The sequence below is a fragment of the Stutzerimonas stutzeri genome, from assembly GCF_024448895.1.
GTDB lineage: Bacteria > Pseudomonadota > Gammaproteobacteria > Pseudomonadales > Pseudomonadaceae > Stutzerimonas > Stutzerimonas stutzeri_Q.
Genome location: NZ_JAMOIC010000010.1, coordinates 113,882 through 168,874, shown reverse-complemented (window position 1 = coordinate 168,874; position 54,993 = coordinate 113,882). Strand labels below are relative to the sequence as shown.

Sequence of the window (54,993 nt, the reverse complement as noted above, 5' to 3'; positions counted from 1 at the left end):
CGACGAACTCGGACACGCCAACAATGCCGTTTATGTAACCTGGCTGGAAACCTGTGCCTGGCGGCATTCCCAGAGTTTGGGTTTAGGGCTTGAAGACTACCGGCGTCTGGATCGAGCCATGGCAGTGCTCAGGCATGAAATCGATTATCTTGCGGCCGCCTATGAAGGTGACCGGTTGAAGCTTGCAACCTGGATCGTCGATTCTGATCAGCGGTTGAAGATGAAACGCAATTTCCAGCTGGTCCGGCCTGCGGATCAAACAACGCTCCTGCGGGCACAAACCACTTTTGTCTGCATCCAGTTGTCATCCGGTAAGCCCAAGCGGATGCCGGAAGCGTTCATTGAGGGGTACGGCAAGGCGTTGATACAGCCTTACCCCCTCGAACTCTGAATCCCGGCCTTTATCCTTAACGCTGCTCTGGCTTGCTGACGTCGGCCTCGCGGCGTTCCTCGGCGTCTTCGCGCCAGTCGTCCTGCACCTCGGTCTTCATTTTCTCGTCCATGGTTTTGCCATTTTCGCCGGCAGCACCATTGGCGCGCTGATGGTTCTCGCTCATGGCGCTGCCGTGGGTGTCGCTGGCGGCGCCATGTGTTTCATGCTTGTCGTCCTGAGCAGCCATTACCGTGGTGGCTAGAGTTGTCGAAAACACAGCAGCGATCAGATGGGTGGTCTTCATGTGAATGCCTCCAGAATTGGTTTTGTTTTATCTGCCTCCCTAGTTCCGACTCGGCTGCGAGAAGATTGTTCGCCACGGCTGACGGGCCCAACGGACTCCTCGGCGGGCGCTGGATCAGCGATAATCAGGCCAGACCGCTATCACCCGCTCCCGGTCGTATCGGGCGGGCAGCGTTTATCAACGCCAAAACGAGTTCTGCGCCGTTAATCCAAGCCGAAAAATCATCCATGTCGATTGCGACTGCTTCTATGCGGCGATCGAGATGCGTGACGACCCCAGTCTGGCGAACCGACCTATTGCAGTCGGCGGGCTGGCCGACCGTCGGGGGGTCATTGCCACCTGCAATTACGAGGCGCGTGCGTACGGCGTTCGCTCTGCCATGGCTTCGGGGCATGCGCTCAAGCTGTGTCCTGATCTGCTGATCCTGCGACCGCGAATGGATGCCTACAAGGAAGCATCGCGCGAAATTCACGGGATCTTCCGTACCTATACCGATCTCATCGAGCCCCTGTCACTCGACGAAGCCTTTCTGGACGTCAGCGGCTGTGAGCATTTCGCGGGCAGTGCAACCCGCATTGCCCAGGACATTCGTCGACGGGTGTGGCAACAGCTGCGAATCACCGTGTCTGCAGGCGTTGCGCCGAACAAGTTCCTGGCCAAGATCGCCAGCGACTGGAACAAGCCCGACGGGCTTTTCGTCATAACCCCTGATCAGGTCGATGATTTTGTCCTGGCGTTGCCGGTCACCAAGCTGCATGGCGTTGGCCGGGTCACAGCCGAAAAGTTGAAGCGAATGGGCATCCAGACGTGCGCAGATCTACGGACCTGGAGGCGTCTTGATCTGGTGCGGGATTTCGGCTCGTTCGGCGAGCGATTGTGGGGCTTGGCGCACGGGATAGATGATCGGGTGGTTCAGGTCGAGAGTCGTCGTCAGTCGGTGAGTGTCGAGAATACCTATGATCGCGACTTGCCAGACCTTGCCGCCTGCCTTGAGCGTCTGCCGGAACTGCTGGAAGAACTCACTGGACGAATGGCGAGACTGGATAGCGGTTACCGGCCGGGCAAGCCTTTCGTCAAACTCAAATTCCACGACTTCACCCAGACCACCCTTGAGCAAGCCGGTGCGGGGCTGGAACTTGAGGATTATGCCGACCTTCTGGCAGGCGCTTTCGCGCGCGGGAAGCGTCCGGTGCGGTTGATTGGCGTGGGCGTCCGCCTGATCGACCTGCGCAGCGGCTTCGAGCAGATGCGGTTGTTCTGAGCTACAGACGGGCATGGCTGCACGTGCTACCGCCAAGGTCTCCGTCAATGGTTGCAATGAAAAGGGGCCGCTCAGTGAGCGGCCCCTTTGTTGGTAATAAAAGAGGGGAATCCCTGGCCTGCCTGTACCAGGGTCCCCGAAACTGGTTACCAAGGTGTTTGCAGGGGCCGTGCCAGTTTCGGGTTGAGTCGGTTTTAATCTGGTTTCGTGGCCGCACCGGCATGTCCAGCGGCTGAGCAGACGCCTCGAAGCGCCCGCAGCTCTGCGGTTTTCGTCTAAACGGGGGCGTGAGGGATGCTCAATCCATGAGCCGTGCGGTTGATGCAATCAGAACTGGGCGTCTGGAGTGCACGTCGCGCATAAGCGTTTGCCGCCTGCTTGCAGGGCACTCCATAGCTGAAGTGCTCATCTTTGGCGCAGTTCAGTTTTGCTCGGGCCACATGCGAAGAGGGGCGCCTTCGGAGGGCCAGAAGCGCAGTTGATCAATGTTGGAAACATCCCACCGTTCGATCTTTGCGAGTAGTTCGAGGAAGTGCTGCTCCTGCTTCATGATGTGCTCTGCGCACATCTTTCGCGTGCTACCGATCTGGCCGAAGCGAAGCTTCTGGCCTTCGAGCTGATAGCTGGCGAACCAGTGATTGCAACCGGCGTTGCCATAGGCACGGTCTTCGCTGAACGTCAGCGAGACGGGATTGCGGCCAACCACGGCGTCCTCGCCTATCCACTCGGCAATGTAGGTGACGTCGTTCTTCAGCATCAGCGGTTCTACCGAACAGCCTACGACTGAAGCCAGGGCCAGAGCAGTCAACAGGTGTTTTTTCATGGCGTTGCTCTTTGGCAGGCCGGGCAGAGATGTTTGCCGGCGTCGTTCTTCCATCCCAACTCTGCGATCCGTGCTTCGGCCGCTGGACCGCGTGCGCTTTCACCCTTGGCGGCGTCCACTGCAAATTCGAAGTCGAGTTGTTTGCTGCAACTGTCGCAGTCGACCTGCCAATTGTGGATGGCCAGTTCGCGAAAGACCGGTCCACTTGCGACCGCCATCCACTGTCCGGGTGGGTTGATCAAATGACGGACCTTATCGACGGTCAGTCGCTGATAGAGATCGCGGCTTCCCTTGAGCGTGACGATCAGGACATCGCCGGAACGGACGTTGCCGCCATTGCCGGTAATTTGATAACGGCCCGGGGCAAGCGCACGGCATTCGGTGAGGGTGTGTCCGGGATTGAGCAGGTTGTAGCGGAAATCGTGTTCGGCCATGACTCGCGATCGATCGAAATGAGAAGGGACTTGCAATGGGCCGTAATGCTAGCACGGCACTGTTGTGGAGGGCGGGGCGGGGACAGGTTCACGCTGAAAGGCTGGACCTCGGCTTCGCTGCTTTGGATCAAGGCGTAGCAGTCCGAGCGGCAGGAGCGGCAGGAGCGGCAGGATCGGCAATGGTAGCTGGCTCAGCCACTCACCACAGCCCTCTCTCCGGGAGGAGAGGGAGCAAGTGGTGCGGTCGTTGTGGTTGATGTCGGTTCGGGACCCTCTATGCCTTGTCATGTAGGCGTGCGGGGTTGATCAGGGGCGCGCTGTGGCGAACGACTCGTCGAGGAAGCGCTGCATGTCTTTCCATGAGCGCTCGTCTGCGGCTTTGTTATAGGCCACGTCCACGCCTTTTTCCTGAAACTTGTCTGCGCCGGGATTGGTGAAGCCGTGCTTGGCGCCGGGGAGGTTGACGAACTGGTAGTCGGCTCCTGCTTTCACCATTTCCGCATTCAACGCAGCCACGTCGTCGGCACTGACCATACTGTCGGCGCTGCCGTGCTCGACCAGTACTCGTGACTTCACGCTTCCCGTTGTGGCACGGGTTTGTGTTGCCAAGGCGCCATGGAAACTGACCACGCCTTCGAGCGGTACGCCCTGGCGTGCCATATCCAGCACCACCTTGCCACCGAAGCAGTAGCCGACAGCCGCCAGTTTGGCTGGATCGGTTTGCTGCTGATCCTTGAGTAGATCAAGTCCGGCGTTGAATCGAGCCTTCGCTGCGTCGGAGTCGGCCATGGCAGCCTGCATGAAGCTCATGGCGTCTTTGGGGTGTTCGGTATTTTTGCCTTCACCGTACATGTCGATCGCCAGCGCGCTGTAGCCCAATCCGGCAAGGTCGCGGGCACGGCTTTTCGCATAATCGTTGAGGCCCCACCATTCATGGACGACCACGATGCCGGGGCGCTTGCCTTCGATTGCATCGTCGTATGCGTAATAGCCAACCATTTTGGTGCCATCGGCCGCAGTGTATGGAATTTCCTGGGTCTGGATTTCGGCTTGAGCGAAGACACTCACAGCCATCAGTGCGCCGAGCAGGGGATAACGCATGGTGGATTCCTTGTTGTAGTTGATATCGAGGTAATCCGATAAATAACCGGAGATCGATTCAGCTGCAACAAGGGCGTGTAGTGAAGGGCATATGAGGCGGTAAGTGACTAAGCGAGCCGTCGCCCCGCAGAACGATGCAAAAATGAAAAATCCAAGCCCATTACAGGCTTGGATTAATCCAGTTCGGCGCCTTCCGCCGAAGACGGTGCAGTGGTTTCAGCTGTTTACCAGCCAGGCACGCCGTGCATGTCAGGCAGGCGGTGGGCGATACCCTTGTGGCAATCAATGCAGGTCGCTTCACCGGTGCCCAGTGATTTGGAGTGGAACTCCGCTGCACGCTTGCTCTGGCGAGTGAAGTCCATGAAGTCGTAATCGTGGCAGTTACGGCATTCCAGGGAATCGTTGGCTTTCAGGCGACGCCATTCCCGTTCGGCCATTTCACGGCGCAATCCGAGAAATTTCTCCCGCGTGCTGATGGTACCGAAAATCTTGCCCCAGACTTCTTTGGAAGCCTGCATCTTGCGGGCGATCTTGTCTGTCCATTCATGGGGAACATGGCAATCGGGGCAGGTCGCGCGAACGCCGGAACGGTTGGTGTAGTGAATGGTGTCCTTGATCTCCATGTACACGTTGTCTTCCATTTCGTGACAGGAGATACAGAAGGCTTCCGTGTTGGTCGCTTCGAGGGCGGTGTTGAAACCGCCCCAGAAGATGATCCCGGCAAGGAAGCCCCCAAGGGTCAGAACGCCCAGACTGTAATGCACGCTTGGGCGGCGCAGAACGGTCCAGTAGCGCTTGAGAAACGACAGTATCGACTTCATCCAGGCGTCCTCACTGTTCGTTCTGTTTGTTTTCGTGATAAAGCAGGTCGTCGATGTTCTCGAAGTCGTTCTGCACCAAAGGTTTCACGTCATGCTGCACCACATGGCATTGGGTGCAGAAATATCGACGTGGTGCGACGGCGCCCAATGTCTGGCTGTCACGATCGGTGAAGTGCGTGATGCTGATCATGGGCGCCTGCGTGCGCGCACTATTGGCTCGGCTATGGCAGGCCAGGCACTTGTTCCCGTTGGTGTCGACCTGATAGCCACGAATGGTGTGTGGGATGGTAGGCGGCTGTTCCGGATAGTTGCGCTCGCGCTTGAGGTCCTTGTTTTCCTCGTCCTTGAGCGGTGGTGGGGTGAACTCCTGCGTGATGGTGCCGCCCGGACGACGACCGTCCGGGGCAGGAGCATCAAGCGGGTAATCCGGACCGGCCGCAACGGCCAGGCCGAACACCGCGAGGAGTGTCAAAGGCAGTAAGCGAAATTTCATGGCGACTCTCCTCAGGCGATGCTGACCACTTCGATCTTCACGGCGCATTTCTTATAGTCGGTTTGCTTGGAGATCGGGTCGGTTGCGTCGAGGGTGACCTTGTTGATCAATTTGTTTGCATCGAAGAACGGCACGAAGATCAGGCCCTTTGGTGGCTTGTTGCGGCCACGGGTCTCGATGCGAGCCTGCATTTCACCGCGGCGGCTGATGACCTTCACCACGCTTCCACGCCGCGCTTTGAGGTCTCGTGCATCGTCGGGATGCATGTAAACCAAGGCGTCGGGAACGGCCTGGTGCAGTTCATCGACACGCTGGGTCATGCTGCCGGTATGCCAATGCTCCAGCACACGACCAGTACTGAGCCAGAAGGGGTAGTCCTGGTCGGGCACTTCCGCGGGAACCTCGTAGGGCAGCGCAAAGATGATCGCCTTCTTGTCCGGGTAGCCGTAGAACTGAACCCCGGTACCCTTCTCGACATAGGGGTCGTGGCCTTCGCGATAGCGCCAAAGGGTTTCTTTGCCATCCACTACAGGCCAGCGCAGGCCGCGCTCCTTGTGGTAGATGTCGAAGTCCGCCAGGTCGTGGCCATGGCCGCGGCCGAACTCGGCGTATTCCTCGAACAGTCCCTTCTGCACGTAAAACCCGTAATCCTCGGATTCGTAATTGCGGTAACCCTCTTCGATATCGGACGTCGGGAAGCGGTCGACCTGACCGTTTTTGAACAGCACCTCGAACAGTGTCTTACCTTTCAGCTCTGGCGATTTGGCGAGCAGATCGGCCGGCCAGACCTCGTCGGTGGTAAAGCGCTTGGAAAACTCCATGAGCTGCCACAGGTCAGAACGCGCCTCACCCGGTGCGCTGACCAGCTGATGCCAGAAGTGCGTGCGACGTTCGGCGTTGCCGTATGCGCCTTCCTTTTCCACCCACATGGCGGCCGGCAGGATCAGATCCGCGGCCTGTGCTGATACGGTGGGGTATACGTCGGAGACGACGATGAAGGTTTCCGGATTGCGCCAGCCAGGCAGGATTTCCTGCATGATGTTGGGGCCGGCCTGCATGTTGTTGGTGGCCTGGGTCCAGTAGACCTTGAGGCCGCCGTCTTTCAGTTCGCGGCTCTGCTGGACGGCATGGAAGCCAGGCTTCTCCTGGATGGTGCCTTCCGGCAGTTTCCATATCTTTTCGGTGATCGCCCGATGCTTGGGGTTGGTGACGACCATGTCTGCAGGCAGGCGATGGGAGAACGTGCCCACCTCACGCGCGGTGCCGCAGGCAGACGGCTGGCCAGTGAGCGAGAACGGGCTGTTGCCCGGTTCGCTGATCTTGCCGGTCAGCAGGTGAATGTTATAGATCATGTTGTTCGCCCAGACACCGCGGGTGTGCTGGTTGAAACCCATGGTCCAGAACGACATCACCTTGGTCTTCGGGTCGGCATAGAGTTCGGCCAGCGCCTTCAAACGCTCGGCAGGCACCCCTGATTCGTGGGCTGCATGCTCAAGGGTGTAAGGCTTGAGGAACTCGGCGTAGTCCTCGAAGCTCATGTCAGTCCAGCTGCCCGCAACCGCAGCGTTTTCGGCCTTCAGCTCGCGGGGGTCGGTCGGCCGCAAGCCATATCCGATGTTGGTCGCGCCCCGGGCGAACTTGGTGTGGTTCTTGACGAAGTCCTCGTTAACCGCACCGCTCTGTATGATGTGGTTGGCGATGTAGTTGAGGATCACCAGATCGGTCTGCGGATTGAAGACCATTGGAATATCGGCAAGGTCGAAGCTGCGGTGTTCGTAGGTCGACATCACCGCAACTTTGACATGCGGTGCGCTCAGTCGGCGGTCGGTGACGCGCGTCCAGAGTACGGGGTGCATCTCGGCCATGTTCGAGCCCCAAAGCACGAAAGCGTCGGCCACTTCGATGTCGTCATAGCAGCCCATGGGCTCGTCCATGCCGAAGGTCCGCATGAAGCCTACTGCGGCAGATGCCATGCAGTGGCGCGCATTCGGGTCGAGGTTGTTGGAGCGGAACCCGGCTTTCATCAGCTTGTTGGCGGCATAGCCTTCCCAGACAGTCCACTGGCCGGAGCCGAACATGCCGACCGAGGTCGGGCCGTGGTCCTTCAGGGCCTTCTTGTACTTTTCTTCCATGACATCGAAGGCCTGTTCCCAGCTCACCGACTGGAACTCGCCCTGCTTGTCATACTTTCCGTCCTTCATCCGCAGCAAAGGCTGGGTCAGGCGGTCAGTGCCGTACATGATCTTCGAGAGAAAGTAGCCTTTGACGCAATTGATGCCGCGATTCACCTCGGCCTTCACATCGCCATGAGTTGCTACCACGCGATCACCCGCCGTGGCGACCATCACGCCGCAACCGGTACCGCAGAAGCGGCAGGGCGCTTTATGCCACTTGAGATTGGTAGCCTCTGGGTCGGTAATCAGATTGGTGGCGCTTGTGGCAATGGGGATGCCGGCCACGCTGGCAGCGATGGCCGCGGCGTTGGCTTTGGCAAATTGACGTCGTGTGAGGCTCATTCAGGCTCTCCTTCGGGGGTGAGGAGTTCGTGGTAAATCAGGGCAGCGTTCAAAACGCCGGGCATCTGTTGGATATGGCTGATGGTGTCGAGAATGCGGCTCTCATGTTCGGCCTCGAGGACGACCACGACTTTGCCCGCAGCGCTCTCCTGGTGCAGTTCCGTTCCGGGCAGCAGCACCATGTTTCTCTTCACTGCTTCGAGCAGCTCGGGTCGGCAATGCACGAGCAAGCTCGCAATATGCAAGTCGTTATTCATTTAATTATGGTGCTCCGCCTGCACCAGGAAACAAGGCAGGCTAAGGGGGCAGTATCTAAGGTGGTCTGCGATCAGCTCGGGGGGCCAGGCGGCCCGAAGATCATCTGGCTGATCCAGACGATGAAGCCGTAACCAGAGACCGTTACGATGCTCAGGAGCGGAAAGAACAAGACCAGAAGAAAGACAAATAGCCGAGTTTCTTCCGATTTCCCGACAGGGGCAGGATCGGTATGGTGCGGCACTGCGTTCACCTTCAAATCCGAGTGTTGTACTGGGAGTCTAGAAAGTGTTCAGGGCTTAATCAAAGTCATTTGGTCACTTAGCATCCGGCTATACGGGTTAATTTCACTTTAGTTGATCTGGCTCAACTAAAGGCGGTGCCCAAGATATTTTGTCGATCAGATATCGCTCATGTAAGAAGCCAATTAGGTAACAAAAGTGAAACCCTAGACTCTTTTATTACTGCGCTTTAACCCGTTGCCACCGTGTTAGGCTGCGTCGCTTTTTTTGCCCGCTAATGCGAATGTACCGTTGATGAACACGCCCTCCGACACCCACGACACCCATCTCAAACGCGGAACCGCTGCATACCGTCGCGCTACGCTGGCGCTCTTCTGCGCAGGCTTTGCCACCTTCGCCATGCTTTATTGCGTCCAGCCGCTGCTGCCGCTTCTGGCTGCACATTTCTCGGTGTCAGCGGCTACGAGCAGTCTGGCACTGTCGCTGACGACCTTATCGCTGGCGTTCTGTCTGTTGATTTCTGGTGGTCTTGCCGAGAGTTGGGGGCGCAAGCGCGTCATGGCACTGGCACTCATGCTGGCGGGGGCGCTCGGCCTTGCTTGTGTGCTTGTCGAGTCGTGGAGCGTATTGCTCGTCCTCCGCGCTCTGCTAGGCCTTGCTCTCAGCGGATTGCCAGCCCTGGCGATGGCCTATGTCGGCGAGGAGTTCGATCCCGAATCCTTACCGGCGGCGATGGGCCTGTACATTGGCGGAACGGCGCTTGGTGGATTGCTTGGAAGATTGTTGTCAGGCCTGTTGAGCGACATAGGTGGATGGCAGGCAGCACTTGGCGGGATCGCAGTAATGGGGATGCTGGCGCTGGCGTTGTTCGTCTGGCTGCTGCCCCCTTCACGTCACTTCAAGGCGCAAGCGTTATCGCTTAAGGGCTTGCTCGCCAATTTTGCTCAGCACCTGCGTAACCCCATCCTGCGCACCTTGTTTCTGCAGGCGTTCCTGCTGATGGGTGGCTTCGTGGCGATGTTCAACTACATTGCATTCCGGCTGGCGGCGGCCCCGTTCGGGCTTTCCTCTACCGTCATCGGCCTGTTATTCACGGTCTACCTGGCGGGTATCTTCAGTGCTGGATGGGCGGGGCGTCTGGTCCCCCGGCTCGGCGCACGACGTGTTCTCCAGGGCGGCATCAGCTTAATGCTGCTGGGTGTGGCGCTATGTTCGACAACCTGGTTGGCAGCCATCGTGCTGGGGCTGGCGCTGTTCACGTTGGGCTTTTTCGCGGCGCATGCTGTCGCAAGTGGGCAGGTCGGTGTGCATGCAGCCGACGCCAAGGCACAGGCATCAGCCTTGTACCTGTGCGCCTACTATCTGGGATCGAGTGTCGTGGGGTACGCCGCCGGTTATGTCTGGGAACATGCCGGATGGTTGCCGTTGATGGCGGCGCTTGCCGGGCTGTTCCTGATCGCCGCTTGGACAGCGAGGAGCCTGTAGCAAGCGGGCAGCTATTCGACGCGTTGTTCTCCACTGAACACCAGTGTCACACGACAGCTGCGGCAAAAGTAACGCCGGCCTTTACGCACCAGCGCATGCCGTTGCGCAGAAAATGGGAAATCCCGCTCGGGGCACGCGCAGCGATAGATATACCGGCTGGCCTGTGCGCGGCTGATCGCATAGGTATGACAACGATCCGGGGTTAGCTCGTATACGCCGCGCATGATCAGTTGCCATTCCTCGCCATGAGGGCGGATAGAACCGCCAAACATGCGGTGCGCGATCAGATGCGCAACTTCATGTGCCACGGTCTGTTTTAGAAAATGGTCCCGATTATCTTGGTAGAGCTGAGGATTGAAGCGCAGCAGATTTTCGGTGAGATGCGCGACGCCGGCCTTCTGCCCGCGCAATTTGAAACTGACCTGGGGACGCTGGAATTTACGGTTGAAGAATGCTTCGGCCTGCTGGTAGCAGGCCTCGACACGCGCATGGAGCTGTTCAGGCATACGGGTCTCCCGAAAGAGCCCGGAATTATGCCGTAAAGGCGACGGCTGACAACCGCTTAGAGGCCACCGGGTTCCTTTTGAGGACGTTCGTCCTGTGTGCCATAGCTCTGGTTCACTGGTGTATTGCGCTCATAGTTTGGCTCCAGCGAAAGGGACCAGAACAAAATCGTATTCACCATCACGGTGACCAGTACCAGCAGCGCAACGCCCCAAATCGAGCTCGCATACAGGAAACTCTGCGAGCTACGTTGACGCATAAAGGTGGGTAGCCCGGTGAAAAGAAGATAGGTGGAGTAGATCCCTGCGAACAAGAGAACCAGAGCGGCAAACCAGCGGTTCGGGTAGAGGCCTGTCACCCCTGCAAGGAGGAAGGGAGTAATTACATAGGCAATAAACCCGATGCATTGATTCAGGTTTGGCCTAACTTCGAATGCGCGGGACATCCAGCGCACGAAGAATCCCATGATTACGGTCCCAACGATAATGGAGCCATACAAAAGCAGACATAGCTGCAGTGCACTTCCCATGTCCAGTCTCACCCGTTCGTCTTCGACCAGGCTCCAACCTACGAACGTGACTCCTAAGAACAGGCATATCGGCGGAATCAGCGCTAGAGCTAGTAGATGCATCAGGTAATGCAGACTATGGGCATCTTCTTTTTGGCGAATGGTTTCCCAGGCCCTATCCGGGCGAGTGAATAAGCTGATGAATTCGGGCGTCATGGAGCCTCCTATGCTGATACTTGAGCGCTGTTGATGCAGGTATAGACGCTCAAGCTCGACAGGGATTCAAACCATGATCGATCCGTGGTGCGACAGAGTGCGGATAGGGTGAAGTGGCGGCACGGGCTGAGCGTGCCGCCTGGAACGTGCTTATCGAACGTAGATAGGACCTACGCCCATGCCCCACATGATCACCGAAAGCGCAAGGATCGCTACAAGCACGACAAGTCCCACAGCGAGTACCGAGCTGGAGAAGAGAAAGCCCTCGTCGGGGTGAATGTTCATGAAGGTTGGCAGACCGACATAGAGCAGATAGGTGGTGTAGCAGATGGCGGCCGTACCCACGAGCATTCCCAACCAGATGTGGGGATAGAGCGCGGCGAGACCCCCGACGAACAGCGGAGTAGCGGTGTAGGCCGCGAAGACGATGCATTGCACGAGGGTAGGGTTGGCATCATAGGTACGGGACATCCAGTGAATGAATCCACCCATTACCGCAACGCCGCCCAGCATCGCCAGATAGGAAAGGAGAGTGAGCTGCAGCGCACTGCCCTCCGTTAGTTTCACCGCTTCGCCACCGCCGATGCTCCAGCCGACCTGTGTGGTGCCGATAAATGCCGAAATGGCCGGTATGGCAGCGAGCACCAATACCTCTCCCAGATGCAGATGCCCTACCTCGCGTTCCTCCCCGGTAATCTCCTGCCATTCCTGATTCGGATGTGCAAACAGTCCCCAAACGTGATTGATCATGCCAGCGTCTCCTCGGTTTTAGAGGGTCGCTTCGCCTGGCGTGCCGTCAGTTGGACGGGCGTGCGACCTTAAGTCGCAGTATAGGAACTTGAAGGTACAGCGCACCGGGGTGGGTTAGAGCAATTGGAAGCTATGAGGCTACCGGTAATAGCGTTGTAGTATTTCCATCGCCAGATTGATTGACTGAATGCGAGTGGTGCTGCCGCCCCGATCCGGATGATGGATGCTGACGAGCTGGCGATACCGCCGTTTGATCAGCTGCAGATTCAGGGTTTCAACTTCTTGATCCAACTCGAACAGTTCAAGGGCGGCGCGTTTCTGTTCGGGGTCCCAACTGTCACTGGCAGCGTCGGGCTGGTCACCGCGCATCCGCGACCAGAAGCTGGCCAGAAGACGTTCCACTTCATCTTCGTCGGTATCGCGAAGATTGGTTAAATCGAGGTAATAGTCGCGCAGAGGGTCGCTCTCGGCCACCCCGCCTGTTCCAGGAGCGTAGGGGAGCAACTGCACGCACAGCGGCGAGATATGGAGGTCATAGCGGTTCTCGCCCCTGAGCTGATCCCGAAGGCAGTACAGCGCATTGAAGATGAGGAAATGGGTGCGGAACAGCACCAGCTTGTCGAATAGAGGCAGATTGGGGATATGCGTGCTGTGGCGGGCCTTGAGCTGTTGAATCAGCTGGTACTCGCTGCAGCCGTCCGGTTGCTCGCGCAGCAGCACGAAAATCTGCTCGGCCAGGTCCATCTCGGGTTCGAGGTCATCGTTCATGGCGCAAAGCCTAGCATAGCATAGCGCCAGCATTGTGAACTGCTGGATGGGTGGGGTAGGGCGGCGGTCGTTTTTGCGCTTAAAATGCGCGCCTTTCGCATCTCACCGGACTTTGACATGGGCAACCTTTCGGTCAACCAGAACAAATTGCAGAAACGTCTGCGCCGCCTTGCAGGCGAAGCCGTCACCGACTTCAACATGATCGAGGATGGCGACAAGGTCATGGTTTGCCTGTCCGGAGGCAAGGACAGTTACACCATGCTCGACGTACTGCTCTATCTGCAGAAGGTTGCGCCAGTAAAGTTTGAAATCGTCGCGGTGAACATGGACCAGAAACAGCCTGGATTTCCGGAACATGTACTGCCGGAGTATTTGAAGTCCATCGGCGTCGCGTATCACATCGTCGAAAAGGACACCTACTCCGTGGTCAAGGAGAAGATCCCGGAGGGCAAGACCACGTGTTCGCTGTGTTCGCGTCTGCGTCGCGGCACGCTCTATACCTTTGCCGATGAAATCGGCGCAACCAAGATGGCGCTCGGGCACCATCGCGACGACATTCTCGAGACTTTCTTCCTCAATATGTTTTACGGCGGCACGCTCAAGGCCATGCCGCCCAAGCTGCTTTCCGATGATGGACGCAACGTGGTGATTCGCCCGCTGGCCTACTGCAGCGAAGCGGATATCGAAGCCTATTCGCAGATGAAGGGCTTCCCGATCATTCCGTGCAACCTGTGCGGTTCGCAGGAAAACCTGCAGCGTCAGGTGGTCAAGGAAATGCTGCAGGAGTGGGAGCGCAAGTCGCCAGGTCGCGTCGAGATCATGTTCCGCGCTTTGCAGCACGTAGTGCCCTCTCAGCTGGCCGACCGAAACCTGTTCGACTTCACCAGCCTGCGCATTGATAACGAGGCCACGCCGCGTTTCGTCGATGTGATGAGCTTATAGAGCAGCTGCAAGCGGCGGTCTCGGGCTTGGAGCTTTCACGGCGGGCATTACTCAGCATGGCGCGCCCATGAGCTTAAAGCGGAACTCGGCCCCGCTTAGCCTTTGAACTGGTATTCATGACATGGCGGCTAGGTTCTGTGTGGGCGATGTGAATGAGCTACGCCATCACTCATGAATTCCCGGTTGAAGACCGTCGGGGCGCTGCGGTAAGGTTCGGTCATCTTACGGAGTCAACCATGTCGCCCACTCGTAATCCTCTTTCTATCGTTTCCGCCGGTGCATTGCGCGCCGAGCAGGTGCGTGGGCTGCTGGTTGCGACTGCCGATTATTATTTTTTTGGGTATTGGTTTAGCCATAAGCGCGCCTGATACCCCCCAGGCGCCCTAGCAAGCAGGGTCGCCACCAGACAGTTTTTAAACCCCCGGTCGGCTACCCGACCGGGGGTTTTGTTTTTCTGGCCTGAAAAGGCCGCACGCACTAAGGACAGAGCAATGCACAGCTACCGCAATGATTACCGTACTTACCGCTATGACTGGCGATTTAGCCGCTTCAACGCCGCCCCAACACCAATAGACCGAACACTTCACTAGCGCCGACGCGGCAACACGCCGCGCCGGCCAAAGGACCGCCAGATCATGAATGCATCCATTTCCGCTCAGCTCGAGAACTGCCAACCTGTTGCTGTTCCCGCCAGACATAGCGTGCAGCCGTTACCCAGCCCCGCCTTGCTTCGTCAGCGTCTGCCGCTCAGCGCCACGCTCGCCGAACGCATTCAGACCGACCGCGCTGCGATTCGCGCCGTGCTCGACGGCACCGATCCCCGGCTGCTGGTAGTTATCGGCCCTTGCTCACTGCACGATGCTGATTCCGCTCTGGAATATGCCGAGCGCCTCGCCGACCTGGCGAGACAGCTCGGCGATCAGCTGCTGCTGGTGATGCGCGCCTATGTCGAGAAGCCAAGAACCACGGTGGGTTGGAAGGGGCTGGTCTACGATCCGCATCTGGACGGAAGCGGTGACATGGCCGAAGGCCTGAGTGTGTCGCGCCGGTTGATGCTGGACATTCTGGAGCGCGGCCTGCCGGTCGCGACCGAACTGCTGCAACCTCTGGCGGCGGGCTATTTCGATGATTTGCTCGCGTGGGCGGCAATCGGTGCCCGCACCAGTGAGTCGCAGATTCATCGGGAACTGGTGAGTGGTCTTGATCTGCCGGTGGGCTTCAAGAATGGCACCGACGGCAGCCTGACCGTCGCCTGTGACGCCATGCGTTCAGCCGAGCATCCGCACCAGCACTTCGGTATCGACGACCTGGGCCATCCGGCGCTGTTGCAGACGCGCGGAAATCCCGACACGCATCTGGTGTTGCGGGGTGGGCATGCAGGTCCGAATTACGATGAACAAAGCGTCGCGGCTGCTCGTGCCGCGCTGCAGCGTCAGGGGATCGCGCCTCGGATCATGATCGACTGCAGCCACGCCAACAGCGGCAAGGATCCGTTGCGCCAACCCGCGGTTCTGGAGTCGGTGATCGCTCAACGGGTTGCTGGGGACCTGAGCATTCTTGGGGTGATGCTCGAAAGCCACCTGTTCGATGGCTGTCAGTCCTTGTCCGGCGAGTTGCGCTACGGCGTTTCCGTCACTGACGGTTGCCTGGGCTGGGAGGCTACCGAACGGATGCTGCGCCAGGCCGCGCGGAGCCTGAATAGCTGACCCGGCGCTCGCCCGGCTGCGACGGCCGGGCTTGCGGCCTCGAAACCCCAAAGGCACCCTATGCGGCTCGTTTAGAAGGACGGTCCAAGGCCTGCATGCGTGACTATAAATGGCTACATGAATACTGCCTCAATCGTTTTGGGTCCGCGGCAGCGCTGGAGAACCGGTTGCCGCGACCGCGCGACCCCGACGAGTTGCGCGCCGTTTCGGATGATCGCTACCTCTCGCTGATCAGCCTGCGAATATTTCGCGCCGGGCTCAAACACAGCTTGGTGGACGCAAAATGGCCTGCTTTCGAGGAGGTGTTCTTTCGCTTCGATCCGGAAAAACTGGTGTTGATGGGCGGAGAGCATATCGAGCGTCTGATGCAGGATGCGCGGATCATCCGCCATCTGGGCAAGCTTAAAAGCGTGCCGCGCAATGCGCAGTTTGTATTGGACGTCGCGAAGGAAAAGGGCAGTTTCGGCAATCTGATCGCGGACTGGCCGGTAACCGATATCGTCGGTCTGTGGCGTTATCTAGCCAAGCAGGGCACCCAGCTCGGCGGTCTCTCGGCGCCGCGGTTGTTGCGCATGGCGGGTAAAGACACATTCATACCGAGCAACGACGTCGTCGCTGCGCTCAAGGCGCAGAAGGTGGTGGACAAAGTGCCCAGCAGCCAGCGGGATCAGGTCGCCGTGCAAACGGTGTTCAACCAGTGGCACAGCGAAAGCGGCCGCCCCATGTGTCAGCTATCAGCCATGCTCGCATTCACGGTTAATCATTGATCTGGCGATCCGTTTGACGTCATCCGGATGCTCGACCGGATTTCTGGATGCAATTGAGGGAAGCGTATGAACGATCCCATCCAGCAACTCGTGGCGCAGATCCGACAGGCCGAGCGAGTGCTGGTCATCACTGGCGCTGGGATTTCAGCTGACTCCGGCCTGCCGACTTACCGTGGCGTGGGCGGGCTCTATAACGGCCACACCGAAGACGGCCTGCCGATCGAGGCGGCGCTGTCCGGTCCAATGCTGCAGAGCAATCCTGCACTTTGCTGGAAGTACTTGGCTGAGATCGGCCGCGCCTGCATCGCCGCGGCCCCCAACAGCGGGCATATCGCGATTGCGGAGCTGCAACGACTCAAGCCTGATTGCTGGGTACTGACCCAGAATATCGACGGCTTCCATATGCGCGCGGGTAGCCCGCCGCAACGACTCATTGAGATCCACGGAACGCTTGAACCTCTGTTCTGCATGGATTGCAAGCGGCCGAGCGACGACCTGGAAGATCATCTGTCCCACCCTCTACCGCCTCGTTGCGGTCATTGCAGTGGTGTTCTGCGGCCACCGGTGGTGCTGTTCGAGGAGATGTTGCCGGAAGCGGCTATGCACACGCTGCGCGCGCAACTGAACCAGGGCTTCGATGCAGTACTCGCAGTGGGAACGTCAGCGAGCTTCGCCTATATCGTCGAACCGCTCTTGCGGACACGGCAAAGCGGCGGATTTACGGCAGTCATCGACCCGTCTGCCAGTGAGCTGTCGCGGATGGTCGACGTGCATGTCGCCGCGGCTGCGTCAGACGTTTTGCCGCAGCTAGTGCGTCACATATTTCCTGATTGAATTTGCTCATCAGCTGTCGAGCAGGCATAGTTTCGCCACTTTCGACTTCCGACAAGCTCGTGCCATGCGCAAATGCCTTGCACCCCTGTTGCCCTTCGCTCTGGTTTCGCTCCTGACGGCTTGCGCCGTAAAGCCAGAGCAAGCCGAAAGCCCGCTCCCATTGCAGGGCTTCCAGTTCGACTTCCCAGCGGATACATCCGAACCAGATGCCGATGCTCAGGCCGCAGCCGACGAAGCCAGCGAACATCAGCTTCGCGAGCTGGCCGCCGGCAAGAGCTATAAGCTTCCGGCGCTGGCGGACAGCGTGCTGGAGCGCGGTTTTACCTTGGTCGGCACGCCGTATCGCTACGGTGGCAGCTCCACCAAAACGGGTTTCGACTGCAGCGGTTTCGTAGGTTTCGTGTTTCGCAAGGAAGCTGGAATCGATCTGCCTCGCTCGACCCGCGAGATGATCAATCTGGAGGCCCCGAAGATCAAACGCAGCGAGCTCAAGCCTGGTGACGTTGTGTTCTTCAACAATCGGGGACGTGGTCGGGTTAGCCATGCCGGGATTTACATCGGTGATAACCAGTTCATTCATTCCTCCAGCAGCCGGAGTGGCGGCGTTCGAGTCGACAGCCTAGGCGACAGCTATTGGTCCGCCAGCTTCATGCAGGCCAAGCGGGTTCTCTCCCTAGCGCACAACTCGACCAGCGTTGCCGCCCATCACTGACCACTAAACTGGCGCCGCGCTGGGCTTGCATCCATCAGCACATGCCGGCAGAGTGATGGCTCACTTGCCTGGACTGCTCTGCCATGCCTCTTCTGGCCCGATCCCTGACTGTTGTACTGGCCGCCTCGCTGCTGGCAGGCTGTTCCAGTCGTGCACCTGTCAAGCCGGTTGTGGTCGCTCCGCAGCCTGTCCAACAGCAATACCCCGGAGCTGCCGAAGAAGTCTTGTTCACAGCCATCGGGCTGGTCGGTACTCCGTATCGTTACGGCGGTAACACCCCTGACGGTGGCTTCGACTGCAGTGGGCTCATCAACTACGTATACCGAGGCGCGGCTGGTGTCGTGCTGCCGCGAAGCACGCGCGAGATGAATGCCATGCGCGGCACTACCGTTGGACGTGAAGCCCTAAGAGCGGGCGATCTGCTGTTCTTCGCTACCAGTGGTGGGCGTCGCGTCAGTCATGCGGCGATTTACGTCGGAGAAGGGCGCTTCGTGCATGCGCCATCAACCGGCGGAACAGTACGACTCGATAGCCTCTCCAACAGCTACTGGCAAAAAAGTTACCTCGGCGCCAAGCGTGTGCTCGACAGCGAGCAACTCGCTCGCAATCCCTGAGTTAGTGCGCATGGCTGGAGAACATGGTGAACGGCGCAACCGGCTCTGACGCTTTCTCCGATCGCTCGTTACCCGCCACTACCGCTTCGGGTGTCGGTAGATGACCCCCATCCTGCGGCTGCCAGACCAGCCTGAGGCCTGTGAACTCTGTCTGCGTCACACGCCGCTGACCCGCCATCATCTGATCCCCAAGTCGCTACATGGCAAGACTTATGTGCGCAAGAGGTTCGGGCGGGAAGAGCGGATCACGGCGACCCTCTGGGTTTGTCGACCTTGCCATAATCAGATCCATCGCCTGTTCACCGAAAAGGAGCTGGCGCTGGAGTTCAACACTCGCGATGCCTTGATGGCGGATTCACGTATGCGAGCTTTCGTTGACTGGCTGTCCGCCAAACCAGGCGGTTTCGTGCCGCGTCATTGAGCGCAGGCCGGTACGTCGGAATATCCTGAAATAGTCCCTGAATTGACATTTGTCAGGTGTCGAATTGTCGCACTTTGGCTATGATCGGCGCCCCAACTTCTCGGGTGCGCGTCCTGCGCACGAACCGTTTCCCTTTACCGCTAGGTGCCTTATGCCTGATGTACTTCAGTACGTGCTGATCGGCCTCGCCGTGGCCGCTCTGCTCGGTGTCGTTCTGGAAGAAATAACCCATGTGAACAAAGCCAAGGTCACGCTGTTCTTCGGCACCCTGGCCTGGATGCTGCTGTTCATGTTTTCGCCGGCAGGACCCGCGCGAGAGCAGGTGCTCGAAAGTCTGAACGAAAACATTGCCGAGATCGCGGGGCTCTGGATATTCCTGGTAGCGGCGATGACCTTCGTGGCTTACCTGAACAAGAAAGGGTTGATCGAAAACCTGATCTATCTGGTGTTGCCCAAGCAGATCAGCGAACGTCAGCTGTTGTTCCTAACGGCGACGTTCTGCTTCGTGTTCTCTTCTCTGGCCGATAACATCACCGCGACGCTGGTTTCCATCACGCTGATCATGTCGCTCAAGCTGAGCGCAGAGAAAACCATCAAGTACGCCGCGCTGGTCGTGTTCTCGGTCAACTCCGGCGGCGTAGCGTTGATCACGGGTGACGTGACCACGCTGATGATCTTCCTGGCTGGCAAGGTGCAGATTCTGCAGCTGCTATTGCTGGCGGTTCCGGCTTTCCTTGCGGTCATGCTGCTTGCCGCGATGCTTTCGTTCGGCATGAGCGGGCAGGTCCAAGTGACCAGCCAGAGGACCGAAGTGCGCCGCGTTGATATTGCGATCGCCTTGATATTTCTCGGGACCATTCTCTGCACAATTGCCGGCAACTTCTTCTTTCAGATTCCGCCGGTTCTGACCTTCCTTACCGGCCTGTCGATCATGTTTCTGGTGGCGCGCTTCTTCAGCGATGACATCGAGACCGATCCGATTCTCGAATACGTCCGCCAGGTCGAATTCGAAACGTTGCTGTTCTTTCTCGGCATCCTCTTGCTGGTCGGTATGCTCAAGGAAATCCAGGTGCTCGATGGGCTGGTCCACATCTATGACCAGATCCCGGCGGTCATGGCCAACTACTTGATGGGCTTGCTATCTGCCGCCATCGATAACGTGCCGCTGACAGCTGCGTTGCTCAAGTCCGGTCTGGAAATGGGCGTAGCGGAATGGATGGTGCTGACGTACTCGGTCGGGGTTGGCGGTTCGTTGCTGGTGATCGGCTCGGCTGCCGGTATCGTTGCCATGAGCAAGGTGCCTGGCCTGACGTTCGGCAGCTACCTGAAATACAGCCTGTACCTCTTCATAGCCTTCAATCTCGGGTTCGTCGGCGTTTATCTCACAGGGCTTGCCGCTGCGGGTGCGATTGGCTGATGAGCCATTTTCAGGGGCGGTCAGCAACATGCCGACCGCCGTGGCTACCAATGCAGATTGAAATGCGACCCGAGCACGAAGCTGTCGTCGAGAAGATCCCAACGCTCGACACACGCGGTTTTCTGGGCGCCGGCGTGCAGCTTCAAACGGTTGAACGAGTTGGGCGAGGTGCCGCGGACTCTCGACGACAGGGTGGTCCCGGCCTGGACCATCCATATTTCCCGCGACAGTCCGGGATACTGTTTGGATAGGGGGAGGACATAGGGCAGGTGAATGTGCCCGCCCATCACCAGGTCCAGCCCTTCGTCAGCCCAGCAGTGCAGTGCATCGTCGGCGTTGTGCTGCAGGTTGCTCAGATCACTCAGCACCATCGCACCGAATGGTTGGTGAGCCACGACAACACGCAGCTTGTTGGGGTCGGTCTGCCGCAGTCGCTGGGTTACCGTTTCAACCTGCGCCTTGGTTACTACGCCGTCTTTGTGCCGGCGCGGATGGGTGGTATTAAGGCCGATGATCAACGCCTCATCGTTCTCGAAGGTGGGCTCGAGGTCATCACCGAAATGTCGTCGGTAGTTCCGGTAAGGCATGAGGAATCGGGCGAAAACGTTATACAGCGGAATGTCGTGATTACCCGGAATCACCAAGGTCTCGGCAACGCCATGCCCGTGTAGGCGCTGGACGAAAGCCTGCGCCGCGGCAAACTGATCGGCTTTGGCCCGTTGCGTGATATCCCCGGAAAAAACCAGCAGATCGGCACCGTGCTCGCGCACGTGGTCTTCCATTGCTTGCACCACGGCGGGGTGCTCGGTGCCGAAGTGGGTGTCTGAAATCTGCACGATGGTCGTCATGGACAGGCGTCTTCTCGTAGGTAATGGGCGGAAGGCGAAGGGGCATTGTTGCATTCGAAGGCCAGAAGCGTCCGACGGTTCCGGTAGATTGCGTGCGAGATGCGTCTGATCGTTGCGGTCGCCTTGGCTGAAGCGCCCGAGGTTGCGCTGTGCATGGCCTTGGACTACCCTCCGCGCTGCTTCAGGTACCCCCTGGTCCCTGGTGCTGTTGAGATTTCGATCCGCGCCGCGGAACCCCTATGGCCGGGCCTGCGTTGATGCGATGTTGGGCTGCTCGCCGTTCGTTTGGATCAACCAAACCACACGGTTCGCGCCTAGCCCCGCGTTCTTCGGTTCGGTCGCGTCGAAATCTCAACAGCGCCGCCGCCAGATGGGTGAAACAGGGAAGCCGGTTCATTCCACGAAGAATCCGGCGCTGCCCCCGCAACGGTAGGCGAGACAGGACACCGCAGCAGCCACTGTGCTCATGCATGGGAAGGCGCGGTTTCCGGGATGCTGCAACGCATCTGCTCGTAAGCCCGGAGACCGGCCTGTCGCATTCCACGGCAGTGCGGCGGGCGCTGAACGGGGTGCGGCTGCCTGCACCTGCACTCCTTCTACGATCTCCGCCTGCCTTATTCGACTGGTTGTCGTGCGGCGGGCACGACGGAGATCTGATTTTGACCGAACGCCCCTTCTCAAGCCTGCAGCCTCTGCGCTGCTGGGCAGTATTTCCTTTCAGGTTCAGCGCATCGGCAGTCATTAGCCGCGATTGCGTGGCGCTACATGTCACTGCGCTGATGTTCGCCGGGCTGCTGGGCCCGCACGTCCAGCATGAAGGAGTACTGATATGAACGAATCCAGCGATCGCGACGAACGCCACAAGGCGAGGATGCAGCGCAAGAAAGCGCTGATCGACGAGAAAATCGCAGCGGCGAATGACGAGTACGGTCTCCTGTTGGTGCACAGCGGCAACGGCAAGGGCAAGAGCAGCTCGGCCTTCGGCATGGTAGCCCGCGCGTTGGGTCATGGCATCAAGGTGGGCGTGGTGCAGTTCATCAAGGGCGCTGCGAGCACTGGCGAAGAGAGCTTCTTCCGCCGCTTTCCTGACGAGGTTCGCTATCACGTGATGGGCGAAGGCTTCACCTGGGAAACCCAGGATCGTCAGCGTGACATCGCCAAGGCCCGCGAAGCCTGGGCTGTGGCGGCCGAGCTGCTGGCCGATCCGGCGATCGGGTTGGTGGTGCTCGACGAGCTGAACATCGCGCTGAAATACGGCTATCTCGACCTCGAACCCGTGCTCGCCGATATCGAATCGCGGCCCCTGTTGCAGCACGTGGTGGTGACGGGCCGAGGCGCGCCGCCGGGCCTGATCGAAGCGGCCGATACCGTCACCGAGATGAATGTGGTCAAGCATGCGTTCAAGGCAGGCGTGAAGGCCCAGAAAGGGGTGGAGTACTGATGCCAGCCAATAAGTGTCGTGAAGGTAATGTGAGCGTCACCGGGCGTGGTGCTGCACGATGATCGAGTCGCACAACTGCCCGGCGCTGTTGATTGCCGCGCCGGCATCAGGTCAGGGCAAGACCACCGTTACGGCAGGGTTGGCGCGCCTGCATGCGCGCCAGGGCAGGCGAGTGCGGGTCTTCAAGTGCGGGCCGGATTTCCTTGACCCGATGGTGCTCGCCCGTGCCAGCGGCAACCCTGTCTACCAGCTCGATCTCGCGATGGTTGGAGAAACCGAAAGCCGACGTCTGCTATGGACGGCGGCAGCCGATGCGGATCTGATCTTGATCGAAGGTGTCATGGGCCTGTTCGATGGCAGTCCTTCGGCCGCCGATCTGGCGAAACACTTCGGCATTCCGGTCCTCGGGGTTATCGATGGATCGGCCATGGCGCAGACCTTTGGCGCACTTGCGCACGGCTTGTCCAGCTATGACCCCGATCTTCCATTTGCCGGCGTGCTCGCCAACCGCGTGGGCAGCAGCCGCCACGGCGATATTCTTCGGGATTGCCTGCCGCCTCATATAGGCTGGTTTGGTGCCTTGCCGCGCAGCGCAGGGGTCGAGCTGCCGAGCCGCCACCTCGGACTGGTGCAGGCACAGGAATTGGCAGATCTGGATGCACGGCTCGATGCGGCCGCCGACGCACTGGAGGCGAGCGCCGATCGAGAGCTCCCCGTGCCGGTCTGCTTCCCGCCGCCCGAACTGCGCGAATTGCCACCGTTGTTGCAAGGCGTACGCATCGGTGTCGCGAGGGATGCGGCGTTCGCCTTCATCTATCAGGCGAACCTTGATCTGCTAAGCGCTCTGGGCGCGGAGCTGCTGTTCTTCTCACCGCTTCGTTTCAATAAGCTGCCCGCGATAGACAGCCTCTATCTGCCCGGCGGTTATCCGGAGCTGCACATGCCGGCATTGAGCCGCAATCAGCAGATGGCCGATGCCATCCGCGCTCATCACGCCGCGGGGAAACCGATAGTGGCCGAATGTGGCGGCATGCTTTACCTGCTCGACGGCCTGACCGATCAGAGCGGTGCGCGCGAGAACATGCTTGGGTTGCTGCCTGGCGAGGCCCAGATGCAGAAACGGCTGACCGCGCTGGCGCTTCAGGAAGTGGAACTGCCGGAAGGCAAATTGCGCGGTCACACCTATCATCATTCCTCGTTGGAGTCGCCGTTGCAGCCACTGGCTCGCGGTGTGTGCCCCAATTACAAACGTACGGCTGAAGCGGTATACCGAGACGGACGGCTCACTGCTTCCTATATCCACTTCTATCTGCCGTCAGCTCCCGAGGCAGCCGCAGCGTTGTTCAAGCCATGACCGAGCACGCCTTCACCGACGCACAGCGAGCCGGCGTCTATCGGGCGATTGCCGAGCGCCGCGACATGCGCCATTTCATCGACGGAGAAGTGCCCGCCGAACTGCTTGCCCGTCTTCTGGAAGCGGCACATCAGGCGCCTAGTGTCGGCCTGATGCAGCCTTGGCGTTTCGTGCGCATTACCCGGCAGGACCTGCGCGATGCCATCGCCGTGCAGGTAGAGGAAGAGAGACTGCTTACCGCCGAAGCGCTGGGGGAGCGGGGGAGCGCCTTCATGCAGCTTAAAGTCGAGGGCATCCGCGAGTGCGCCGAGCTGCTGGTGGTCGCGCTGATGGAAGCGCGCGACGCCCATATTTTCGGCCGCCGCACCTTGCCGGAAATGGACCTTGCCTCGGCTGCCTGCGCTATCCAGAACCTGTGGCTCGCGGCCCGTGCTGAAGGTCTCGGAATGGGCTGGGTATCGCTGTTCGATCCTCAGTCACTTGCCGCTCTGCTGCAGATGCCGGCTGGCGCAAAGCCGATCGCGATCATCTGTCTCGGGCCGGTGGCGGAGTTCTACCCGGAGCCGATGCTGGCGATGGAGGGCTGGACTCAACCTCGGCCGTTGGATGAGCTGCTGTTCAACAACGGTTGGGAGTCGCCCGAGTGAGTGTGGCGCTGAGCTGCCTGGCTGGGGTTGGCCTGGACATGTTGCTGGGTGAGCCTCGTCGCAATCATCCGCTGGTGTTGTTCGGCCGGCTGGCGGATCGCCTGGAGCAACACTTCAATGGGCCTGATGGACGCGGTTGGCGCAGTCACGGCGTCACCGCCTGGTGCATGGCCGTGCTACCGCTGACGGCTATCGCCTGGTTGCTCAGCCTGCTGCCGGGTATCGGCTGGTGGGTGGAAGTCATGCTGCTTTATCTGGCGCTGGGGCTGCGCAGCCTTGGTGAACATCTGATACCGGTGGCTAATGCGCTGCGCAAAGGTGATCTGGCAGCAGCGCGTACACGTGTCGGTTTCATCGTGAGTCGTGACACGCGCGAGCTGGACGAGCAGGGCGTAGCTCGTGCGGCGACCGAATCAGCACTTGAAAACGGCAGCGACGCGGTGTTCGCCGCGTTGTTCTGGTTCGCCATAGCCGGCGCTCCGGGCGTGGTGTTGTATCGCTTGAGTAACACGTTGGACGCGATGTGGGGCTACCGTAATCTGCGCTTCGAACGCTTTGGCTGGGCTGCCGCGCGAATAGATGACCTGCTGAATTACATACCCGCGAGGCTGGTCGCGCTGACCTACGCAGTGCTGGGGCAGACCTGGAATTCACTTCGTTGCTGGAGACGTCAGGCCCCGCTGTGGGACAGCCCCAACGCCGGCCCGGTAATGGCGGCGGGGGCAGGTGCGCTGGGCATAACGCTTGGTGGCCCGGCGATCTATCACGGCGAAGTTCATGCCCGCCCAACGCTGGGCGCTGGAGCTGCGCCGACGCCTCGGGACATCGAGCGTGCGCTGGATATGGTCTGGGCTGGTGTCGGCCTCTGGTTGCTCGTGCTTTTGCTGGGGGGTTGGTTACATGCTTGAGCACGGTGGCCGTCTGCGTGCAGCGGCGCGCGAATACCAGATTGCGTTGCCGGAATGGCTTGATCTGTCCACTGGAATTGCGCCGTACGGCTTTGCGGTGCCCGCGATTCCAGCGGATGCCTGGATACGCCTGCCCGAGACCGAAGACAGCCTCGAAGCAGCGGCGCGCGATTACTATCACGCTGAGTCGGTATTGCCGGTCGCCGGTTCGCAGGCGGCGATCCAGATGCTGCCGCGGCTACGCCGGCAACTGCAGGTCGGGGTCGTGTCGCCCTGTTATGGCGAGCATGCCGAGGCCTGGCGGCGCGAGGGGCATCGCCTGTTCGAGTTCAGTGAAGGCAGCGTGCACCGCGCCCTCGACCAGTTGGACGTGCTGGTGGTGGTCAACCCCAATAACCCGACAGGGCGGCTGATTCCTCCGGCCCAGCTGCTGGAGTGGCATGAGCGCCTGGCTTCGCGTGGCGGCTGGCTGGTGGTCGATGAAGCGTTCATGGATCCGACACCCGGGCAAAGCCTGGCAATGCACAGCCATCTACCGGGCCTGATCGTGCTCAGGTCGTTCGGTAAATTCTTCGCTATGGCCGGTGCGCGGCTCGGTTTCGTACTGGCGCAAGCCGAGCTGCTTGCCCAGCTTGACGATGCATTGGGCCCCTGGCCGATCGCGGGGCCGTCTCGTTTCATCGGCACTTTGCTGCTCGCCGATCGCGAAGGCCAGCGCCAGCAGCGCGAACGGCTGCTCGCTGACAGCCACAGACTGGCCCAGCTTCTGGCGGAGCATGATCTGCCGCCCGCGGGCGGGTGCGGTCTTTTTCAGTGGGTCGCGACCGAAAATTCCGATCGGATCTACGAGTTCTTGGCTCGGAAAGGCATCCTCGTTCGCCGTTACCGCTACCCACAAAGCCTGCGCTTCGGATTGCCGGCGAACGAGCAGGGTTGGCAGCGGCTTGCGAACACGCTGTCAGATTATCGGGAGAGTGGGGCATGAACACATTGATGGTGCAGGGCACCACGTCCGATGCCGGCAAGAGCACCCTGGTGACGGCCCTTTGTCGCTGGTTGCGACGTCAGGGCGTATCGGTCGTGCCGTTCAAACCGCAGAACATGGCCCTGAACAGTGCAGTGACGGCCGACGGTGGTGAAATCGGTCGGGCGCAGGCGGTACAGGCTCAGGCTGCCGGGCTGGCACCGCATACCGACATGAATCCCGTCCTGCTCAAACCCAACAGTGATACCGGGGCCCAGATCATCATTCACGGGCGCGCCGTTACCAACATGGATGCGGTGGCGTACCACGACTACAAGCGCGTGGCGATGGCGGCGGTGCTCGAATCCCATCGCCGTCTCAGCGAAGCGTATGAGGTAGTGGTGGTCGAAGGTGCCGGGTCCCCGGCGGAGATCAACCTGCGCGCCAACGACATTGCCAACATGGGCTTTGCCGAGGCGGTCGACTGCCCGGTAATCCTCATCGCCGATATCGACAAGGGCGGCGTATTCGCCCATCTGGTTGGCACCCTGGAGTTGCTCAGCCCAAGCGAACAGGCGCGGATCAAAGGCTTCGTGATCAACCGGTTCCGTGGCGATATCGCCCTGCTGCAGCCGGGGTTGGACTGGCTCGAACAGCGCACCGGCAAGCCTGTTCTCGGCGTGCTGCCTTACCTCATGGATTTCCATCTTGAGGCGGAAGATGCCGTCGATATCCGCCAGTCTTCGAAAGTGGAACAGACGCTGAAGGTGGTGGTGCCCGTGTTGCCGCGTATCAGCAACCACACTGATTTCGACCCACTGCGCCTGCATCCACAGGTCGATCTGCATTTCGTCGGCCCGGGGCAGCCTGTCCCGCCTGCCGATATGATCATCCTGCCGGGCTCGAAAAGCGTGCGTGCCGATCTCGCATGGTTGCGTGCAAACGGCTGGGAACAGGCGCTCACCCGGCACCTGCGCTACGGCGGCAAGCTGCTGGGGATCTGCGGCGGGCTGCAGATGCTGGGTGAGCGAATCGCCGATCCTCTCGGTCTGGAAGGGCCGGCGGGCCAGAGCGACGGGTTTGGCTTGCTGGCGTTCTCGACAACGCTCGCGGCCAGCAAACAATTGCGCAACGTCAAGGGGCGTCTGACGTTGGGGGAGGTCGAGATCAGTGGCTACGAAATTCATGCCGGCGTGAGCACCGGTGCGGCTCTCGAACGCGCGGCGGTAACCCTCGACGATGGGCGCAGTGAGGGCGCTATCAGCAAGGACGGTCAGGTGCTCGGCACCTACCTGCACGGGCTGTTCGAGACGCCTGCCGCCTGCCTGGCGTTGCTGCGTTGGGCCGGGCTGGAGGATGCGCAGGCGGTCGATTACCGAGCATTGCGTGAGCGCGATATCGAGCGCCTGGCCGATCTGGTCGATACCCATCTGGACTCTGCGCGTCTGCTCGCGCTCTGCGGACTTGGGGCGGAGAGCAACAAATGATCGAGCTCATTCTCGGCGGTGCACGGTCCGGCAAAAGCCGGCTTGCTGAGGGGCTTGCCCGCGACAGCGGTCTGGCGGTTACCTATATCGCCACAAGCCAGCCACTGGATGGCGAGATGAGCGAGCGCATCGCCCATCACCGTGCCCGGCGCCCCAGCGATTGGGGTTTGGTGGAGGAGCCAGTTCACCTTGCGTCGACCTTGCGCGAACACGCACACGCCGAGCGTTGCATCCTGGTGGATTGCCTGACCCTCTGGCTGACCAATCTGTTGATGCTGGACGACCCGGCGCGTCTTGGTGAGGAGCGTGACGCCTTGCTCGAGTGTTTTGAAGCCCTTCCGGGCCGCCTGTTGCTGGTCAGCAACGAAACCGGGCTGGGCGTGGTGCCCATGGGCGAGCTGACCCGGCGTTATGTCGACGAGGCGGGCTGGCTGCATCAGGCGCTGGCCGAACGAGCCGACCGCGTGATCTTCACCGTGGCGGGGCTACCCATGATCCTGAAAGGAGACCCTCTTTGAACACGCAATGGTGGCTGGAGGCCTGCCAGTTGCCGGACGAATCGGCCCGGCAGGCGGCGCAACAGCGGAATGTGCAGTTGACCAAGCCGGCAGGCGCGCTGGGCCGCGTTGAAGCATTGGTGCCGCAGCTGGCCGCACTGCAACGCCGCGAGCGACCCACATTGGAGCATCTGTGGATCTCCATTTTCGCTGGCGATCATGGCGTTGCCGAAGAAGGTATCTCGGCATATCCACAGTCGGTCACCGGTCAGATGCTCGGTAACTTCGTCAATGGCGGCGCGGCGATCAGCGTACTGGCCCGCCAGCTCAGGGCAGAGCTGGAGGTGATCGATCTGGGCACCGCTGTTCCGTTGCAACCCTTGCCACGGGTGCGGCACCTTGGATTGGGGCCCGGTACCCGCAATTTCTCCAAGGAGCCGGCTATGAGTGCGGAAATCTGCCTTCGCGCCATGCAGGCCGGACGTGACAGCGCGGAACGGGCAGGGCTGCAGCGAACCGAACTGTTCATTGGTGGAGAGATGGGTATCGGCAATACCACCACCGCAGCAGCCCTGGCCTGTGCCTTGCTCAACTGCGCGCCGCAGGAGTTGGCCGGACCCGGAACCGGGCTGGACGCTGCCGGCGTCGCGCACAAATGCGCTGTAATCGAACGTGCCTTGGCGCTTCATGCAGGCCCCCACGATACGTGCGAGTGGATGCAGCGGCTGGGTGGCTTTGAATTAGCGGCACTCACCGGCGCCTATATCGCGTGTGCGCAACAGGGCATCGTCGCGCTGGTCGACGGTTTCATATGCAGCGTTGCCGCGCTTTGCGCCGTACGGCTGAATCCCGCCGCTCGTGACTGGCTGCTGTTCGCCCACCGCTCCGCTGAACCCGGGCATACCGCCGTGCTGGCGGCGATGAATGCCCAGCCCTTGCTGGATCTCGACTTACGCTTGGGCGAAGGCAGCGGTGCAGCACTGGCGGTTCCGCTATTGCAAATGGCGTGTGCGTTGCACGACGGGATGGCGACCTTCGAGGAAGCCGCCGTCGCGGCTAAACATTCATGAGCGTACATCTTGATCTGCTGCGCCATGGCGAGACCGTATCCGGCGGTGGTTTTCGCGGACGTTTGGACGACGCACTTACCGAGTTGGGTTGGCAGCAGATGCGCGCGGCAGTCGTTGATCAAGGGCCGTGGGACCGGATCGTCAGCTCGCCGCTGCGTCGTTGCGCGGACTTCGCCGCCGAGCTTGCCGCCCAACACCAATTGGCGCTTGAGTTCGAGCCCGACTTTCGCGAACTGAATTTTGGCGAATGGGAAGGGCGCAGCCCCGCCGACCTGATGGTTGATCACAGCGAAGCCCTGGGTCGGTTCTGGAGCGACCCCTATGGCTTCACGCCGCCCGGTGGCGAGCCTGTCGCGATATTCGAGGCTCGCATACTCAAAGGCATCGAGCGGCTGATCGATCGCTGCCCTGGCGAGCGTGTGCTGCTGGTCACCCACGGTGGCGTCATGCGTCTGCTGCTGGCCCAGGCGCGGGGGCTGCCGCGCGAGCAGTTGCTACAGGTCGAAGTGGGCCACGGTGACCTGTTCGGAATCAGAACCGGCTTCAACGACGCCACGCTCTGGCTGGAAGAACGATGCAGTCCTTCCTGATCGCGCTGCAGTTCCTCACCTGTATCCCGGTTCGCCTGCGCGGCATGCCCGAGCCGCACGAGCTCGGCAAGTCTCTTCTCTATTACCCGCTGGTTGGATTACTGCTCGGCGGCATGCTCTGGCTATTCGCGTTGGTAACGGCGCACGCGGCGGCGCCCTTGCAGGCAGCGCTGGTGCTGACCGCGTGGGTCGGCTTGACCGGCGCTCTGCATCTGGACGGCTTGGCGGACAGCGCTGATGCCTGGCTCGGCGGATTCGGGGATCGAGAACGCACCCTGGCAATCATGAAGGACCCACGCAGCGGGCCGATCGCCGTCACCGTGCTGGTGCTTCTGCTGCTGCTCAAATTCGTAGCGCTGCTTGCGCTACTCCAAAGCGGATATCTGCTGGCATTGCTGATCGTTCCGCTGGTGGGCCGCGGCGCACTATTGGGTCTATTTCTCACTACGCCCTACGTGCGACCTGGTGGGCTGGGCGACGCGCTTTCCGCACATATGCCGCGCACAGGTGTTCGCGTTGTATTGGTGATTGTGGTGCTCGGTTGTCTATTGGCCGGCAATTTGGGCTGGGCGGCGTTGGTCATTGCTTTTTGTACGGCCTGGCTGGTCCGCCGCAGCATGTGCCGGCGATTAGGCGGCACTACGGGCGACACGGCGGGCGCGTTGCTTGAACTGGTGGAATGTACGGTGCTGGTCGGGCTGGCGTTGCTGGGCTAGTCAGCAGTCTCAGCCCAGCAGTGCGACTGTCTTTATCTGCGCCCAGAGGCGCTTGCCCACTGCGATGCCAAGTTGATCAGCCGAACGGCGGGTAATGCGCGCCAGCAGCGGGGTGGTCTGTGCACTTAGGCGGACCAGCACGTGGGCCGGCGTATCGGCTGTAACGATCTCTTCGACACATACCGGTAGCAGGTTGCTGATGCTGGTCCCTTCTGCCCGCTCCAGCGTGAGGCTGACGTCCCGTGCGTGGACCCGGAAGCGCAACCGATGCCCAACCGCTTCGTGCCGTTGCGCTACCAGCACTTCGCCGCCGGCAAAGGTCAGCCGGCTGAGGTGATAAGCCGGGTCGTGCCCGGCGATCACTGATTCGACGACCACCCCCGCATCCTCGCTGAACGCGGTGGGCAGATCCAGACGAGCAAGAGTTTGGTGCAATCCGCCCTGAGCAACTACCTGGCCTTCCTCGAGCAGAACTAGATAGTCGGCCAGCCGGGCGACTTCATCCGGCGCGTGGCTGACATAGAGCAGCGGGATGTCCAGTTCATCGTGCATACGCTCCAGATACGGGAGGATTTCCTGTTTGCGTTTCATGTCGAGAGCGGCGAGAGGTTCGTCCATCAATAGCAAGTCTGGACTGGTGAGCAGCGCGCGGGCTATGCCGACCCGTTGACGCTCGCCCCCAGAGAGCCGATCCGGCATACGCTCCAGCAGATGTCCGATGCCTAATAGTTCGATCGCCTGGCCCCAGGCGACCAGCCGTTGCTGGGCACAGATGCGCTTCATGCCGAACTCGAGATTGGCTTTGACCGATAGGTGCGCGAATAGATTGGCATCCTGAAACACGTAGCCGATGGCGCGTTTATGCGGCGGCACGAATATCCCGCGACTTGAATCCTGCCAACACTCGCCATTCACCTCCAAGATTCCTGTAGCAGTGTTTTCCAGGCCGGCGATACACCGAAGACAGCTGGTCTTGCCAGATCCGGAAGGACCGAAGAGCGCTGTGACGCCGCGGCCCGGCATCTGCAAGCTCACCTCCAGGGAAAAGCCTGGATGATCGAGACGAAGCGCTGCCTGGATGCCGCTCGGGCTGCTGCTCATCCGCGCCACCCCATTCGGAGGCGACTGCCATAGAGCGCCAGCAGCACGAGAAATGAAAACAGCAGCATTCCGCCTGAGAGCCAGTGCGCCTGGGCGTACTCCATGGCTTCGACATGGTCATAGATCTGTACCGAGAGGACGCGAGTCTTCTCGGGGATATTGCCGCCTATCATCAGCACCACGCCAAACTCGCCGACGGTGTGAGCGAATCCAAGAATGCTTGCAGTAACGAAGCCTGGCCGTGCCAGGGGCAGCACGACGGTAAAAAAGCTGTCCAGCGGCCCGGCTCGCAAAGTGGCCGCAGCTTCAAGCGGGCGGTCACCAATGGCTTCGAAGGCGTTATGCAGCGGCTGCACCACGAACGGCATCGAATAGAACACCGACCCCACTACCAGCCCGGCAAAGGTGAAGGGCAGAAGACCGAGGCCAACAGACTGTGTCAGCTGGCCGACAGGGCCGTTAGGGCCCATCGCAACCAGCAGGTAGAACCCCAGGACGCTTGGCGGAAGCACCAGGGGAAGCGCCACTACGGCGGCGATAGGGCCCTTGAGCCGTGAGCGGGTACGTGCAAGCCACCATGCAATGGGCGTCCCGATAACGAGCAAAATCAGGGTAGTCACGCTGGCAAGTTTCAGCGTCAGCCAGATCGCCGCCAGCGCGGCATCGTCCAGAGGCATCAGCGGGCCTCGCTCCGGTTGTAGCCGTAAGCCTTGATGATGGCAGCGACTTCTTCACTTTTTAGAAAGGCCAGCAGGTCGCGCGCGGCCTCGCTGTCACTGGCGTTTGTCAGCAGCACGGCATCCTGGCGGATCGGGGAGTGGAGCTCTGCGGGTACCACCCAGGCCGAGCCGGTAGTGATCGAGCCTCCTCTATCGAGCACCTGTGACAGCGCAACGAAGCCCAGCTCCGCATTCCCGCTGGCAACGAACTGGTGGGCTTGGGCAATGTTTTCCCCCTGCACCAATTTGCCACGCAGGGTCTGGTCGAGGCCGAGGTTTTCGAGTGTTGCCAGAGCGGCAGTTCCGTAGGGTGCCGTCTTGGGGTTCGCCAGCGCGAGATGCTTGAATGAGTCCTCACCCAGCACGGCGCCCCGGTTATCCACGTAATCCTCCCGCGCCGACCAGAGCACCAAAGTACCTATCGCGTAGGTGAAGCGCGTGTCCGGAACAGCCTGGCCATCGCGTTCCAGTATCGCCGGCACCTTGTCGTCGGCCGCCAGCAGCAAATCGAAGGGCGCACCGTTGCGTATCTGCGCGTAGAGCTTGCCGGTCGAGCCCAGTGACAGCAGCAGGCGATGACCGCTTTTCGCTTCGAATCGCGAAGCGATCTCCTGCATCGGCGTGCTGAAGTTTGACGCGACCGCGACTCTCAATGTGTCCGCTTGGCTTGTGACGGGCAGGGCCATCAGCAGCGAGATGACTAACAGGCGAATGGGCTGCACGGCCGCTCCTCAATCAATGGCGATGATCACATGCGACGCCTTGATCAAGGCGGTGCAGGATTGACCGATGGCCAGGCCAAGTGTCTCGGCACTTTCATTGGTGATGACGGCGCCCAGCGTGCGATTGCCCGGAAGCAGAAGCTTGACCTCACAGCTGACGGCGCCCGGAGTCAGTCCGCTAATCGTGCCTGTGAGGCGATTGCGCGCACTGATCTTCACGTCCGGATCGGGCGACAGCAGCACGAAGCTGGCTTTTATTAGCGCCATGGCAGTCTTGCCCCGTGCAAGTTGCAGTTCATCGATACTGTCGTTCGTCAGGGTGGCGGTGATCGTCTGGCCATGCCCGATGTCCAGACTGACAGTGCCGTTCACTGCGCCTTTCTCGAGCTGCGTTATGCAGCCTCGAAACTGATTGCGTGCACTGGTTTTCATGGCGATCGCCCTGAGTAGCTTGTCGATGTCCTCGAACCCGTCGATCCCCTGCGCAACGTGCGCAAGGAATCGCTCGTATTCGTGCTGCATGCGTTGCCATACGTGCAGCATCTCCCGGCCGAAGTCGGTCAGCTGCGTGCCGCCACCCTTTGCACCGCCGGCAGCGCGCATCACCAACGGACGCTCGGATAAATTATTCATCGCGTCGACTGCATCCCAGGCTGCCTTGTAGCTGAGCTTGACCGCTTTCGCCGCGCGGGTGATCGAACCGGTCGCCTCGATCTGAACCAGTAGCTCGATGCGTTTTCCGCCGAGATAGCCTTTCTCGCCGCGGTTGAACCAGAGCTGGCCGTCGATGCGCAACGGTTCAATGTGTTGTTTGGAGTCGGTCATTTCAGGCTCCAGGACGTAAGCGGGCATTCTGGCAAGCGCTATATAGACTTGTATATAGCGAGATCTGAATTGGTAACCGGCGCCGGGTCAGTCAGGCGTTGTCTCTACCGCTGACGGGGAGTAGCTTGGCTCCGATCCCGCCTGGAGCTTTTTTCATGAAATTCAAATTGCTTGCTGCCTCGCTCGCCCTGTCACTGATGGCCGGGCCCGTAGCGGCGGAACAATGCGCAGCGTTGCTCGATCATGAGCTGCCGAAGCTGCGATCGAAGGAAACCATCAACCTGTGCGAGCAGTTTCATGGCAAGGCGCTGGTGGTGGTCAATACGGCGAGCTTTTGCGGCTTCGCTCCGCAGTTCAAAGGTTTGGAAGCGCTTTACCAGCGTTACAAGGACGACGGCCTGGCGGTGCTTGGGGTGCCCTCCGATGACTTTTTTCAGGAGTCTGATGACGCGGCTGAAACGGCCGAGGTCTGCTACGTCAATTTCGGCGTGACGTTCCCAATGGCTCAAACGCAACCGGTACGGGGCAGCGATGCGACACCGCTGTTCAAGGAGCTGGCCAAGCAGGCAGGAGGCGCGCCACGTTGGAATTTCTACAAGTACGTGGTCGACCGAAACGGGCAAGTCGTGGATTACTTTTCCAGCAAGGTAGAGCCGGATGATCCAAAGCTGATCGCTGCCGTGGAGAAAGCGTTGGCGAAATAGCGGAGAGAGTGCCCCGACCGAGCGGTCGGGGCGGGGTGTATCAGAAGCGGTAGGTCATTGCAGCACCGAAACCATGGGCGCTGTTTTCGTAGTTGGCGTTGTAGACGCCACGTGTTGCATTGGCGCGTTGAACCGACACTTCCTCTTCCCATAGGTATGAGTAAGCCAGGTCTACAGTGACGTCATCCGTTGGGTTCCAACCTAAGCCCAGGCTGACAGCGGTACGATCACCTGTCGGAATGCGCGGCGAGCGATGGGTATTGTTGGTGGGGCTTTGATCAAAGGCGAGGCCGGTGCGCAGTGTCCACTCTTTATTCAGCTTGTAGGCTGTGCCGATGGCATAGGACCAGGTGTCGTGCCATTCCTGCTCTTCGATAATAGGAGCGAGGCTTGGCTGCAGCGGGCCAGGAATGCCAGCGTTCTCGATCCTGATCTCTTCGAACCGACTCCAGCGCGTCCACATGGCGCCAGCGTAAACAGTCCACTGGTCATTAACGTCGTGGGTGACCGACATGTCGACCGACTCAGGCGTATCGAGCTTCAGTGATGCGTCGTATTTTCCGGAGGCCTGCAATCCAATGGCTGCGAATTGGTCGAAGCCTGCGCCCGAGAGCTTGGTGTCACCTTCAAGCTTGTACTTCACCTTGGAGCGATAAGTGACGCCCGCACGAGTACTTGGAGAGAATTCGTACAGAACGCCGGCATTGAAGCCCAGCGCCGTATCGTCACCCTCAACCTTGACTCGACCGTCATTGGTCCCCGGCGTGAAACGGCTCAGCGAGGCGCTTTCCAGCTTGCCGTCGATGCGGTTGATGGTCGGACCAAAGCCGATCGACAATTGATCGTTGAACCGATAGCTGACAGTGGGCTGTACTGTGATAACGCGAACTTCACTGTAGTCGCCAAAGTACCGGCCCTGAAAGCCGTTCTCATAATCGCTGATCAGGCCAAACGGCACGTAGAGGCCTACGCCCACAGCCCACTTATCATCCAGCGGCTTGACGTAGTAGCCCATCGGAACGGCTGTGAACGGCACCATGTCGCCGTCATTGCTGCCACCCGCCGGGAAGCTGCTGGTGTTCTTGATATCCGTGCTTGCACTAATCGCAGCCATCCCGAAGCTGACTTCCTCACGCTTGAGGCGCGACATGCCGGCAGGGTTGCCGAACAGGGTGGTGGCGTCATCGGCGGAAGAGGAGCGACCAGCGAACGAGGTGCCCATGCTGCTGATGCTTTGCTCATTGAGGGCGAAACCGGCGGCCAGGGCCTGAGTGGAAAGGGCGCCAGCGGCTACTGCGATCGCGGTCTTCAACCATGTTGTTTTCATTGTTGTACTCCAGGGGAAAAAGCGGCTCGGACCCTATCAAGCTTCGCCGATCGCTCGCAAACGAAAGAGTGCAATTTTTCGTTAATAACGACGATCGGCGGCGATACCTCCCCGAATACGCGATAAAACCGGAAAGACGAGATTCGACCCCTTAGTCACCTAGTTGGGCGTGAGAAGTGACCGGACGTTCGGGCGCGGTGATCCATTCGCTCCACGAACCCGGGTAGAGTCTGGCCAGCGGCAACCCGGCGAGACACATGGCGAATAAGTTGTGACAGGCCGTCACCCCAGATCCGCAATAAGCCACTGCCGAAGCCTCGGGGCGGCCTGCGAGTTTCGCGCTGAAGCGCGAGCGAAGTTCATCGGGCGAAAGAAAGTGCCCCGTGGCGTCCAGGTTCTCGATGAAAGGGACGCAAAGGGCGCCAGGTATGTGCCCGGCGATCGGGTCGATGGGTTCTTCCTTTCCCTGGAAGCGGGGCAGTGCCCGGGCGTCGAGCAAGGTCAGATCGGGTTGCTGCAGCTGCGCAAGGAGCTGCTGCGCATCGATTACCATACGGTCGTCAGGTGTGCCGCTGAATTCGCCGGGTGCCACCGCTGGTGTGTCGGCTGTCATTGCGCCGTTGGCGTCTCTCCAGGCTTTCAGGCCACCGTCGAGCAGGTATACGCCGTTGCGTTTGCCCAACCATGCCAGCAGCCACCAGGCCTTGGCCGCGAAGGCGCCGGAGCCGTCATCGTAGAGCACTACTTCGCTGTCGTCGTTCAGGCCTGCGGCGCGCAGCCGACTTATCAGGTGTGTCGGCTCGGGCAGTGGGTGCCGGCCGGTGTGTCCAGGAGTTACGGGGCCGGACAGGTCCTTCTCGAGATCGATAAATAGCGCGCCCGGAATATGCGCCTCCGCGAAACTGCGTCGGCCGTAGTTGGCGTCATCAAGCGAGAACCGGCAGTCCAGAATTCTGAGCTGAGGTTCGCTAACTCTTGCGGACAGTTCGGTAGCGTCGATCAGTTGAGCAAGTGACATGGTTGGGCTCCGGCTGAATTGTCGGACGAAACGGTATCGGGCTGGCGCGGGCGCGCCGATGAGTGCGCAGCTTACTGCAACGCGCGATATATACTGCGCGCCTCTTCGCCCGCACGCCGGTCGTAATACCGAACAACAAGGAGGGCCTAGTGGCCATCGAAACTCAATGGGTGCTGGACGATGCGCATCTGGCCCACCTTTGTGCCGAGTGGCGCGAGCTGACTTATGTAGCGGTGGATACCGAGTTCATGCGGGTCGATACCTTCTACCCGATTGCCGCGTTGCTTCAGGTCGGCGACGGGCGTTGCGCCTATCTGATCGATCCGTTGCGGATTTCTGACTGGAGTGCTTTCGCAGGCTTGCTGGATAACCCGTCAGTGGTAAAGGTTCTGCACGCCTGCAGTGAGGATCTCGAAGTCCTCTGGCGCTTGACCGGCAGCCTGCCCAAGCCATTGTTCGATACCCAGCTTGCCGCCGGATACCTGAATATCGGTTTCTCCATGGGCTATTCCCGGCTTGTGCAGAGCGTGCTGGATATCGAACTGCCCAAGGGCGAGACGCGTTCGGACTGGCTGCAGCGGCCGCTGAGCGAGATGCAGGTGCGTTACGCGGCGGAGGATGCCCAGCATCTAGCCGAGCTTTACGAAGCATTGCTGCCGAAATTGTCCGAGGAGAAGCAGGCCTGGGTTTTGGAAGATGGTGACGAGTTGGTTGCCAATCTGCAGCGTGAAATCGATCCCGATGAAGCCTATCGAGAGGTCAAGCAGGCCTGGCGTCTGAAGCCCAGGCAGCTTGCGGTGCTTCGGGTCCTGACCGCGTGGCGTGAGCGGCAGGCGCGGGCGCGAAATCAGCCTCGTAACCGGGTCTTGCGCGAGCACAGCTTGTGGCCGCTTGCGCGAAGCCAGCCAGCCGACCTGGTCAGCCTGGCGCGTATTGACGACATGCATCCGCGCACGGTGCGCCAGGATGGCGAAACGCTACTCGAGTTGATCCGTACCGCAGCCGCGACACCCGAGCAGGACTGGCCGGAGGCACTGCCTGAGCCATTGCCGCTCGATGCGTCGGGTTTGTTGAAGAAGCTACGCGCGGTCGGCCAGCAGAAAGCTCAAGTCATGGATATCGCTCCGGAACTGATGCTGCGCAAGAAAGTGCTCGAAGCCTTGTTGAAGTCCGGATATCCGGATGGTCCCTATGCGTTGCCTGATTCGCTGCGAGGTTGGCGTCGCGAACGAATGGGGCAAGCCCTTCTTGATGTGCTGGAAGATGAATCATGAAACGCATTTGCTCCATTTATAGAAGCCCGCGCAAGAGCGGAATGTATCTGTATGTCGAGCGCAGCGAGGCGTTGGCGCGGGTTCCAGAAGCACTGCTCGCCGCCTTCGGTCCACCTCAGCTTGCCTTTGATATGGTGCTTACGCCCGAGCGCAAGCTGGCGCGCGAAGACATCACGACGGTGCTGGAGAATCTGGAGAAGCAGGGGTATCACCTGCAGATGCCACCGCCCGATGACGACTACATCGAGCATCTGCCGGAAGAGTTGTTGCGCCGCAACGATCCGATGTGAAGCCGTAATCGGATTACCGTTGGTCGCCTGTTAGGCCGTCATCTGGACCTGAGTGCGGCCACGCTTGGCCGCTTGGCAGGCAATGGCTAGACTCGCATATTTATCTGAGACGGCTCTGTTCATGGCGGCTAAAGTCGAACCCTTCTGGAAGCGCAAAACCCTCACCGAGCTGGACTCGGCTGAGTGGGAGTCGCTGTGCGATGGTTGTGGACTTTGCTGTCTGCAGAAGCTCGAAGATGAAGATGACGGCAGCGTTTACTACACGCGCATCGCCTGCAAACTGCTCGATCTAAAGAGCTGCCGCTGCAGTGACTATCCCAATCGGCGGGCCAGCGTTCCGGACTGCGTTCAGCTGACCGCCGCGGACGCTGCACAATTCAAATGGCTACCACCTACCTGTGGCTACCGCCTCGTCGCGGAGCGAAAGGACCTTCCGCTATGGCATCACCTTGTCTGCGGTGACGTGGATGCGGTGCACGCTGAAGGCATATCGCAGTCAGGCCGAATGATCGCCGAGGGCACTGTCGCGGATGAAGACTGGGAAGACCATCTGATTTTCCGCGCTGGTTGAATCTCCGTTCGGCCGCGCCGTCTTAGCTCTGAACCTAATCTGGAGCCGTTCCATGCCCCTGCGTCAGTTATCGCTGCTCGCTGTTCTGTTGCTCTTTTTGGGTACGCCAGTCCAGGCGGCCAAGCGGGTCGACTTAGACTACATCGTGAAATTCGTGCCGGAGCGGGACGTTGCCGAAGTCCAGCTGTTGCTTGAAGACGGCAGCGCCGTCAGGCAGCTCGATTTCAACCTGGGCAAGGACGGTGCATACAGCGCATTCGAAACCGACACCGAGGGCAGTTGGCAGGAGGAGGGCGGCCGCGGTATCTGGCGACCAGCTTCTGGTAAGGCTCGATTGAGCTATCAGGTGACGATCAGCCATCAACGTAAAAGCGGCCGTTTTGACGCGCGAATGACTGAAAACTGGGCATTGCTGCGTGGCGACGACCTAGTCCCATCCGGACGCCTCAGTCAACAGGATGGCGTGCGTTTGATCTCACGAATGAAGGTGGAGCTTCCGGAAGGCTGGTCGAGCGTGGAGACGGGCTGGCCGCGTATCGGCAAGAATCGTTTTCGCATCGATAACCGCGAGCGCCTGTTCGACCGCCCGACCGGTTGGATCGTCGCCGGCAAGCTCGGTAGCCGCCGGGCCAAGTTGGGCGAGACCGACGTGACGGTAGCAGGGCCGGTGGGCGAGGGGTTTCGGCGGATGGATATCGTCACGATGATGACCTTCGTCTGGCCGGAATTACAGAATGTGTTCCCCCGAGATCCGAAGAAGCTGCTTGTGGTAGGTGCTGGCGATCCGATGTGGCGGGGTGGCCTGTCCGGCCCGAACTCCCTTTTCATGCACGCCGAGCGGCCACTGGTAAGCGAGAACGGCACCAGTTCTCTGGTGCACGAGCTGGTCCACGTGTTCAGTCGAATCACCGATGCCGATCGCAGCGACTGGATCAGTGAAGGGTTGGCGGAGTACTACGCAATCGAACTGGTGCGCCGCGCGGGCGGCATGAGTGAAGACCGGTATCAGCTTGTCCGCGAGCATCTGACCAAGTGGAGCCGCAAGGTCGATAGTCTGCGCACCGAGCACTCCACAGGTCCCATCACGGCCAGGGCGGTCCTGCTGATGCAGGACCTTGATCGCGAAATCCGTACGCGGAGCAAAAGCCGTCATTCGCTGGACGATGTCGCGCGGGGGCTGATGCGCCTGAACAGGGTCACCACTGAAGACTTCATCGATATCAGCGAATCACTTTTGGGCGGCGGATCGAAGGTTCTCGACACTCGTCTGCTGCGCTAGCGCCGGCGGCGCTTACGCGTGAGTTCAGAATCAAACCGATCGGGGCAGGCTGCAGCGGTGTGCTCCCCAGCTGTTACTAATCCGGGACAACCTCATGAATCTGATCGATCTGCGTAGCGATACCGTCACCCAGCCCACCCCGGGCATGCGGGACGCCATGTTGAGTGCGCCCACCGGCGATGACGTCTACGGTGAAGATCCAACTGTACGGCAACTGGAGCAGACGCTCGCTGCGCAACTCGGTTTGCAAGCCGGCCTGTTCGTGCCCAGCGGGACCATGAGCAATCTGCTGGCGCTCATGTCGCACTGCGAGCGCGGAGACGAATACATCGCAGGACAACTGTCGCATGCCTACAAATACGAGGCTGGCGGCGCCGCGGTGTTGGGCTCAATTCAGCCGCAGCCAGTCGAGATGGAGACAGATGGTACGCTGGACCTCAACCGTGTTGCAGCGGCGATCAAGCCGGACGATTTCCACTTTGCCCGTACTCGCCTGCTTGCTCTGGAAAACACCATGCACGGCAAGGTGCTGCCGCTGGAACACCTGGCGGAGGCGAGGGCTTTCACACGCGAACGCCAGCTTGCACTACATCTTGATGGCGCGCGGCTGTTCAATGCCGTGATCAAGTTGGGTTGTCAGCCACGGGACATCACCAGGCACTTCGATTCAGTCTCGGTATGCCTGTCGAAAGGGCTTGGTGCGCCGGTCGGTTCCGTGCTTTGCGGTGACGAAGCATTGATCGCCAAAGCGCGGCGGCTGCGCAAGATGGTCGGTGGCGGTATGCGTCAGGCCGGCGTGCTGGCGGCGGCCGGACTGTATGCGCTGGAGAACCAGGTGCAACGTCTGGCGCTGGATCATGAACGGGCCCGAGAGATTGCAGCTGGTCTGGCGGCGCTCGGTTATACAGTCGAACCGGTACAGACCAACATGGTTTATGTGCAGATGGGTGACCGCGCAGGCGCATTGAAAGCGTTCTGCGCCGAGCGTGGCGTCATCCTGACGGCCGCACCGCGGCTTCGGTTGGTTACGCACCTGGATGTGCTTCCTGAGCACGTCGAGCCGGTCATTGAGAGCTTTGCCGCGTTCGCCAGGGCATAGCGCCGCATCGCTGTCGAATAGCTTGATTCAATCTTATTTATCCCCTATGCGCGCGGCGTCGGCCCGATATAATGCGGCCCTTTGCCGGCTATCCTCATGGGTAGTTGTGAACCGGCTTTCGGTCCTGTTCCGCCGTGTCGTTTTACAGCCGTTCGGCCGTTGTCTTCTGGAAGAAATCTATGAAAAGCGCAGAAATCCGTGAAGCCTTCCTCCGCTTCTTCGAAGAGAAGGGCCACACTCGCGTGGCCTCCAGTTCGCTGATTCCGGCGAACGATCCGACCCTGCTGTTCACCAACGCCGGCATGAATCAGTTCAAGGACTGCTTTCTCGGTCTGGAAAAGCGCGGCTATACCCGCGCCACCACCAGCCAGAAATGCGTTCGGGCTGGCGGCAAGCACAACGATCTGGAGAACGTCGGTTACACCGCGCGTCATCACACCTTCTTCGAGATGCTCGGAAATTTCAGCTTTGGCGACTATTTCAAGCGCGACGCCATTACTTACGCGTGGGAGTTTCTGACCGCCGAGAAGTGGCTGAATCTGCCGAAGGAAAAACTCTGGGTCACCGTATACGCCAGTGATGACGAAGCGTATGACATCTGGACCAAGGAGGTTGGTGTTCCAGCGGAGCGCATGGTTCGAATCGGCGATAACAAGGGGGCACCGTACGCGTCGGATAATTTCTGGGCGATGGGTGATACCGGTCCTTGCGGTCCCTGCACCGAAATCTTCTTTGACCATGGTGAGCATATCTGGGGCGGCCCGCCAGGTTCCCCGGAGGAAGACGGCGACCGCTATATCGAGATCTGGAACAATGTGTTCATGCAGTTCAACCGCACCGCCGATGGTGTGATGCATCCGCTGCCGGCACCTAGCGTTGACACCGGCATGGGGCTGGAACGTATCAGTGCCGTGCTGCAACACGTCAATTCGAACTACGAGATCGATCTCTTCCAGAGTCTGCTGAACGCCGCAGCCGAGGCAATTGGCTGCAGCAACGAGGGGCAGGCTTCGCTCAAGGTCGTGGCTGACCACATCCGTTCATGCGGCTTTCTGATAGCCGACGGCGTGACGCCTTCCAACGAAGGTCGCGGCTATGTGCTGCGCCGCATCGTGCGTCGCGCGTGTCGTCACGGTAACAAGCTCGGCGCCAAGGGCAGCTTTTTCCATAAGATCGTCGCCGCGCTTGTGGCGGAAATGGGCGATGCATTCACCGAGCTTAAAACTCAGCAGGCGCATATCGAGCGTGTGCTGAAGACCGAAGAAGAGCAGTTCGCCAAGACGCTAGAGCAGGGCCTCAGGATCCTCGAACAGGATCTGGCTGAGCTGCAGGGCGGTGTCATACCGGGCGCGCTGATCTTCAAGCTGTATGACACCTACGGATTCCCTGTCGACCTGACCGGAGACATCGCCCGCGAGCGGGAGCTGACGCTGGACGAGGAAGGCTTCGAGCGTGAAATGGACGCCCAGCGCGAGCGCGCGCGTTCGGCGAGTGCCTTTGGCATGGACTACAACAGTCTGGTCAAGGTCGAAGGCGAAACTCGTTTTACGGGTTACCTGGGGACATCCGGCGCCGGCAAAGTGCTGGCCCTGTTCAAGGAAGGCATGGCGGTGCAAAGCCTGTCGGCGGGCGAAGAGGGCGTGGTCGTGCTCGACGAGACGCCCTTCTACGCTGAGTCAGGCGGGCAGATTGGCGATTGCGGATATCTGTCGGCTGACGGCCTGCGTTTCGACGTGCGGGATACCAGCAAGGCCGGTGGTGCGTTCCTGCACCATGGCATCCTGGACAGCGGCAGCCTACAGGTAGGCGCCACCATTGAAGCCACAGTTGACGCCTCGGTACGTCAGTCCACAGCGCTGAACCATTCTGCCACTCACCTTCTGCATGCCGCATTGCGGCAGCTTCTCGGTGATCACGTCAGCCAGAAAGGCTCGCTCGTCGACAGTCAGAGGCTACGTTTTGACTTCAGTCATTTCGAGGCAATCAAGCCCGAGCAGTTGAAGGCCCTGGAAGAGAAGGTCAACGCCGAGATTCGCGCCAATACGGCGGTGGAGATCGAGGAGACCGACATCGAAACTGCCAAGGGTAAGGGCGCGATGGCGCTGTTCGGCGAGAAGTACGGTGATCAGGTGCGTGTGCTGACCATGGGGGGCGGTTTCTCTGTCGAGTTGTGTGGTGGCACGCACGTCAAACGCACTGGAGACATCGGGCTGTTCAAGATCGTCAGTGAAGGCGGCGTCGCTGCCGGCGTCCGACGCATCGAAGCACTGACTGGCGAACAGGCCCTGACCTATCTGAATAGTGCCGAAGATCAGCTGAAAGAAGCAGCTGCGCTTGTTAAAGGCAGCCGTGACAATCTGCTGGACAAGCTTGGCGCGATGCTTGAGCGCAACCGCCTGCTGGAAAAAGAGCTCGAGCAGCTCAAGGCCAAGGCGGCCAGTGCCACCGGCAACGATCTCGCTGGCTCCGCTATTGAAGTAAATGGTGTAAAGACGCTGGCTGCGCGTGTCGGTGGCCTGGACGGCAAGGCAATGCTGGCCTTGGTCGATCAGTTGAAGAACAAGCTCGGCAGCGGCGTCATCCTGCTTGGCGGCGTGCAGGACGATAAGGTAGTGCTCGTGGCTGGCGTTACGCAGGATCTAACCAGCCGCCTTAAGGCTGGTGAGCTGATGAAACAAGCCGCTGCGGTTGTTGGCGGGAAAGGCGGCGGCAGGCCGGATATGGCGCAGGGTGGCGGCAGCGACGCGGGACGGCTGGATGAGGCGCTGGCGATTGCAAAAGTGTTCGTAGGGCAGAGCGCCTAGCTGGAGAGCAGGCTCGCCTCGCTCGGTCTTCAGCAGACGTTTGGCTGGCGAGCCGGTTGGGCGATGGTTAAGCGCCTCGCTTGGAAGAATGATTAATAAGCGCCCGTGACGGGCTTAGGCGGCTATGAGATGGCTTTGATCGTACAGAAGTTTGGTGGCACCTCTGTGGGCTCCGTCGAGCGCATCGAGCAAGTGGCAGCGAAGGTCAAGAAGTTTCGTGATAACGGAGACGACATTGTCGTGGTGGTTTCGGCAATGAGCGGTGAAACCAACCGTTTGATCGATCTTGCCAAACAGATCAACGATCAGCCGGTTGCCCGTGAATTGGACGTGATGGTGTCGACAGGCGAGCAGGTCACCATTGCCCTATTGGCGATGGCCTTGATCAAGATCGGAGTACCTGCCGTTTCCTACACGGGGAGCCAGGTGCGGATTCTCACCGACAGCGCTCACACCAAGGCCCGCATCCTGCAGATCGACTCTCAGCAGATTCACAAGGAGCTAAAGGCGGGCCGTGTGGTTGTCGTCGCCGGCTTCCAGGGCGTAGACGAGGCGGGCAACATCACTACCCTAGGCCGCGGCGGCTCGGATACCACTGGCGTTGCGCTGGCGGCGGCTCTGAAGGCTGACGAGTGCCAGATCTACACCGACGTTGACGGCGTATACACCACCGACCCACGGGTGGTGGCCAAGGCCCAGCGCCTCGACAAGATCACCTTTGAAGAAATGCTCGAGATGGCGAGTCTCGGTTCAAAAGTGCTGCAGATTCGTGCAGTGGAATTCGCCGGCAAGTACAGCGTGCCGCTGCGCGTGTTGCATAGTTTTCAGGAGGGTCCAGGAACCCTCATTACCCTTGATGAAGAGGAATCCATGGAACAGCCCATCATTTCCGGCATCGCCTTCAATCGTGACGAAGCCAAGCTGACCATTCGTGGTGTGCCGGATACACCCGGTGTGGCCTTCAAGATCCTCGGTCCGATCAGCTCGGCCAATGTCGAGGTGGACATGATCGTGCAGAACGTCGCGCACGATAACACCACCGATTTCACCTTCACCGTACACCGGAACGACTACCATAACGCGCTGCAGGTGCTTGAAGGCATTGCGCGGGACATGGGCGCGCGCGAGGTGATCGGTGACGTGGATATCGCCAAGGTCTCTATCGTTGGCGTAGGCATGCGTTCTCACGCTGGTGTCGCCAGCCGTATGTTCGAAGCGCTGGCCAAGGAAAACATCAACATCCAGATGATCTCTACCTCTGAAATCAAGGTTTCAGTGGTGATTGAAGAGAAGTATCTGGAGCTGGCTGTAAGGGCGCTTCATACCGCTTTCGAACTGGATGCACCTGCCGGAAAAGGTGAGTGATCCGGCAAAAAAGCGATTAATTCGCGCCTTCCGTCGATTTAGATGGAATAAAAGGAACTTTACACTCGTTGTTGCTGGTCAATAGCTGGTGAAAGGCTCTAGGGTCGCTGTCTCACGGAACATTATCCGTTTTTATCTTTGCAGACTGTTTACTGAATTGAATCCGTTTTTAAGGAGAAAGGAATGCTGATTCTGACTCGCCGGGTCGGAGAGACCCTGATGGTGGGTGACGATGTGACTGTCACTGTACTGGGTGTCAAAGGAAATCAAGTGCGCATTGGAGTGAATGCACCCAAAGAGGTGGCGGTCCATCGCGAGGAGATTTATCAACGGATCCAGAAAGAAAAAGATCAAGAACCAAGCCATTAAAATTTAAGTGATTTTTGGCTTTGCAAGCGGGGCTAAGATGGGTATCATGCGCCCCGTGTTGCGGAGAGGTGGCCGAGTGGCCGAAGGCGCTCCCCTGCTAAGGGAGTACATCTCAAAAGGGTGTCGGGGGTTCGAATCCCCCCCTCTCCGCCATTTTGCAGAGATGAGTTGTGGTTCGGTTTAGCGACTGGTTTTGATGGTAAATCATTGATTCGAAGAGCTTGACCAGCGAATTTACAAACTTATAATGCGCACCCTCAGTGCACTCATAGCTCAGCTGGATAGAGTACTCGGCTACGAACCGAGCGGTCGGAGGTTCGAATCCTCCTGAGTGCACCACCTTTGTTGAATTGCAGTAATGCAATTTGATGTTGTAACCAGCGGTGATCTGGTTAAAAAGCGCCTATGCACTCATAGCTCAGCTGGATAGAGTACTCGGCTACGAACCGAGCGGTCGGAGGTTCGAATCCTCCTGAGTGCACCAAATCGAAAAAGGGCCTGCAGTAATGCAGGCCCTTTTTTCGTTTAATCGAATTAGCGTTTGCCGCCAACGCAGCCGTACTGGTCGAAGCTGACTGTGCGCGTTCTGCCTTTTCCGCTGTAGCGATATTGCACCTTCCCATTGCGGCTCGTAACCGTGTCCGGACTTCCAAAGGCGCTCTCGATGTCTGCGCGGGTCATGCCCGGAAGGATCTGCTGTTTAATCAATGCGTCCCGTCTTTCACTACCTGTAATCAGGTTGCCGCATCCGTCGTCCTGCCCGCCGACGACGGTAAGACTTCGAGGTGATCGATCGGCGTGATCTTTTCTTTGCTTGAGCGGTTTGGCTAACGGCACGGCTTTCCCTGAGCCGGGTGTCGGGTTCGCCGCTTCCTGAATCTGAGAGGCGTGGTTGATGGGGCAGCCTTGCCTGGTGAATGTCAGGTTGCCATCTGCGTCACTGCAGCGATAAATGCTGGCTGCGAGCGTAGGGGTGGCGCATAGGAGCAGGGCACAAAAGCCCCCTGCGATCAGCTTGCTCATAGTCTCGTCCTCCTTGACGATCGATCGATCTTCAGACTAGCCAATTGTTAATTCATTTGCTGCGGTGTCTTTGAACAACGTGAATACGTCGACATTGATAACGGGCGAGATACATCGACGCTACGCCAGCGGTTGTATTGCCAGCATTTCGCGGTCGTGCTTGCTGTCTGCAGTGGTATTATTGCGCTGTTCGCCCGTCAGGGCCTCTGGATCCCTCTCATGGATTTGCCCAGTAGTCGCATCAAAATTTCGCTTGCCAATCACGTTTTGAATGATTGATCCCCTGGCGCGCGCCGACCGCTGGGGTGGAGTGCGCCATGACCGAAGTAGAAGCAAAAAAACCGCAGGAAAGTCTTCAGGATCGTTTGGCGCAAGTAGTCGAACTGCTCCAGCGTCATCGGATTGTTGAAGACCTGGCGCATCGTCAAAGTCAGGACGGACAGCACCAGGAAGTCGTTGAGAATCTGGTCCATCGCCAGAATCTGGTAGAGCTCCAGCGCAAGCTTGAGGCACTGCATCCCGCCGATATCGCACACATCCTCGAAGCGTTGCCACTCGATGACCGCTTGACGGTCTGGCAGCTGGTCAAGTCTGACCGTGATGGCGACATTCTTCTTGAGGTCTCCGACGCTGTTCGTGAGACGTTGATCGCTGACATGGATGATCACGAGCTGCTCGCCGCTGCCAAGGAGATGGATGCCGACGAGCTGGCCGATCTGGCGGCGGAGCTGCCAAGGGACGTCGTCCATGAGCTGATGGAGACGCTCGATGCACAGCAGCGTGAGCGTGTGCGATCAGCTCTTTCCTACGAAGACGATCAGGTCGGTGCGCTGATGGACTTCGAGATGGTCACGATCCGTGAGGACGTGAGTCTTGAAGTGGTGCTGCGCTACCTGCGGCGACTCAAGGAGTTGCCTGGCCATACCGACAAGCTGTTCGTTGTGGACTATGACGGGGTGCTCAAGGGCGTCCTGCCGATCAAGCGTCTGCTGGTCAATGATCCAGATCGTCATGTCGCTGAGGTTATGGCCAGCGATCCGGTTACATTTCATCCGGATGAAGATGCCTACGAGGCGGCGCAGGCATTCGAACGATACGATCTGGTTTCGACGCCAGTCGTGGACAAGAGCGGCAAGCTGATCGGGCGACTTACCATTGACGAAATGGTCGACCTCATTCGCGAGGAGAGTGAAAGCGAAGTCCTCAACATGGCGGGCCTTCGCGAGGAGGAAGATATCTTCGCCTCCGTCTGGAAGTCGCTGCGCAATCGTTGGGCCTGGCTGGCGATCAATCTGGTAACGGCATTTCTGGCTTCGCGCGTTATTGGTTTGTTCGACGGTTCAATCGAAAAGCTGGTGGCGCTGGCCGCTTTGATGCCAATAGTCGCCGGGATCGGCGGAAACTCTGGCAATCAGACGATTACCATGATTGTCCGGGCTATGGCGTTGGACCAAATGGGAACCGGCAATAGTGCTCGCCTGCTGCGCAAGGAGGCGGGGGTCGGCATGCTGAATGGTTTGATATGGGGCGGCGTTATAGGCTTAGTGGTGTATTGGCTCTATGGAAGCTGGTCATTGGGTGTGGTCATGACTGCGGCAATGACGCTTAACCTGCTGCTTGCAGCCCTGATGGGTGTTCTTATCCCTGTAACGCTGGCACGTATGGGGCGGGATCCGGCCCTGGGCGCCAGCGTCATGATTACCGCTGTAACAGACAGCGGCGGCTTCTTTATTTTTCTGGGCCTGGCTACCATTTTTCTCCTCTGATCCCTTCCATCTGCGGCGACTTGGCGTTTGCCTTACGCCTATTATTCGGGCTACTGTTCGGAGGTTTCGCATAAGCGAAGCCTCAAACTTGAAGCGAATAACAGGCGGCCCGAGCTGCTGATTTAAAGGGAATCCCATGACCCCCAGCGAACTCCTGCTCGAAGGTGTTGAACTCATGCTGTTCGGCATAGGTTCCGTCTTCGTTTTCCTCGTGTTGTTGATTGTCTGCATTCGCATGATGTCGTCTGTGATTGGTCGCTTCGAAAGTGCGCCGCCAGTCGAGCCAGTATCAAATGGTCCTGCTGCGACCGAAGTGGATGCCGATCTCGTAGCGGCTATTCAGACAGCCATCCATCAGCACCGCGCTCGTCGTGGTTGACCCAGTACAGGGAGTTCCCGTCATGACCTCTGCCAAACAACCGCTCGGCATCACCGATGTGGTGCTTCGTGATGCGCATCAATCCATTCTCGCGACCCGTGTTCGACTTGAAGACATGCTGCCGATTGCCGGCAAACTGGACCAGGTCGGCTTCTGGTCGGTCGAATCATGGGGTGGCGCTACCTTCGACTCGTGCATTCGCTATCTCGGTGAAGACCCTTGGGAACGCATCCGCGAGCTGAAAAAGGCGATGCCCAATACCCGTCAGCAAATGCTGCTACGCGGCCAGAACCTTCTCGGTTACCGGCACTATGCTGACGATGTGGTAAAGAAGTTCGTCGAGCGCGCAGCGGTTAACGGCGTCGATGTATTTCGTGTGTTTGATGCGATGAACGACGCCCGCAACCTGGAAACTGCTCTTCGTGCCGTCAAACAAAACGGCAAGCATGCTCAAGGCACCATTTCTTACACCACCAGCCCCGTGCATACCTTGGACATGTGGCTCGATTTGGCAAAGCAGATTGAGGACATGGGTGCCGATTCTGTTGCGATCAAGGACATGGCTGGGATTCTGACCCCCTACAAGGCGTATGAACTCGTGTCGCGTCTTAAGGCGACTCTGTCCATCCCCATTCATATGCAGTGTCATGCGACTGCCGGCCTCTCCACCGCAGCCATTCTCAAAGCGGTAGAAGCGGGCATCGATAACGTCGATACCGCCATCTCTTCACTCTCCATGACCTATGGGCACTCGCCAACGGAATCAGTCGTGGCAATTTTTCAGGGCACGGAGCGAGATACCGGGCTCAATCTCGAGCTGCTCGAGGAAATCGCTGCGTACTTCCGGGAGGTGCGCAAAAAATATGCAAAGTTCGAAGGCACGCTCAAAGGCGTCGACTCTCGCATCCTCGTCGCTCAGGTGCCGGGCGGCATGCTGACCAACATGGAGGGTCAGCTGAAAGAGCAGGGGGCTCTCGATAAATTCGACCAGGTCCTGGCTGAGATTCCTCGGGTACGCGAGGATCTGGGCTTTATCCCGTTGGTTACACCGACGTCGCAGATCGTCGGCACCCAAGCAGTCATCAACGTGCTCACGGGTGAGCGCTATAAGTCCATTACCAAAGAAACGGCGGGCATCCTCAAAGGCGAGTATGGGTCCGCACCGGCACCATTCAACACCGAGCTCCAGCAGCGCGTTCTTGACGGTGCGGAGGTTATCACTTGTCGTCCGGCTGACCTGCTGCAGCCGGAAATGGAAAAACTGACGGCCGAGCTAAGAGGAGTGGCTCAGGACAAAGGCATCAAGCTGGCCAAGGACGAAATTGACGATGTACTGACCTACGCTTTGTTTCCTCAGATCGGCCTGAAGTTTCTGGAGAACCGGGGGAATGCTGCAGCATTCGAACCGATGCCGACCGGCAATGAGCAAGTGGTGCGCGAAGCAGTCGGACCAGAGGTCTACACGGTCGAGGTCAACGGGAAGTCATTCGTTGTTCAGGTCAACGAAGGTGGCGATATCGAAGGCATCAAACCGGTTGGCACCGACTCAGGCCTGGCGCCCGCTGCCGCCTCGGTGCCAGCAGCTGGCAAAGGCGAACCACAGTCAGCGCCATTGGCTGGCAATATCTTCAAGGTTCTCGTGCAGCCAGGACAGGTGGTTCAGGAGGGGGATCTCGTCCTTATCCTGGAAGCGATGAAGATGGAAACTGAAATCCGTGCATTCAAGGCCGGCACCGTCTCAGGTGTGAGCGTCAAGGTTGGCGATGCGGTGTCGGTGGGCGACTGCCTGCTGACAATCGCGTAAGGAGTGCTGCATGGATAAGTTGCTCAAGCTGTGGCACAGCACAGGCCTCTATCACCTGGAGGCTGGCCAGTTATTAATGATCGTGGTGTGTCTGGCGCTGATCTATCTGGCGATTCGAAAGGGCTTCGAGCCTTTGTTGCTCATTCCGATAGGTTTCGGCGGTGTGCTAGCCAACATTCCAGTCGCCAACATGGGGGAGGGGGCGGGGATACTCCACCTGTTCTATGAAGTTGGCCTGCCGACCAGTGTGTTTCCCCTCCTGATCTTTATGGGTGTGGGAGCGATGACCGACTTTGGTCCGATGCTGGCTAACCCGAAAACTCTGTTGCTCGGTGCTGCTGCGCAGTTCGGCATTTTCGCCACTTTGCTCGGTGCGTTGGGCCTGGCCGCGATGGGTATTCCGGGTATGGAGTTCACGCTGCGTGAAGCGGCGTCAATCGCCATTATCGGGGGCGCTGACGGCCCGACATCCATTTTCGTCACGGCAAAGCTTGCGCCTCATTTGTTGGGTCCGATCGCTGTCGCCGCATATTCCTACATGGCATTGGTGCCTTTGATCCAGCCACCCATCATGCGTGCACTGACGACCAAGGAAGAGCGCGCCATCGTCATGACGCAGCTGCGGCCAGTGGGCCAGACGGAAAAAATAGTGTTCCCGCTCATGCTTGCGTTGCTGGTTGGCATGCTGTTACCAGACGCCGCTCCGTTGGTTGGTATGTTCGCGTTCGGAAATCTGCTGCGTGAGTGCGGAGTGGTGGATCGATTGGCCGATACTTCCCGCAACGCGTTGATCAACATCGTCACCATTGCGCTAGGGCTCACTGTAGGCTCAAAGCTTTCCGCTGAGGCTTTCCTGCAGATGAAGACGCTTGGGATCCTGGTGCTTGGCATGGTCGCATTTTGTGGCGGCACAGCCGCTGGCGTCTTGATGGCGAAGTTCATGAACATGTTCAGTGCCAACAAGATCAATCCCCTGATCGGATCAGCGGGCGTCTCGGCTGTGCCTATGGCCGCCCGGGTGTCGAACAAGGTCGGGCTGGAAGCTAATCCACAAAATTTCCTGCTCATGCACGCCATGGGGCCGAACGTGGCAGGGGTAATTGGCTCTGCTGTCGCAGCTGGAGTGCTGCTTAGCTTTGTAGGCTAAACGCTATCGAGCGCTTGTGAGCTGTCCTAGTCAGCTGAATGCCTGGATCGAAAGATCCAGGCATTTTTTTGCGTCGCTTGAAGTGATCCAACTAGTATCGCTTGCTTGCGCGCATTGCAACTGCTTAACGACAAGCGCCCCGGCAATGCCGAGGCGTTAAGGAGCGGTCGCAGGCTATCTATAGTGCTTCAGTCTTCGTCTTTCGCAGCTTCGGTATCTTGTGCGATAAGCGCTATCAGAGCGTTCTGTTGACGGTGTGCCAGTTGGCGGAAGCGTTGAAGCAGTTCGCGTTCGTGTAGGGTCAGTTCAGGACTGTCCAGGCGCATCGTCGAATCGTCATCAAGCGCGCCTTCTTGTAAAAGACTCTGCTCCAGACGCGCGATGATTTCCGAGTTCATGCTGCGATGATGATTGCGTGCCACCTCGGCGATACGCTCTCGCATCCCGTCTGGTAGCCGAACCACGAATTTGTCAGCCGTTCGGCTGGAATAAACTGCCTGCTTCATAGGGCGCATATTAAACCGGATAGTCAGGTGGGAGATGGTGGCTTAGTGCCGTTCTAGTCACCGGTCTGACACCAAACAGCGCGTGCTGTTCCACGAACTACTGAAAAGTTGAAGGCGACTTAATGACGTCAATTGTACGACGACAAAATCACTTGTAGAAGAGAGAGTGATGGCTAAAAGCCTTTATTGTGACCGGATGCCAAAATAGCGAGAACGCTACCGGAGAATTGGGTCGAATTTGATACGCCGGCCTAGTACGAGAGATATCACGAAGAACGTACCAAACAATGCAGTGAATCCTTCAGCAACGATGTCCCAATGGCCTGGAAGATTGACACCCATGCCCATCAGCCCAGACAGCATGCAAAGAACTAAAAATACGCATCCATAAACAGACATTTCGATCTCCTTCAGAACCTATCTTTATCAATCACTGTCTTTAGAACACCCACCGCTGCGGCTCAGCGGTTTGGAGCGGTCCGGTGTTGCTAATGGTTTTCGCAGGTACTGCCACCCTGTTAATGCTCATCGGGGCCAGTGCCGCGGTAGCCGACTGCTGCTCGGCCTTCGGCATCGCGTCTAGGAGCGGTATGGCGAACGCAGCTAAAAGTGCAGTGCTGAGAAAATGGGCTGGGCGTAGCATCGGGCGTCTCCGTCGCATGGGGTCAAATACATTAAGCATCTGGCGTGCCAGCCCGTTATTGAAATAAAACGTATATTTATCAACAGCTTAAGTTTTTTCCGTATGGCTTTTCCATGCGAATTGCAAGACGCCCCGTTCAGGGTCGTGCAAGTTGCAAGATCCCGAGATGCGCTTCTGTGTTTTTAGTTCCGGGTAATCGTAGAATTGTTTCGATGGCGTCATAGAGTGCGTCATGACCGGTGCAAATGCAGCAAGGGGGCACATGACAAACGGGCGGATGATCGCTAACATGCTGCCGCCCATCCTGTCCCAGTAGCTCAATTGGATAGAGCATCCCCCTCCTAAGGGGAAGGTTGTGAGTTCGAACCTCGCCTGGGACACCAGTACCGATCCAGCAAAATTCCCTATTGACCGTCACCTAGCTGCTAAACGCCGCACAGCCGGAATTACCGGCTAGCCTTTCGGCTAGCTCGATCTTTCTTAGTCAGGTGCTAGGGCGAGGGTATGCAGGTGGCGAGTAGTCAGCTAAAGCGATCACTTGCCTGATCTCGTCGTGCTTCACGTTGCAGCTGGTAAACGAATCGCTCGATTTGTCGCTGGGTCAAGCCACTGATGCGGTAAAAGCGCATTCCGCAAAAAGTCAGATCGAGTTTTTCATCGAAGACGACATGCCGTAATTCTGCAGCAGTAGTGATCGTGCCAAATGGCAATTTGGCCGACAGTTGATCGTATACCTGGCCCGCCTGTAGCCCTGTTTGCAGATTTCCCGGAAAGCTCAATTTGCATCCGGTGGCCGACATATCCAGTACTTTGCCTGATATGGGTTTCCGGATCGTCTTCCCGCTCAGCTCAGCGGCGATTGGCTGGCCATTGAGGGCTGCGCGAAATGCATTGCGACGTTGGTGGTAGAGGATCTGCTCGGGCATCGGCGCCCAGTAACAGCGCGCTTCATCCAGCTCGCCAATGTGTACCGAAGACTGAATGTCCCAGGCGATGCGCACTCCCTCGTAGTACCCCTCGACCTGAAACGGCTCACCGGACGCCATTAGTCGGTCACCATCGCTTGGAATCAGCTCGTCTAGGGCCACCCAGCCTTTTTCACGGTTGATCTCAATCAGATAGGTCTGATAGCGCTGGTTGCGCTCTAAAAATCGAAGCTGTAACGGAATGTGGTAATCGAGCAGCGGACGAAGGTTCGCGTGGATTTCGACTGCTGTCTTGAGAGTCTGAGGAGGCTGGGGACCTTCATCCTCGGCAAAAGGATTGGACACTTGATTGTGCTCTCCGGCATGTAAGACGTCAGCCGCATGATAGCAGTTTGATTCTGTTGAGCTGTATCTGGTTCAGGCTTGGCTGAGTGGCCGTTGGTAGGCGCTTCTAGCAGTAGATCCACGACGGTCGTACAGGTCGGGAGTCTGGCTGGTGCCCTGCAGAACCTTGAGCATGCTGCCTACAGCGCTCTGATTAGC

General features: G+C 59.1%; 60 protein-coding genes, 4 tRNA genes and 1 riboswitch (2 of these 65 only partly in view). Of the genes, 39 read left to right on the top strand and 25 right to left on the bottom strand.

All coding sequences use genetic code 11. The features are described 5' to 3' along the window. A protein-coding gene (locus tag NA619_RS14085; RefSeq protein WP_255962472.1) for an acyl-CoA thioesterase crosses the window boundary here: on the top strand, positions 1 to 391 show its 3' portion. The gene continues 59 nt to the left of window position 1, outside the view; only the last 391 of its 450 coding nucleotides appear in the window; its start codon lies off the left edge, out of view; the stop codon is at positions 389 to 391. 16 nt (positions 392 to 407) lie between these two features. On the opposite strand, the gene NA619_RS14080 is transcribed toward NA619_RS14085, so the two are convergent. Continuing rightward, complete coding sequence (locus NA619_RS14080; RefSeq protein ID WP_255962471.1) at positions 408 to 677, bottom strand: hypothetical protein; 270 nt, start codon at positions 675 to 677, stop codon at positions 408 to 410. 220 nt (positions 678 to 897) lie between these two features. Between NA619_RS14080 and dinB the strand changes: the two genes are divergently transcribed. After that, entirely contained in the window at positions 898 to 1,938 is a 1,041-nt protein-coding gene (gene dinB, locus NA619_RS14075; protein WP_255962481.1) for a DNA polymerase IV, read from the top strand. 421 nt (positions 1,939 to 2,359) lie between these two features. On the opposite strand, the gene NA619_RS14070 is transcribed toward dinB, so the two are convergent. The 8 genes from NA619_RS14070 to NA619_RS14035 all read right to left on the bottom strand — a co-directional run bounded on the left by NA619_RS14070 (position 2,360) and on the right by NA619_RS14035 (position 8,625). Then, the gene (locus tag NA619_RS14070) at positions 2,360 to 2,761 is read right to left on the bottom strand and encodes an META domain-containing protein (RefSeq protein ID WP_255962470.1); all 402 of its coding nucleotides are present in this window, start codon (positions 2,759 to 2,761) and stop codon (positions 2,360 to 2,362) included. Then, positions 2,758 to 3,195 carry a hypothetical protein gene (locus NA619_RS14065; RefSeq protein WP_255962469.1) on the bottom strand — a complete coding sequence of 146 codons (438 nt, stop codon included), beginning with the start codon at positions 3,193 to 3,195 and terminating at the stop codon, positions 2,758 to 2,760. The genes NA619_RS14070 and NA619_RS14065 overlap by 4 nt, the downstream gene beginning before the upstream one ends. Positions 3,196 to 3,501: 306 nt before the next feature. Then, the gene (locus tag NA619_RS14060) at positions 3,502 to 4,296 is read right to left on the bottom strand and encodes a dienelactone hydrolase family protein (protein ID WP_255962468.1); all 795 of its coding nucleotides are present in this window, start codon (positions 4,294 to 4,296) and stop codon (positions 3,502 to 3,504) included. 224 nt (positions 4,297 to 4,520) lie between these two features. Further along, on the bottom strand, positions 4,521 to 5,117 hold the full coding sequence (locus NA619_RS14055) for a cytochrome c3 family protein (RefSeq protein WP_255962467.1): 597 nt from the start codon (positions 5,115 to 5,117) through the stop codon (positions 4,521 to 4,523). Between the two features lie 10 nt (positions 5,118 to 5,127). Beyond that, entirely contained in the window at positions 5,128 to 5,610 is a 483-nt protein-coding gene (locus tag NA619_RS14050) for a nitrate reductase cytochrome c-type subunit (RefSeq protein WP_122165031.1), read from the bottom strand. Between the two features lie 11 nt (positions 5,611 to 5,621). Then, the gene (gene napA / locus NA619_RS14045; protein WP_255962466.1) at positions 5,622 to 8,126 is read right to left on the bottom strand and encodes a nitrate reductase catalytic subunit NapA; all 2,505 of its coding nucleotides are present in this window, start codon (positions 8,124 to 8,126) and stop codon (positions 5,622 to 5,624) included. After that, positions 8,123 to 8,383: a chaperone NapD gene (locus tag NA619_RS14040; protein WP_255962465.1), complete on the bottom strand. Its 261-nt coding sequence runs from the start codon at positions 8,381 to 8,383 to the stop codon at positions 8,123 to 8,125. Before NA619_RS14040 ends, napA begins: the two co-directional genes overlap by 4 nt. A gap of 71 nt (positions 8,384 to 8,454) precedes the next feature. Beyond that, positions 8,455 to 8,625: a periplasmic nitrate reductase, NapE protein gene (locus NA619_RS14035; protein ID WP_244214113.1), complete on the bottom strand. Its 171-nt coding sequence runs from the start codon at positions 8,623 to 8,625 to the stop codon at positions 8,455 to 8,457. Between the two features lie 265 nt (positions 8,626 to 8,890). Between NA619_RS14035 and NA619_RS14030 the strand changes: the two genes are divergently transcribed. Further along, on the top strand, positions 8,891 to 10,108 hold the full coding sequence (locus NA619_RS14030; RefSeq protein ID WP_423836836.1) for an MFS transporter: 1,218 nt from the start codon (positions 8,891 to 8,893) through the stop codon (positions 10,106 to 10,108). Between the two features lie 11 nt (positions 10,109 to 10,119). Here NA619_RS14030 and NA619_RS14025 read toward each other — a convergent pair whose 3' ends face one another. From NA619_RS14025 to NA619_RS14010, 4 genes are all read right to left on the bottom strand, one after another. Next, positions 10,120 to 10,614 (bottom strand): SprT family zinc-dependent metalloprotease, encoded by a 495-nt coding sequence (locus NA619_RS14025; protein WP_255962463.1) that lies wholly within the window; start codon positions 10,612 to 10,614, stop codon positions 10,120 to 10,122. A 56-nt stretch (positions 10,615 to 10,670) separates the two neighbouring features. Further along, complete coding sequence (locus NA619_RS14020; protein ID WP_255962462.1) at positions 10,671 to 11,336, bottom strand: Yip1 family protein; 666 nt, start codon at positions 11,334 to 11,336, stop codon at positions 10,671 to 10,673. A gap of 150 nt (positions 11,337 to 11,486) precedes the next feature. Further along, positions 11,487 to 12,086: a Yip1 family protein gene (locus tag NA619_RS14015; protein ID WP_255962461.1), complete on the bottom strand. Its 600-nt coding sequence runs from the start codon at positions 12,084 to 12,086 to the stop codon at positions 11,487 to 11,489. Positions 12,087 to 12,224: 138 nt separating this feature from the next. Beyond that, positions 12,225 to 12,854: a DNA-J related domain-containing protein gene (locus NA619_RS14010; RefSeq protein ID WP_255962460.1), complete on the bottom strand. Its 630-nt coding sequence runs from the start codon at positions 12,852 to 12,854 to the stop codon at positions 12,225 to 12,227. Between the two features lie 117 nt (positions 12,855 to 12,971). Between NA619_RS14010 and ttcA the strand changes: the two genes are divergently transcribed. The 9 genes from ttcA to nhaD all read left to right on the top strand — a co-directional run bounded on the left by ttcA (position 12,972) and on the right by nhaD (position 20,267). Next, a complete protein-coding gene (gene ttcA / locus NA619_RS14005; protein ID WP_255962459.1) occupies positions 12,972 to 13,796 on the top strand; it encodes a tRNA 2-thiocytidine(32) synthetase TtcA in 825 nt (274 codons plus the stop codon). A gap of 236 nt (positions 13,797 to 14,032) precedes the next feature. Beyond that, entirely contained in the window at positions 14,033 to 14,164 is a 132-nt protein-coding gene (locus NA619_RS14000; protein WP_255962458.1) for a hypothetical protein, read from the top strand. 267 nt (positions 14,165 to 14,431) lie between these two features. Then, positions 14,432 to 15,502, top strand: a complete 1,071-nt coding sequence (locus tag NA619_RS13995; protein WP_255962457.1) for a 3-deoxy-7-phosphoheptulonate synthase — start codon at positions 14,432 to 14,434, stop codon at positions 15,500 to 15,502. A gap of 95 nt (positions 15,503 to 15,597) precedes the next feature. Further along, positions 15,598 to 16,269, top strand: a complete 672-nt coding sequence (locus NA619_RS13990; protein WP_255962456.1) for a DNA-3-methyladenine glycosylase I — start codon at positions 15,598 to 15,600, stop codon at positions 16,267 to 16,269. Positions 16,270 to 16,335: 66 nt separating this feature from the next. Beyond that, positions 16,336 to 17,103 carry an NAD-dependent deacylase gene (locus NA619_RS13985; RefSeq protein ID WP_255962455.1) on the top strand — a complete coding sequence of 256 codons (768 nt, stop codon included), beginning with the start codon at positions 16,336 to 16,338 and terminating at the stop codon, positions 17,101 to 17,103. A gap of 64 nt (positions 17,104 to 17,167) precedes the next feature. Then, positions 17,168 to 17,815 (top strand): C40 family peptidase, encoded by a 648-nt coding sequence (locus tag NA619_RS13980; protein WP_255962454.1) that lies wholly within the window; start codon positions 17,168 to 17,170, stop codon positions 17,813 to 17,815. 83 nt (positions 17,816 to 17,898) lie between these two features. Further along, positions 17,899 to 18,429, top strand: a complete 531-nt coding sequence (locus NA619_RS13975) for a C40 family peptidase (protein WP_255962453.1) — start codon at positions 17,899 to 17,901, stop codon at positions 18,427 to 18,429. 100 nt (positions 18,430 to 18,529) lie between these two features. After that, positions 18,530 to 18,850: a hypothetical protein gene (locus NA619_RS13970; protein ID WP_255962452.1), complete on the top strand. Its 321-nt coding sequence runs from the start codon at positions 18,530 to 18,532 to the stop codon at positions 18,848 to 18,850. A gap of 151 nt (positions 18,851 to 19,001) precedes the next feature. After that, positions 19,002 to 20,267 (top strand): sodium:proton antiporter NhaD, encoded by a 1,266-nt coding sequence (nhaD, locus tag NA619_RS13965; RefSeq protein ID WP_255962451.1) that lies wholly within the window; start codon positions 19,002 to 19,004, stop codon positions 20,265 to 20,267. Positions 20,268 to 20,311: 44 nt separating this feature from the next. Here the strand turns inward: nhaD and NA619_RS13960 are convergent, their stop codons facing one another. Continuing rightward, a complete protein-coding gene (locus NA619_RS13960) occupies positions 20,312 to 21,115 on the bottom strand; it encodes a metallophosphoesterase family protein (protein WP_255962450.1) in 804 nt (267 codons plus the stop codon). Between the two features lie 318 nt (positions 21,116 to 21,433). Then, positions 21,434 to 21,663: riboswitch (cobalamin riboswitch) on the top strand. A 281-nt stretch (positions 21,664 to 21,944) separates the two neighbouring features. Here NA619_RS13960 and cobO point away from each other — a divergent pair. The 10 genes from cobO to NA619_RS13910 all read left to right on the top strand — a co-directional run bounded on the left by cobO (position 21,945) and on the right by NA619_RS13910 (position 30,789). Next, positions 21,945 to 22,556, top strand: a complete 612-nt coding sequence (cobO, locus tag NA619_RS13955) for a cob(I)yrinic acid a,c-diamide adenosyltransferase (RefSeq protein ID WP_255962449.1) — start codon at positions 21,945 to 21,947, stop codon at positions 22,554 to 22,556. Positions 22,557 to 22,617: 61 nt separating this feature from the next. Continuing rightward, positions 22,618 to 23,910 (top strand): cobyrinate a,c-diamide synthase, encoded by a 1,293-nt coding sequence (locus NA619_RS13950; protein ID WP_336605459.1) that lies wholly within the window; start codon positions 22,618 to 22,620, stop codon positions 23,908 to 23,910. Beyond that, the gene (gene bluB / locus NA619_RS13945) at positions 23,907 to 24,557 is read left to right on the top strand and encodes a 5,6-dimethylbenzimidazole synthase (protein ID WP_255962447.1); all 651 of its coding nucleotides are present in this window, start codon (positions 23,907 to 23,909) and stop codon (positions 24,555 to 24,557) included. Before NA619_RS13950 ends, bluB begins: the two co-directional genes overlap by 4 nt. Further along, positions 24,554 to 25,465, top strand: a complete 912-nt coding sequence (cbiB, locus tag NA619_RS13940) for an adenosylcobinamide-phosphate synthase CbiB (protein WP_255962445.1) — start codon at positions 24,554 to 24,556, stop codon at positions 25,463 to 25,465. The genes bluB and cbiB overlap by 4 nt, the downstream gene beginning before the upstream one ends. Next, entirely contained in the window at positions 25,458 to 26,450 is a 993-nt protein-coding gene (gene cobD, locus NA619_RS13935; protein ID WP_255962444.1) for a threonine-phosphate decarboxylase CobD, read from the top strand. The genes cbiB and cobD overlap by 8 nt, the downstream gene beginning before the upstream one ends. After that, on the top strand, positions 26,447 to 27,916 hold the full coding sequence (locus NA619_RS13930) for a cobyric acid synthase (protein ID WP_255962443.1): 1,470 nt from the start codon (positions 26,447 to 26,449) through the stop codon (positions 27,914 to 27,916). Before cobD ends, NA619_RS13930 begins: the two co-directional genes overlap by 4 nt. Beyond that, positions 27,913 to 28,434, top strand: a complete 522-nt coding sequence (cobU, locus tag NA619_RS13925) for a bifunctional adenosylcobinamide kinase/adenosylcobinamide-phosphate guanylyltransferase (protein ID WP_255962442.1) — start codon at positions 27,913 to 27,915, stop codon at positions 28,432 to 28,434. Before NA619_RS13930 ends, cobU begins: the two co-directional genes overlap by 4 nt. After that, positions 28,431 to 29,483: a nicotinate-nucleotide--dimethylbenzimidazole phosphoribosyltransferase gene (gene cobT / locus NA619_RS13920; protein WP_255962440.1), complete on the top strand. Its 1,053-nt coding sequence runs from the start codon at positions 28,431 to 28,433 to the stop codon at positions 29,481 to 29,483. Before cobU ends, cobT begins: the two co-directional genes overlap by 4 nt. Then, positions 29,480 to 30,073, top strand: coding sequence for an alpha-ribazole phosphatase family protein (gene cobC / locus NA619_RS13915; protein ID WP_255962439.1), 594 nt, complete (start codon positions 29,480 to 29,482; stop codon positions 30,071 to 30,073). Before cobT ends, cobC begins: the two co-directional genes overlap by 4 nt. Beyond that, the gene (locus NA619_RS13910) at positions 30,058 to 30,789 is read left to right on the top strand and encodes an adenosylcobinamide-GDP ribazoletransferase (RefSeq protein ID WP_255962438.1); all 732 of its coding nucleotides are present in this window, start codon (positions 30,058 to 30,060) and stop codon (positions 30,787 to 30,789) included. Before cobC ends, NA619_RS13910 begins: the two co-directional genes overlap by 16 nt. Positions 30,790 to 30,798: 9 nt before the next feature. Here NA619_RS13910 and modC read toward each other — a convergent pair whose 3' ends face one another. From modC to NA619_RS13890, 4 genes are read right to left on the bottom strand one after another with little or no spacing between them, the layout of a single operon-like run. Continuing rightward, the gene (modC, locus tag NA619_RS13905) at positions 30,799 to 31,890 is read right to left on the bottom strand and encodes a molybdenum ABC transporter ATP-binding protein (protein ID WP_255962437.1); all 1,092 of its coding nucleotides are present in this window, start codon (positions 31,888 to 31,890) and stop codon (positions 30,799 to 30,801) included. Next, the gene (gene modB, locus NA619_RS13900; RefSeq protein WP_255962436.1) at positions 31,887 to 32,567 is read right to left on the bottom strand and encodes a molybdate ABC transporter permease subunit; all 681 of its coding nucleotides are present in this window, start codon (positions 32,565 to 32,567) and stop codon (positions 31,887 to 31,889) included. Before modB ends, modC begins: the two co-directional genes overlap by 4 nt. Further along, positions 32,567 to 33,331, bottom strand: coding sequence for a molybdate ABC transporter substrate-binding protein (modA, locus tag NA619_RS13895; RefSeq protein ID WP_255962435.1), 765 nt, complete (start codon positions 33,329 to 33,331; stop codon positions 32,567 to 32,569). The genes modB and modA overlap by 1 nt, the downstream gene beginning before the upstream one ends. Before the next feature lie 9 nt (positions 33,332 to 33,340). After that, positions 33,341 to 34,156 (bottom strand): TOBE domain-containing protein, encoded by an 816-nt coding sequence (locus NA619_RS13890; RefSeq protein WP_255962434.1) that lies wholly within the window; start codon positions 34,154 to 34,156, stop codon positions 33,341 to 33,343. A gap of 155 nt (positions 34,157 to 34,311) precedes the next feature. Here NA619_RS13890 and NA619_RS13885 point away from each other — a divergent pair, with 155 nt between their 5' ends. Continuing rightward, positions 34,312 to 34,860: a glutathione peroxidase gene (locus tag NA619_RS13885; protein WP_255962433.1), complete on the top strand. Its 549-nt coding sequence runs from the start codon at positions 34,312 to 34,314 to the stop codon at positions 34,858 to 34,860. Between the two features lie 40 nt (positions 34,861 to 34,900). Here NA619_RS13885 and NA619_RS13880 read toward each other — a convergent pair whose 3' ends face one another. Then, positions 34,901 to 36,187: an OmpP1/FadL family transporter gene (locus NA619_RS13880; protein ID WP_255962432.1), complete on the bottom strand. Its 1,287-nt coding sequence runs from the start codon at positions 36,185 to 36,187 to the stop codon at positions 34,901 to 34,903. 151 nt (positions 36,188 to 36,338) lie between these two features. Then, positions 36,339 to 37,205 (bottom strand): sulfurtransferase, encoded by an 867-nt coding sequence (locus tag NA619_RS13875; protein ID WP_255962431.1) that lies wholly within the window; start codon positions 37,203 to 37,205, stop codon positions 36,339 to 36,341. A gap of 149 nt (positions 37,206 to 37,354) precedes the next feature. On the opposite strand from NA619_RS13875, the gene rnd reads away from it, so the two are divergent. The 11 genes from rnd to NA619_RS13820 all read left to right on the top strand — a co-directional run bounded on the left by rnd (position 37,355) and on the right by NA619_RS13820 (position 46,740). Continuing rightward, positions 37,355 to 38,479 carry a ribonuclease D gene (gene rnd / locus NA619_RS13870; protein ID WP_255962430.1) on the top strand — a complete coding sequence of 375 codons (1,125 nt, stop codon included), beginning with the start codon at positions 37,355 to 37,357 and terminating at the stop codon, positions 38,477 to 38,479. Next, positions 38,476 to 38,769 (top strand): YcgL domain-containing protein, encoded by a 294-nt coding sequence (locus tag NA619_RS13865; protein ID WP_255962429.1) that lies wholly within the window; start codon positions 38,476 to 38,478, stop codon positions 38,767 to 38,769. The genes rnd and NA619_RS13865 overlap by 4 nt, the downstream gene beginning before the upstream one ends. A gap of 121 nt (positions 38,770 to 38,890) precedes the next feature. Then, the gene (locus NA619_RS13860; protein WP_255962428.1) at positions 38,891 to 39,340 is read left to right on the top strand and encodes a YcgN family cysteine cluster protein; all 450 of its coding nucleotides are present in this window, start codon (positions 38,891 to 38,893) and stop codon (positions 39,338 to 39,340) included. 52 nt (positions 39,341 to 39,392) lie between these two features. Continuing rightward, positions 39,393 to 40,619 (top strand): hypothetical protein, encoded by a 1,227-nt coding sequence (locus NA619_RS13855; RefSeq protein ID WP_255962427.1) that lies wholly within the window; start codon positions 39,393 to 39,395, stop codon positions 40,617 to 40,619. Positions 40,620 to 40,713: 94 nt separating this feature from the next. Beyond that, on the top strand, positions 40,714 to 41,718 hold the full coding sequence (ltaE, locus tag NA619_RS13850) for a low-specificity L-threonine aldolase (RefSeq protein ID WP_255962426.1): 1,005 nt from the start codon (positions 40,714 to 40,716) through the stop codon (positions 41,716 to 41,718). A 179-nt stretch (positions 41,719 to 41,897) separates the two neighbouring features. Next, positions 41,898 to 44,522: an alanine--tRNA ligase gene (gene alaS / locus NA619_RS13845; protein WP_255962425.1), complete on the top strand. Its 2,625-nt coding sequence runs from the start codon at positions 41,898 to 41,900 to the stop codon at positions 44,520 to 44,522. 129 nt (positions 44,523 to 44,651) lie between these two features. Next, positions 44,652 to 45,887, top strand: a complete 1,236-nt coding sequence (locus NA619_RS13840; RefSeq protein ID WP_255962424.1) for an aspartate kinase — start codon at positions 44,652 to 44,654, stop codon at positions 45,885 to 45,887. A gap of 183 nt (positions 45,888 to 46,070) precedes the next feature. Then, positions 46,071 to 46,256: a carbon storage regulator CsrA gene (gene csrA / locus NA619_RS13835; RefSeq protein WP_003283978.1), complete on the top strand. Its 186-nt coding sequence runs from the start codon at positions 46,071 to 46,073 to the stop codon at positions 46,254 to 46,256. Positions 46,257 to 46,318: 62 nt separating this feature from the next. Further along, positions 46,319 to 46,409 (top strand) — tRNA-Ser (locus NA619_RS13830). A 109-nt stretch (positions 46,410 to 46,518) separates the two neighbouring features. After that, positions 46,519 to 46,595 (top strand) — tRNA-Arg (locus NA619_RS13825). 68 nt (positions 46,596 to 46,663) lie between these two features. After that, positions 46,664 to 46,740: transfer RNA gene (locus tag NA619_RS13820), tRNA-Arg, on the top strand. 50 nt (positions 46,741 to 46,790) lie between these two features. Here NA619_RS13820 and NA619_RS13815 read toward each other — a convergent pair. After that, the gene (locus NA619_RS13815; protein WP_255962423.1) at positions 46,791 to 47,279 is read right to left on the bottom strand and encodes a DUF4124 domain-containing protein; all 489 of its coding nucleotides are present in this window, start codon (positions 47,277 to 47,279) and stop codon (positions 46,791 to 46,793) included. Positions 47,280 to 47,596: 317 nt separating this feature from the next. Between NA619_RS13815 and mgtE the strand changes: the two genes are divergently transcribed. The 4 genes from mgtE (at position 47,597) to NA619_RS13795 (ending at position 52,375) form a co-directional block, all read left to right on the top strand. Next, complete coding sequence (gene mgtE / locus NA619_RS13810) at positions 47,597 to 49,045, top strand: magnesium transporter (RefSeq protein WP_255962422.1); 1,449 nt, start codon at positions 47,597 to 47,599, stop codon at positions 49,043 to 49,045. 136 nt (positions 49,046 to 49,181) lie between these two features. Continuing rightward, the gene (locus NA619_RS13805; protein ID WP_255962421.1) at positions 49,182 to 49,424 is read left to right on the top strand and encodes an OadG family protein; all 243 of its coding nucleotides are present in this window, start codon (positions 49,182 to 49,184) and stop codon (positions 49,422 to 49,424) included. Positions 49,425 to 49,446: 22 nt separating this feature from the next. Beyond that, positions 49,447 to 51,228 (top strand): sodium-extruding oxaloacetate decarboxylase subunit alpha, encoded by a 1,782-nt coding sequence (gene oadA / locus NA619_RS13800; RefSeq protein WP_255962420.1) that lies wholly within the window; start codon positions 49,447 to 49,449, stop codon positions 51,226 to 51,228. A 10-nt stretch (positions 51,229 to 51,238) separates the two neighbouring features. After that, positions 51,239 to 52,375 carry a sodium ion-translocating decarboxylase subunit beta gene (locus tag NA619_RS13795; RefSeq protein WP_255962419.1) on the top strand — a complete coding sequence of 379 codons (1,137 nt, stop codon included), beginning with the start codon at positions 51,239 to 51,241 and terminating at the stop codon, positions 52,373 to 52,375. Between the two features lie 188 nt (positions 52,376 to 52,563). Here NA619_RS13795 and NA619_RS13790 read toward each other — a convergent pair whose 3' ends face one another. Then, positions 52,564 to 52,890, bottom strand: a complete 327-nt coding sequence (locus NA619_RS13790) for an Arc family DNA-binding protein (RefSeq protein WP_158189216.1) — start codon at positions 52,888 to 52,890, stop codon at positions 52,564 to 52,566. 207 nt (positions 52,891 to 53,097) lie between these two features. After that, the gene (locus NA619_RS25240; RefSeq protein WP_423836835.1) at positions 53,098 to 53,280 is read right to left on the bottom strand and encodes a PA3371 family protein; all 183 of its coding nucleotides are present in this window, start codon (positions 53,278 to 53,280) and stop codon (positions 53,098 to 53,100) included. Positions 53,281 to 53,830: 550 nt separating this feature from the next. On the opposite strand from NA619_RS25240, the gene NA619_RS13785 reads away from it, so the two are divergent. Next, positions 53,831 to 53,907, top strand: a tRNA-Arg gene (locus NA619_RS13785). Between the two features lie 138 nt (positions 53,908 to 54,045). On the opposite strand, the gene NA619_RS13780 is transcribed toward NA619_RS13785, so the two are convergent. Then, positions 54,046 to 54,795 (bottom strand): flagellar brake protein, encoded by a 750-nt coding sequence (locus NA619_RS13780; RefSeq protein WP_255962418.1) that lies wholly within the window; start codon positions 54,793 to 54,795, stop codon positions 54,046 to 54,048. A 72-nt stretch (positions 54,796 to 54,867) separates the two neighbouring features. Continuing rightward, positions 54,868 to 54,993, bottom strand: the 3' portion of a protein-coding gene (locus tag NA619_RS13775) for a flagella synthesis protein FlgN (protein ID WP_255962417.1). Its footprint extends 345 nt past the window's final position; only the last 126 of its 471 coding nucleotides appear in the window; the start codon falls outside the window, past its right edge — the gene reads right to left on this strand; its stop codon occupies positions 54,868 to 54,870.

Coding starts and splice junctions, on each gene's coding strand:
- NA619_RS14080 (WP_255962471.1), bottom strand. CDS start 677: ATGAAGACCACCCATCTGATCGCTGCTGTGTTTTCGACAACTCTAGCC.
- NA619_RS14070 (WP_255962470.1), bottom strand. CDS start 2,761: ATGAAAAAACACCTGTTGACTGCTCTGGCCCTGGCTTCAGTCGTAGGC.
- NA619_RS14065 (WP_255962469.1), bottom strand. CDS start 3,195: ATGGCCGAACACGATTTCCGCTACAACCTGCTCAATCCCGGACACACC.
- NA619_RS14060 (WP_255962468.1), bottom strand. CDS start 4,296: ATGCGTTATCCCCTGCTCGGCGCACTGATGGCTGTGAGTGTCTTCGCT.
- NA619_RS14055 (WP_255962467.1), bottom strand. CDS start 5,117: ATGAAGTCGATACTGTCGTTTCTCAAGCGCTACTGGACCGTTCTGCGC.
- NA619_RS14050 (WP_122165031.1), bottom strand. CDS start 5,610: ATGAAATTTCGCTTACTGCCTTTGACACTCCTCGCGGTGTTCGGCCTG.
- napA (WP_255962466.1), bottom strand. CDS start 8,126: ATGAGCCTCACACGACGTCAATTTGCCAAAGCCAACGCCGCGGCCATC.
- NA619_RS14040 (WP_255962465.1), bottom strand. CDS start 8,383: ATGAATAACGACTTGCATATTGCGAGCTTGCTCGTGCATTGCCGACCC.
- NA619_RS14025 (WP_255962463.1), bottom strand. CDS start 10,614: ATGCCTGAACAGCTCCATGCGCGTGTCGAGGCCTGCTACCAGCAGGCC.
- NA619_RS14020 (WP_255962462.1), bottom strand. CDS start 11,336: ATGACGCCCGAATTCATCAGCTTATTCACTCGCCCGGATAGGGCCTGG.
- NA619_RS14015 (WP_255962461.1), bottom strand. CDS start 12,086: ATGATCAATCACGTTTGGGGACTGTTTGCACATCCGAATCAGGAATGG.
- NA619_RS14010 (WP_255962460.1), bottom strand. CDS start 12,854: ATGAACGATGACCTCGAACCCGAGATGGACCTGGCCGAGCAGATTTTC.
- ttcA (WP_255962459.1), top strand. CDS start 12,972: ATGGGCAACCTTTCGGTCAACCAGAACAAATTGCAGAAACGTCTGCGC.
- NA619_RS14000 (WP_255962458.1), top strand. CDS start 14,033: ATGTCGCCCACTCGTAATCCTCTTTCTATCGTTTCCGCCGGTGCATTG.
- NA619_RS13995 (WP_255962457.1), top strand. CDS start 14,432: ATGAATGCATCCATTTCCGCTCAGCTCGAGAACTGCCAACCTGTTGCT.
- NA619_RS13990 (WP_255962456.1), top strand. CDS start 15,598: ATGCGTGACTATAAATGGCTACATGAATACTGCCTCAATCGTTTTGGG.
- NA619_RS13985 (WP_255962455.1), top strand. CDS start 16,336: ATGAACGATCCCATCCAGCAACTCGTGGCGCAGATCCGACAGGCCGAG.
- NA619_RS13980 (WP_255962454.1), top strand. CDS start 17,168: ATGCGCAAATGCCTTGCACCCCTGTTGCCCTTCGCTCTGGTTTCGCTC.
- NA619_RS13975 (WP_255962453.1), top strand. CDS start 17,899: ATGCCTCTTCTGGCCCGATCCCTGACTGTTGTACTGGCCGCCTCGCTG.
- NA619_RS13970 (WP_255962452.1), top strand. CDS start 18,530: ATGACCCCCATCCTGCGGCTGCCAGACCAGCCTGAGGCCTGTGAACTC.
- nhaD (WP_255962451.1), top strand. CDS start 19,002: ATGCCTGATGTACTTCAGTACGTGCTGATCGGCCTCGCCGTGGCCGCT.
- NA619_RS13960 (WP_255962450.1), bottom strand. CDS start 21,115: ATGACGACCATCGTGCAGATTTCAGACACCCACTTCGGCACCGAGCAC.
- cobO (WP_255962449.1), top strand. CDS start 21,945: ATGAACGAATCCAGCGATCGCGACGAACGCCACAAGGCGAGGATGCAG.
- bluB (WP_255962447.1), top strand. CDS start 23,907: ATGACCGAGCACGCCTTCACCGACGCACAGCGAGCCGGCGTCTATCGG.
- cobD (WP_255962444.1), top strand. CDS start 25,458: ATGCTTGAGCACGGTGGCCGTCTGCGTGCAGCGGCGCGCGAATACCAG.
- NA619_RS13930 (WP_255962443.1), top strand. CDS start 26,447: ATGAACACATTGATGGTGCAGGGCACCACGTCCGATGCCGGCAAGAGC.
- cobU (WP_255962442.1), top strand. CDS start 27,913: ATGATCGAGCTCATTCTCGGCGGTGCACGGTCCGGCAAAAGCCGGCTT.
- cobC (WP_255962439.1), top strand. CDS start 29,480: ATGAGCGTACATCTTGATCTGCTGCGCCATGGCGAGACCGTATCCGGC.
- NA619_RS13910 (WP_255962438.1), top strand. CDS start 30,058: ATGCAGTCCTTCCTGATCGCGCTGCAGTTCCTCACCTGTATCCCGGTT.
- modC (WP_255962437.1), bottom strand. CDS start 31,890: ATGAGCAGCAGCCCGAGCGGCATCCAGGCAGCGCTTCGTCTCGATCAT.
- modB (WP_255962436.1), bottom strand. CDS start 32,567: ATGCCTCTGGACGATGCCGCGCTGGCGGCGATCTGGCTGACGCTGAAA.
- NA619_RS13890 (WP_255962434.1), bottom strand. CDS start 34,156: ATGACCGACTCCAAACAACACATTGAACCGTTGCGCATCGACGGCCAG.
- NA619_RS13885 (WP_255962433.1), top strand. CDS start 34,312: ATGAAATTCAAATTGCTTGCTGCCTCGCTCGCCCTGTCACTGATGGCC.
- NA619_RS13880 (WP_255962432.1), bottom strand. CDS start 36,187: ATGAAAACAACATGGTTGAAGACCGCGATCGCAGTAGCCGCTGGCGCC.
- NA619_RS13875 (WP_255962431.1), bottom strand. CDS start 37,205: ATGTCACTTGCTCAACTGATCGACGCTACCGAACTGTCCGCAAGAGTT.
- NA619_RS13865 (WP_255962429.1), top strand. CDS start 38,476: ATGAAACGCATTTGCTCCATTTATAGAAGCCCGCGCAAGAGCGGAATG.
- NA619_RS13860 (WP_255962428.1), top strand. CDS start 38,891: ATGGCGGCTAAAGTCGAACCCTTCTGGAAGCGCAAAACCCTCACCGAG.
- NA619_RS13855 (WP_255962427.1), top strand. CDS start 39,393: ATGCCCCTGCGTCAGTTATCGCTGCTCGCTGTTCTGTTGCTCTTTTTG.
- ltaE (WP_255962426.1), top strand. CDS start 40,714: ATGAATCTGATCGATCTGCGTAGCGATACCGTCACCCAGCCCACCCCG.
- alaS (WP_255962425.1), top strand. CDS start 41,898: ATGAAAAGCGCAGAAATCCGTGAAGCCTTCCTCCGCTTCTTCGAAGAG.
- NA619_RS13840 (WP_255962424.1), top strand. CDS start 44,652: ATGGCTTTGATCGTACAGAAGTTTGGTGGCACCTCTGTGGGCTCCGTC.
- csrA (WP_003283978.1), top strand. CDS start 46,071: ATGCTGATTCTGACTCGCCGGGTCGGAGAGACCCTGATGGTGGGTGAC.
- NA619_RS13815 (WP_255962423.1), bottom strand. CDS start 47,279: ATGAGCAAGCTGATCGCAGGGGGCTTTTGTGCCCTGCTCCTATGCGCC.
- mgtE (WP_255962422.1), top strand. CDS start 47,597: ATGACCGAAGTAGAAGCAAAAAAACCGCAGGAAAGTCTTCAGGATCGT.
- NA619_RS13805 (WP_255962421.1), top strand. CDS start 49,182: ATGACCCCCAGCGAACTCCTGCTCGAAGGTGTTGAACTCATGCTGTTC.
- oadA (WP_255962420.1), top strand. CDS start 49,447: ATGACCTCTGCCAAACAACCGCTCGGCATCACCGATGTGGTGCTTCGT.
- NA619_RS13795 (WP_255962419.1), top strand. CDS start 51,239: ATGGATAAGTTGCTCAAGCTGTGGCACAGCACAGGCCTCTATCACCTG.
- NA619_RS13790 (WP_158189216.1), bottom strand. CDS start 52,890: ATGCGCCCTATGAAGCAGGCAGTTTATTCCAGCCGAACGGCTGACAAA.
- NA619_RS25240 (WP_423836835.1), bottom strand. CDS start 53,280: ATGTCTGTTTATGGATGCGTATTTTTAGTTCTTTGCATGCTGTCTGGG.